Source organism: Marinimicrobium sp. C2-29 (assembly GCF_038419845.1).
Classification (GTDB): Bacteria; Pseudomonadota; Gammaproteobacteria; order Pseudomonadales; family Cellvibrionaceae; genus Marinimicrobium.
Window position 1 is genome coordinate 288,358 of record NZ_JBCAQT010000002.1, and the last position, 56,880, is coordinate 345,237.

Annotated in this window: 54 protein-coding genes and 1 tRNA gene (2 of these 55 cut by a window edge); 35 read left to right on the forward strand and 20 right to left on the reverse strand. The window is 60.1% G+C overall.

The annotated features are described in order from the left end of the window. Together yidC and mnmE are read left to right on the forward strand one after the other, a co-directional pair. Positions 1-1,037: the 3' portion of a membrane protein insertase YidC gene (gene yidC, locus AAE484_RS03170; RefSeq protein ID WP_341936882.1), read on the forward strand. 679 nt of this gene lie to the left of the window's left edge; 1,037 of the gene's 1,716 nt are visible here — the last part of the coding sequence; the start codon falls outside the window, past its left edge; its stop codon occupies positions 1,035-1,037. A 3-nt stretch (positions 1,038-1,040) separates the two neighbouring features. Beyond that, the gene (gene mnmE / locus AAE484_RS03175) at positions 1,041-2,405 is read left to right on the forward strand and encodes a tRNA uridine-5-carboxymethylaminomethyl(34) synthesis GTPase MnmE (RefSeq protein ID WP_445928820.1); all 1,365 of its coding nucleotides are present in this window, start codon (positions 1,041-1,043) and stop codon (positions 2,403-2,405) included. A gap of 9 nt (positions 2,406-2,414) precedes the next feature. Here mnmE and AAE484_RS03180 read toward each other — a convergent pair whose 3' ends face one another. Further along, complete coding sequence (locus tag AAE484_RS03180) at positions 2,415-2,951, reverse strand: DUF924 family protein (protein WP_341936883.1); 537 nt, start codon at positions 2,949-2,951, stop codon at positions 2,415-2,417. Positions 2,952-2,988: 37 nt separating this feature from the next. Beyond that, positions 2,989-3,064, reverse strand: a tRNA-Thr gene (locus AAE484_RS03185). A gap of 594 nt (positions 3,065-3,658) precedes the next feature. Here AAE484_RS03185 and mnmG point away from each other — a divergent pair. From mnmG to glmU, 14 genes are all read left to right on the forward strand, one after another. Then, complete coding sequence (gene mnmG / locus AAE484_RS03190; RefSeq protein ID WP_341936884.1) at positions 3,659-5,554, forward strand: tRNA uridine-5-carboxymethylaminomethyl(34) synthesis enzyme MnmG; 1,896 nt, start codon at positions 3,659-3,661, stop codon at positions 5,552-5,554. Continuing rightward, a complete protein-coding gene (gene rsmG / locus AAE484_RS03195) occupies positions 5,551-6,225 on the forward strand; it encodes a 16S rRNA (guanine(527)-N(7))-methyltransferase RsmG (RefSeq protein ID WP_341936885.1) in 675 nt (224 codons plus the stop codon). The genes mnmG and rsmG overlap by 4 nt, the downstream gene beginning before the upstream one ends. 90 nt (positions 6,226-6,315) lie before the next feature. Further along, on the forward strand, positions 6,316-7,116 hold the full coding sequence (locus AAE484_RS03200; protein ID WP_341936886.1) for a ParA family protein: 801 nt from the start codon (positions 6,316-6,318) through the stop codon (positions 7,114-7,116). Positions 7,117-7,158: 42 nt separating this feature from the next. Continuing rightward, complete coding sequence (locus AAE484_RS03205; RefSeq protein WP_341936887.1) at positions 7,159-8,064, forward strand: ParB/RepB/Spo0J family partition protein; 906 nt, start codon at positions 7,159-7,161, stop codon at positions 8,062-8,064. Between the two features lie 184 nt (positions 8,065-8,248). Next, entirely contained in the window at positions 8,249-8,662 is a 414-nt protein-coding gene (locus tag AAE484_RS03210) for a hypothetical protein (RefSeq protein WP_341936888.1), read from the forward strand. 27 nt (positions 8,663-8,689) lie between these two features. Next, on the forward strand, positions 8,690-9,568 hold the full coding sequence (atpB, locus tag AAE484_RS03215) for a F0F1 ATP synthase subunit A (RefSeq protein ID WP_341936889.1): 879 nt from the start codon (positions 8,690-8,692) through the stop codon (positions 9,566-9,568). Between the two features lie 79 nt (positions 9,569-9,647). Further along, positions 9,648-9,866: a F0F1 ATP synthase subunit C gene (atpE, locus tag AAE484_RS03220; RefSeq protein ID WP_341936890.1), complete on the forward strand. Its 219-nt coding sequence runs from the start codon at positions 9,648-9,650 to the stop codon at positions 9,864-9,866. Between the two features lie 61 nt (positions 9,867-9,927). Further along, positions 9,928-10,398 carry a F0F1 ATP synthase subunit B gene (locus tag AAE484_RS03225; protein ID WP_341936891.1) on the forward strand — a complete coding sequence of 157 codons (471 nt, stop codon included), beginning with the start codon at positions 9,928-9,930 and terminating at the stop codon, positions 10,396-10,398. Between the two features lie 12 nt (positions 10,399-10,410). After that, a complete protein-coding gene (locus tag AAE484_RS03230) occupies positions 10,411-10,947 on the forward strand; it encodes a F0F1 ATP synthase subunit delta (protein ID WP_341936892.1) in 537 nt (178 codons plus the stop codon). Between the two features lie 16 nt (positions 10,948-10,963). Continuing rightward, positions 10,964-12,508, forward strand: coding sequence for a F0F1 ATP synthase subunit alpha (gene atpA, locus AAE484_RS03235; protein ID WP_341936893.1), 1,545 nt, complete (start codon positions 10,964-10,966; stop codon positions 12,506-12,508). A gap of 52 nt (positions 12,509-12,560) precedes the next feature. Then, positions 12,561-13,427 (forward strand): F0F1 ATP synthase subunit gamma, encoded by an 867-nt coding sequence (gene atpG / locus AAE484_RS03240; protein ID WP_341936894.1) that lies wholly within the window; start codon positions 12,561-12,563, stop codon positions 13,425-13,427. Positions 13,428-13,501: 74 nt separating this feature from the next. Further along, positions 13,502-14,893 carry a F0F1 ATP synthase subunit beta gene (gene atpD / locus AAE484_RS03245; RefSeq protein WP_341936895.1) on the forward strand — a complete coding sequence of 464 codons (1,392 nt, stop codon included), beginning with the start codon at positions 13,502-13,504 and terminating at the stop codon, positions 14,891-14,893. A 59-nt stretch (positions 14,894-14,952) separates the two neighbouring features. After that, the gene (locus tag AAE484_RS03250) at positions 14,953-15,384 is read left to right on the forward strand and encodes a F0F1 ATP synthase subunit epsilon (RefSeq protein ID WP_341936896.1); all 432 of its coding nucleotides are present in this window, start codon (positions 14,953-14,955) and stop codon (positions 15,382-15,384) included. 109 nt (positions 15,385-15,493) lie between these two features. Beyond that, a complete protein-coding gene (glmU, locus tag AAE484_RS03255) occupies positions 15,494-16,864 on the forward strand; it encodes a bifunctional UDP-N-acetylglucosamine diphosphorylase/glucosamine-1-phosphate N-acetyltransferase GlmU (RefSeq protein ID WP_341936897.1) in 1,371 nt (456 codons plus the stop codon). 50 nt (positions 16,865-16,914) lie between these two features. Here glmU and AAE484_RS03260 read toward each other — a convergent pair whose 3' ends face one another. Further along, complete coding sequence (locus AAE484_RS03260; protein WP_341936898.1) at positions 16,915-18,876, reverse strand: winged helix-turn-helix domain-containing protein; 1,962 nt, start codon at positions 18,874-18,876, stop codon at positions 16,915-16,917. A gap of 167 nt (positions 18,877-19,043) precedes the next feature. Here AAE484_RS03260 and AAE484_RS03265 point away from each other — a divergent pair, with 167 nt between their 5' ends. From AAE484_RS03265 to AAE484_RS03280, 4 genes are all read left to right on the forward strand, one after another. Next, entirely contained in the window at positions 19,044-19,652 is a 609-nt protein-coding gene (locus tag AAE484_RS03265; RefSeq protein WP_341936899.1) for a DUF1326 domain-containing protein, read from the forward strand. A gap of 15 nt (positions 19,653-19,667) precedes the next feature. Continuing rightward, positions 19,668-20,561, forward strand: coding sequence for a DUF2182 domain-containing protein (locus AAE484_RS03270; RefSeq protein WP_341936900.1), 894 nt, complete (start codon positions 19,668-19,670; stop codon positions 20,559-20,561). A 45-nt stretch (positions 20,562-20,606) separates the two neighbouring features. Continuing rightward, positions 20,607-22,064 (forward strand): phospholipase D-like domain-containing protein, encoded by a 1,458-nt coding sequence (locus AAE484_RS03275; protein WP_341936901.1) that lies wholly within the window; start codon positions 20,607-20,609, stop codon positions 22,062-22,064. A gap of 123 nt (positions 22,065-22,187) precedes the next feature. Next, positions 22,188-22,331 (forward strand): DUF3096 domain-containing protein, encoded by a 144-nt coding sequence (locus tag AAE484_RS03280; RefSeq protein WP_341936902.1) that lies wholly within the window; start codon positions 22,188-22,190, stop codon positions 22,329-22,331. Between the two features lie 4 nt (positions 22,332-22,335). Here the strand turns inward: AAE484_RS03280 and AAE484_RS03285 are convergent, their stop codons facing one another. Then, complete coding sequence (locus AAE484_RS03285) at positions 22,336-22,800, reverse strand: hypothetical protein (protein WP_341936903.1); 465 nt, start codon at positions 22,798-22,800, stop codon at positions 22,336-22,338. A gap of 290 nt (positions 22,801-23,090) precedes the next feature. Between AAE484_RS03285 and AAE484_RS03290 the strand changes: the two genes are divergently transcribed. The 3 genes from AAE484_RS03290 (at position 23,091) to AAE484_RS03300 (ending at position 27,137) form a co-directional block, all read left to right on the forward strand. Beyond that, the gene (locus tag AAE484_RS03290) at positions 23,091-23,855 is read left to right on the forward strand and encodes a DeoR/GlpR family DNA-binding transcription regulator (RefSeq protein ID WP_341936904.1); all 765 of its coding nucleotides are present in this window, start codon (positions 23,091-23,093) and stop codon (positions 23,853-23,855) included. A gap of 417 nt (positions 23,856-24,272) precedes the next feature. Further along, positions 24,273-26,102: a glutamine--fructose-6-phosphate transaminase (isomerizing) gene (gene glmS, locus AAE484_RS03295; RefSeq protein WP_341936905.1), complete on the forward strand. Its 1,830-nt coding sequence runs from the start codon at positions 24,273-24,275 to the stop codon at positions 26,100-26,102. A 33-nt stretch (positions 26,103-26,135) separates the two neighbouring features. Beyond that, positions 26,136-27,137, forward strand: a complete 1,002-nt coding sequence (locus AAE484_RS03300; protein WP_341936906.1) for a hypothetical protein — start codon at positions 26,136-26,138, stop codon at positions 27,135-27,137. An 83-nt stretch (positions 27,138-27,220) separates the two neighbouring features. Here the strand turns inward: AAE484_RS03300 and AAE484_RS03305 are convergent, their stop codons facing one another. From AAE484_RS03305 to AAE484_RS03315, 3 genes are all read right to left on the reverse strand, one after another. Beyond that, positions 27,221-28,120 carry a LamG domain-containing protein gene (locus AAE484_RS03305; protein ID WP_341936907.1) on the reverse strand — a complete coding sequence of 300 codons (900 nt, stop codon included), beginning with the start codon at positions 28,118-28,120 and terminating at the stop codon, positions 27,221-27,223. 263 nt (positions 28,121-28,383) lie between these two features. After that, entirely contained in the window at positions 28,384-29,475 is a 1,092-nt protein-coding gene (locus AAE484_RS03310) for a transporter substrate-binding domain-containing protein (protein WP_341936908.1), read from the reverse strand. A gap of 15 nt (positions 29,476-29,490) precedes the next feature. Further along, positions 29,491-30,246: a glucosaminidase domain-containing protein gene (locus AAE484_RS03315; RefSeq protein ID WP_341936909.1), complete on the reverse strand. Its 756-nt coding sequence runs from the start codon at positions 30,244-30,246 to the stop codon at positions 29,491-29,493. Positions 30,247-30,541: 295 nt separating this feature from the next. On the opposite strand from AAE484_RS03315, the gene AAE484_RS03320 reads away from it, so the two are divergent. Continuing rightward, complete coding sequence (locus tag AAE484_RS03320; protein ID WP_341936910.1) at positions 30,542-31,564, forward strand: metal-dependent hydrolase; 1,023 nt, start codon at positions 30,542-30,544, stop codon at positions 31,562-31,564. A 5-nt stretch (positions 31,565-31,569) separates the two neighbouring features. Continuing rightward, positions 31,570-32,331: a TlyA family RNA methyltransferase gene (locus AAE484_RS03325; RefSeq protein WP_341936911.1), complete on the forward strand. Its 762-nt coding sequence runs from the start codon at positions 31,570-31,572 to the stop codon at positions 32,329-32,331. On the opposite strand, the gene AAE484_RS03330 is transcribed toward AAE484_RS03325, so the two are convergent. From AAE484_RS03330 to AAE484_RS03345, 4 genes are read right to left on the reverse strand one after another with little or no spacing between them, the layout of a single operon-like run. Continuing rightward, positions 32,324-34,342, reverse strand: a complete 2,019-nt coding sequence (locus tag AAE484_RS03330) for a hypothetical protein (protein ID WP_341936912.1) — start codon at positions 34,340-34,342, stop codon at positions 32,324-32,326. The two genes, AAE484_RS03325 and AAE484_RS03330, sit on opposite strands and share 8 nt — an antisense overlap. 28 nt (positions 34,343-34,370) lie before the next feature. After that, the gene (locus tag AAE484_RS03335) at positions 34,371-35,612 is read right to left on the reverse strand and encodes an ATP-grasp domain-containing protein (protein ID WP_341936913.1); all 1,242 of its coding nucleotides are present in this window, start codon (positions 35,610-35,612) and stop codon (positions 34,371-34,373) included. 37 nt (positions 35,613-35,649) lie between these two features. Then, positions 35,650-36,492, reverse strand: a complete 843-nt coding sequence (locus tag AAE484_RS03340; protein ID WP_341936914.1) for a mechanosensitive ion channel family protein — start codon at positions 36,490-36,492, stop codon at positions 35,650-35,652. Between the two features lie 22 nt (positions 36,493-36,514). Beyond that, positions 36,515-37,330: a DUF432 domain-containing protein gene (locus AAE484_RS03345; RefSeq protein ID WP_341936915.1), complete on the reverse strand. Its 816-nt coding sequence runs from the start codon at positions 37,328-37,330 to the stop codon at positions 36,515-36,517. Positions 37,331-37,545: 215 nt separating this feature from the next. On the opposite strand from AAE484_RS03345, the gene AAE484_RS03350 reads away from it, so the two are divergent. From AAE484_RS03350 to AAE484_RS03370, 5 genes are all read left to right on the forward strand, one after another. Continuing rightward, the gene (locus tag AAE484_RS03350) at positions 37,546-38,559 is read left to right on the forward strand and encodes a response regulator (RefSeq protein WP_341936916.1); all 1,014 of its coding nucleotides are present in this window, start codon (positions 37,546-37,548) and stop codon (positions 38,557-38,559) included. Then, positions 38,556-39,512, forward strand: coding sequence for a GGDEF domain-containing protein (locus tag AAE484_RS03355; RefSeq protein ID WP_341936917.1), 957 nt, complete (start codon positions 38,556-38,558; stop codon positions 39,510-39,512). The genes AAE484_RS03350 and AAE484_RS03355 overlap by 4 nt, the downstream gene beginning before the upstream one ends. A gap of 81 nt (positions 39,513-39,593) precedes the next feature. After that, the gene (locus AAE484_RS03360) at positions 39,594-40,898 is read left to right on the forward strand and encodes a DASH family cryptochrome (protein WP_341936918.1); all 1,305 of its coding nucleotides are present in this window, start codon (positions 39,594-39,596) and stop codon (positions 40,896-40,898) included. Between the two features lie 169 nt (positions 40,899-41,067). Beyond that, positions 41,068-43,266: a DNA helicase II gene (gene uvrD, locus AAE484_RS03365; protein ID WP_341936919.1), complete on the forward strand. Its 2,199-nt coding sequence runs from the start codon at positions 41,068-41,070 to the stop codon at positions 43,264-43,266. A 215-nt stretch (positions 43,267-43,481) separates the two neighbouring features. Continuing rightward, on the forward strand, positions 43,482-44,645 hold the full coding sequence (locus tag AAE484_RS03370; protein WP_341936920.1) for a TRAP transporter substrate-binding protein: 1,164 nt from the start codon (positions 43,482-43,484) through the stop codon (positions 44,643-44,645). 123 nt (positions 44,646-44,768) lie between these two features. Here AAE484_RS03370 and AAE484_RS03375 read toward each other — a convergent pair whose 3' ends face one another. The 6 genes from AAE484_RS03375 to AAE484_RS03400 form a co-directional block, all read right to left on the reverse strand. Further along, the gene (locus AAE484_RS03375; protein ID WP_341936921.1) at positions 44,769-45,350 is read right to left on the reverse strand and encodes a YceI family protein; all 582 of its coding nucleotides are present in this window, start codon (positions 45,348-45,350) and stop codon (positions 44,769-44,771) included. Between the two features lie 89 nt (positions 45,351-45,439). Then, positions 45,440-46,003 (reverse strand): cytochrome b, encoded by a 564-nt coding sequence (locus AAE484_RS03380; RefSeq protein ID WP_341936923.1) that lies wholly within the window; start codon positions 46,001-46,003, stop codon positions 45,440-45,442. A gap of 210 nt (positions 46,004-46,213) precedes the next feature. Further along, positions 46,214-46,606 (reverse strand): acyl-CoA thioesterase, encoded by a 393-nt coding sequence (locus tag AAE484_RS03385; RefSeq protein WP_341936955.1) that lies wholly within the window; start codon positions 46,604-46,606, stop codon positions 46,214-46,216. A gap of 29 nt (positions 46,607-46,635) precedes the next feature. After that, positions 46,636-48,003: a TRAP transporter large permease gene (locus AAE484_RS03390; protein WP_341936924.1), complete on the reverse strand. Its 1,368-nt coding sequence runs from the start codon at positions 48,001-48,003 to the stop codon at positions 46,636-46,638. Then, positions 48,003-48,581 (reverse strand): TRAP transporter small permease subunit, encoded by a 579-nt coding sequence (locus tag AAE484_RS03395; protein ID WP_341936925.1) that lies wholly within the window; start codon positions 48,579-48,581, stop codon positions 48,003-48,005. Before AAE484_RS03395 ends, AAE484_RS03390 begins: the two co-directional genes overlap by 1 nt. 134 nt (positions 48,582-48,715) lie before the next feature. Then, positions 48,716-49,993, reverse strand: a complete 1,278-nt coding sequence (locus AAE484_RS03400; RefSeq protein WP_341936926.1) for a M48 family metalloprotease — start codon at positions 49,991-49,993, stop codon at positions 48,716-48,718. A 66-nt stretch (positions 49,994-50,059) separates the two neighbouring features. Between AAE484_RS03400 and AAE484_RS03405 the strand changes: the two genes are divergently transcribed. The 5 genes from AAE484_RS03405 (at position 50,060) to AAE484_RS03425 (ending at position 54,692) form a co-directional block, all read left to right on the forward strand. Beyond that, positions 50,060-50,545, forward strand: a complete 486-nt coding sequence (locus AAE484_RS03405) for a DUF4265 domain-containing protein (protein WP_341936927.1) — start codon at positions 50,060-50,062, stop codon at positions 50,543-50,545. A gap of 39 nt (positions 50,546-50,584) precedes the next feature. Continuing rightward, positions 50,585-51,358 carry a peroxide stress protein YaaA gene (gene yaaA / locus AAE484_RS03410; RefSeq protein ID WP_341936928.1) on the forward strand — a complete coding sequence of 258 codons (774 nt, stop codon included), beginning with the start codon at positions 50,585-50,587 and terminating at the stop codon, positions 51,356-51,358. Positions 51,359-51,499: 141 nt separating this feature from the next. Beyond that, complete coding sequence (locus AAE484_RS03415; RefSeq protein WP_341936929.1) at positions 51,500-51,883, forward strand: TfoX/Sxy family protein; 384 nt, start codon at positions 51,500-51,502, stop codon at positions 51,881-51,883. 99 nt (positions 51,884-51,982) lie between these two features. Continuing rightward, positions 51,983-52,798: a response regulator gene (locus AAE484_RS03420; RefSeq protein WP_341936931.1), complete on the forward strand. Its 816-nt coding sequence runs from the start codon at positions 51,983-51,985 to the stop codon at positions 52,796-52,798. Between the two features lie 40 nt (positions 52,799-52,838). Next, on the forward strand, positions 52,839-54,692 hold the full coding sequence (locus tag AAE484_RS03425; protein WP_341936932.1) for a putative bifunctional diguanylate cyclase/phosphodiesterase: 1,854 nt from the start codon (positions 52,839-52,841) through the stop codon (positions 54,690-54,692). Between the two features lie 10 nt (positions 54,693-54,702). On the opposite strand, the gene AAE484_RS03430 is transcribed toward AAE484_RS03425, so the two are convergent. From AAE484_RS03430 to AAE484_RS03440, 3 genes are all read right to left on the reverse strand, one after another. Continuing rightward, entirely contained in the window at positions 54,703-55,542 is an 840-nt protein-coding gene (locus tag AAE484_RS03430; RefSeq protein WP_341936933.1) for a CPBP family intramembrane glutamic endopeptidase, read from the reverse strand. Positions 55,543-55,605: 63 nt separating this feature from the next. Next, a complete protein-coding gene (locus AAE484_RS03435; RefSeq protein WP_341936934.1) occupies positions 55,606-56,739 on the reverse strand; it encodes a GNAT family N-acetyltransferase in 1,134 nt (377 codons plus the stop codon). A gap of 8 nt (positions 56,740-56,747) precedes the next feature. Further along, positions 56,748-56,880: the end of a serine hydrolase domain-containing protein gene (locus AAE484_RS03440; protein ID WP_341936935.1), read on the reverse strand. It continues 1,088 nt past the right edge of the window; the window shows 133 of its 1,221 coding nt (coding positions 1,089-1,221); its start codon lies off the right edge, out of view; it ends in the stop codon at positions 56,748-56,750.

Genomic DNA, 56,880 nt, shown 5'->3' on the forward strand with positions numbered 1-56,880 from the left:
AGATCAAGCGCGACAGTTCCGAGGCCGGGGAAGGACCCGGCGGGGCCTTTGCGTTGAACCCCTATCTCGGTGCCGCCATCACCACCGACGAGGAAAAATACAAGAAGCTGGACTTTGACGACCTGCGCGAGGAATCCTTCAAAACCACCAAAGAGGGTGGCTGGGTCGCCATGGTCCAACACTACTTCACCAGCGCCTGGGTCCCCGATCAGGAGCTCACTCACAACTTCCACCTGCGCCAACTCGGCAGCCGGGATATGTTCCTCTTGGGCTTCACCAGTCCGAGCACCCGAGTGGAGCCAGGAAGCCAGGGTCAAATCAGCGCCCGCTTCTACACCGGTCCCAAAGATACGGACAAACTGGAAGAGATCTCACCCTACCTGGACCTGACGGTGGACTACGGTTGGCTCTGGTGGTTGGCCAAACCACTGTTCTCGGTCCTGGACTGGCTACACGGATATCTGAACAACTGGGGTCTTGCAATTATTGCATTGACAATAATTATTAAAGCAGCTTTCTTCAAGCTAAGCGCCACCAGCTATAGGTCCATGGCCAAGATGCGCAAGCTCAGCCCTAAAATGGCCGAGATGAAGGAGCGCTTTGGCGACGATCGCCAGAAGATGTCCCAGGAGATGATGAAGCTCTATAAAAAGGAGAAGGTGAACCCGCTCGGTGGCTGTCTGCCCATTCTGGTACAGATGCCCGTGTTCCTCGCCCTCTACTGGACGCTGATGGAAAGTGTCGAGCTGCGCCACGCGCCCTTTTTCCTCTGGATTCAGGATCTGTCGGTCAAAGATCCCTTCTATGTGCTGCCCCTGATGATGGGTCTGACCATGTTCATCCAGTTCAAGCTCAACCCGACGCCGGCCGATCCGACCCAGGCGAAGATCATGCAGTTGATGCCGATTGTGTTCACCTTCCTGTTCCTGTTCTTCCCGGCCGGGCTGGTCCTCTACTGGGTGACCAACAACACCCTCTCGATCGCCCAGCAGTACTACATTACCCGGCAGATCGAACGGGAAGGCACCAAGACCTGAATCGTGGAACTGACGCCCTCCGACACCATTGTCGCCATCGCCACCGCGACCGGTCGGGGTGGCGTCGGCATTGTGCGGGTCTCGGGGCCCAAGGCGGGCCCCATCGCCGAGCAGGTCACTCGCCGGCGTTTGACCCCCCGCCACGCACACTACCTCCCCTTTCACCAGGCGGACGGCGAGGTCCTGGATGAGGGCATCGCCCTCTTCTTTCCCGGCCCCCATTCCTACACCGGCGAAGATGTGCTGGAGCTGCAGGGTCACGGCGGTCCCATCATTCTCGATCTGCTGCTGCGGGAAATCAGTCAGGCCGGGGCACGACTCGCCCGCCCGGGGGAATTTTCCGAGCGCGCCTTTCTCAACGACAAACTCGATCTGGCCCAGGCCGAGGCCATTGCCGATCTCATTGACGCCTCCAGCGAGCAGGCGGCACGCAGCGCCCTGCATACCCTCAAAGGCGCCTTCTCCGAAAAAATTGAAGCCCTGGTGGAAGCACTGATCGCACTGCGTATCTATGTGGAAGCCTCCATCGATTTTCCCGAGGAGGAAATCGACTTTCTCAGCGACGGCAAAGTGGCTCAGGATTTACAGGGAATCATTAAACGATTGGATGCGGTCTTCGCCGAAGCCAGGCAGGGAGCCCTGCTGCGCGACGGCATGCAGGTGGTCATTGCCGGTCGCCCCAATGCCGGCAAATCCAGCCTGCTGAACGCCCTGTCCGGACGGGACAGTGCCATTGTCACCCATATTGAAGGCACCACCCGGGATGTATTGCGCGAGCATATCCACATCGATGGGATGCCGCTGCACATCATCGACACGGCGGGACTCCGGGAAACCCCGGACGAGGTGGAAAAAATCGGGGTGGAACGGGCCTGGCAGGAAATTCACAAAGCCGACCAGATTCTGCTGCTGGTGGACAGTCGCACTACCGAAGCGACCGACGCCTCAGAGCTCTGGCCGGAGTTCGTTCAGCAGCTTCCCGACGCGGGCAAGCTGACCCTGATCCGCAATAAAATCGACCTGACCGGCGAGACAGCCGGTCAGCGCCAGAGGGACCCCCTGTGCCTGGCCATCAGCGCCACCACCGGCGAGGGCATGCAGGAACTGAAAAACCATCTCAAACAGGTGATGGGCTACACCGATACCGGCGAGAGCCAGTTTACCGCCCGGCGCCGTCATCTCGATGCGCTGGAGCGGGCCCGTCACGCACTCTCAGGGGGCTGGGAGCAGCTCCATCAGCACGCCGCCGGCGAGCTGCTGGCCGAGGACCTGCGCGAGGCGCAGAACTGTCTGGGCGAGATTACCGGACAATTCACTCCCGACGACCTGCTGGGCCGTATCTTCTCTTCTTTCTGTATCGGCAAATAAACAGCCGCTCTAAAACCCGGAACCCGGCTGCTTCAAAAACTCGAGCTCCTCAGGCGTGGAAGGTCGCCCCAGAACGGCATTGCGGTGCGGGTAGCGACCAAAGCGCTGGATGATCTCCCGGTGCCGGAGTTCAAACTTCAGGTTGTGTTCCAACCCCGGCTGATCAAACAGCCGCACCGCCTCCTCGTGAATGACCTCCGACTCACTGTGCATGTAAGGCATATAGAGAAAGGCACGGCGCTCTGGTGGCAGGTGCGCATCTACCCCCCGGGCCACCGCTTCCTGGGCCAGGACCAACGCCATGGCGTCCTGTGCGAAGGCTTCGGGCTTATCCCGGTGAATATTGCGAGAGAACTGATCGAGCAGCAACACTTCAGCCAGCCTACCTTCAATGTGCTCGCGCCAAGTATAGAGCTCACCCGCCGCGGCTTTGCGATGCCAATGGCCAAAGCGCTCGGTCAGCTCCCGATCGAGCGCAGGGTTCTTCTCAAACCACTGCCTGGGCTTGAGCTGTTCAAACCAGAAATCCAGTATTTCAGTGATCATAAAACCCATTGTCCAGCTTTTATCGGTAATGAAAGCCTGGTGCCGCAAAGAGGAATTGAACCTCCGACCGACTGATTACGAATCAGTTGCTCTACCGGCTGAGCTATTGCGGCCTGAATTGTCATTACATACCGAAAATTCTGGCGATTCAATTGCGCCGCAAAAAAATAGTTACTCACAGCAGTGGATAAACGTTATCCACAGACTGACGCCACTTTTCATCGTGCACTTAGAGAACATATCCACATTAATTCACAGGTTTCGCGCATAACTTACTGTTTCACCGTGGATTTCTCTGATTACTGGGGATAACCCTGTGCACCGCTGGGGGTAAAAGCTGAAGACCAAATTGGGGATAACTCGAGTTTTCAGAAATCGGTGTATAACCGGCCATTCAGTCACCAGCTTACCGTCAGCTTGTCAGCGGTTTAAACGCGCTTTGTCCCAACGGTTGTGCTAACGCTAAGTCTTTGTATTATTTGAATTTTCTTGGCTTACTCACACTAAATGGCGTTGTGATCAGTAGTAACAGCATTAATCTTCTTATCTATATACCTTATATATATTTAACTTTTTACTTGTATTGGATAACTCGTAAAAAATCGCTAAAAATTCAATGCGCAAAAACTGAACAACTTTTGTACAAACGCTTCGAAGGCCCTATAATGCCCGCCCGATTCACCACCAGGCCGACAGAGGCAGACCCTATGAACTACCCCGAGCGCTTTGACGTGATCGTCATTGGCGGCGGCCACGCCGGCACCGAAGCCTGCCTGGCGGCGGCGCGTATGGGTTGTCGTACCCTGCTGTTGACGCACAACATCGATACTCTGGGACAGATGTCGTGCAACCCGGCCATTGGCGGCATTGGCAAAAGCCACCTGGTGAAAGAAATCGATGCCCTGGGCGGCGCCATGGCAATGGCCACGGACCGGGCCGGCATCCAGTTTCGGGTACTCAATTCGCGCAAAGGCCCCGCCGTTCGGGCCACTCGCGCCCAGGCTGACCGGGCTCTGTACAAAAGCGCGATCCGCGAACTGCTGGAGAATCAGCCCAACCTGAGCATTTTCCAGCAGGGCGCCGATGATCTGATTGTCAACGGCGACCGGATCGAAGGGGTGGTCACCCAGATGGGGCTGAAATTCTTCGCGCCCACGGTGGTTCTCACCACCGGTACCTTCTTGGGCGGCAAAATCCACATCGGGATGCAGAATCACGCCGGTGGTCGTGCCGGTGATCCGCCGGCCCAGGCTCTGGCGCAACGTCTGCGGGAATTGCCGCTGCGCGTGGACCGGTTGAAAACCGGCACTCCGCCGCGAATCGACGCCAATAGCGTCAACTTTGACGAACTTCAGGAGCAATGGGGCGATGAGCCGCGTCCGGTCATGTCCGCCCGGGGCAGCCGCGACTGGCATCCGGAGCAGATGTGCTGCTGGATTACCCACACCAACGAGCGCACCCACGAGATCATCAGCGGCGGTCTGGACCGCTCGCCCATGTATTCCGGGGTGATTGAGGGCATTGGTCCGCGCTACTGCCCTTCGATCGAAGACAAGATCCATCGCTTCGCGGACAAGGCCTCGCATCAGATTTTTATCGAACCCGAGGGCCTGGGCACCCGGGAGCTCTATCCCAATGGCATTTCCACCAGCCTGCCGTTCGATGTGCAGATCGACATGGTGCGCTCGATCAAGGGCTTTGAAAATGCCCATATCACCCGTCCGGGCTACGCGATCGAATACGATTATTTCAATCCCCAGGACCTGAACTACAGCCTGGAGACCAAGACCATCAGCGGCCTCTACTTTGCCGGGCAGATCAACGGCACCACCGGCTACGAAGAGGCCGGTGCCCAGGGCCTGCTCGCCGGCATCAACGCCGCCCGTCGGGTGCAGGAGCAAGATGCCTGGTGCCCGCGCCGGGACGAGGCCTACATCGGCGTTCTGGTGGACGACCTGATCACCATGGGCACCCAGGAGCCCTACCGGATGTTCACCAGCCGCGCGGAATACCGCCTGCTGCTGCGCGAGGACAATGCCGATCTGCGCCTGACCGAACAGGGCCGGTCCATGGGACTGATCGATGACGACCAATGGCGGCTGTTCAGTGAGCAGCGCGAAGGCATTGCCCGGGAGCGGGAGCGGCTCAAAGCCACCTGGGTGCAGGCCGGCTCGCCCGAAGCGGCGCGGGTAGAAGCGAAAATCGAAACCAAACTGAATCGGGAGTACAGCCTGTTTGAGTTGCTCAAGCGCCCGCAGCTGAATTACGCCGATGTGGCCGATCTCAAGGGTGAGCCGGTGAGCGATGAACGCGTGGCCCAGCAGATCGAGATCGATGCCAAGTACTCCGGGTATATCGGTCGTCAGCAGGATGAAATCGACCGTTTGCGCGCCCACGAACAGACCCTGATCCCAGAGGATTTCGATTTTGATCGGGTCGAGGGGCTGTCGAACGAAGTAAAACAGAAACTGGGCACGGCCCGGCCCCAGACCCTCGCTCGCGCGTCGAGAGTACCGGGGGTGACGCCGGCGGCGGTCTCCCTGCTGCTGATTTATCTGAAGAAGCGCGGCCTGCTGCAGCGGGCGACCGATCGCGCCTCATGAGTGACAGCACTGCGGCCCTGCTACCGGTTCTGAAAGCCGGTTTGCGCGACATGGGACTTGATCTGGAAGCCGATACAAGTAAGCGAATGCTTACTTACCTTTCGGAGTTTCACAAATGGAACAAGGCCTACAACCTCTCGGCGGTGCGCGATCTGGATGCCATGGTGCACCGGCACCTGCTGGACAGCCTGAGCGTGCTGCCCCGGGTGAGCGCCCGGTCCCCGGGCCGTCTGATTGATGTCGGGACCGGCGGTGGTCTGCCCGGAATTCCACTGGCGATCGCCCTGCCCGACTGCCAGGTAACGCTATTGGACAGCAACGGTAAAAAAACCCGGTTTCTGTTTCACATCAAAACCCTCCTGGGGCTCGACAATGTCCAGGTTGAAAACCGGCGGGTCGAGGCGTTTGCGCCAGAGGTGCCCTACGATCTGGTGATCAGTCGGGCGTTTGCCAGTCTGGCCGATATGGTGGACGGCTGCGCCCATCTGGTCGCACCCGAGGGAATTTTCATGGCGATGAAGGGCCTCTACCCCGAGCACGAGCTTGCCGCCGTGGCGGATCGGGTCGCGCTGCTGGCCAGTCATCCGCTGCGGGTTCCGGGTACCGAGGGTGAGCGCCACCTGCTCGAGTTGGCGCTAAAGCAGGGGGAAGCGATCGTCCCGGGGCGATAAAAACGCGGTCTGGACTTGTCCCGACTCGCCGCTTGCCACACAATACTCCGCTTCCAACCAGTTTTCCGGAAAGCCAAAAAGGATAACGAATTGACCCGAATCTACGCGGTAGCCAACCAGAAAGGCGGTGTGGGCAAGACCACCACCTGCGTCAACCTGGCGGCCTCTCTGGTGGCCACAAAAAAGCGCGTGCTCCTGGTGGACCTGGACCCTCAGGGCAACGCCACCATGGGCAGCGGCGTTGACAAGAGCGAGCTGGAGCTGACCGTCTACGACGTTCTGACCCGCCGTGCCAGTGCGCGCGAGTGCCTGCAGCGCTCGGAGTCGGGGCAATACCAACTGCTGCCGGCCAATGGCGATCTGACCGCCGCTGAGGTGGAGATGCTCTCTCTCGAGGGTAAGGAGCGGTTGTTGTGGGACGGGATCCAGACGCTGAAAGACGATTACGACTACATCATCATCGACTGCCCGCCCTCGCTCAATATGCTCACGGTCAATGCCCTCACCGCCTGTGATGGCGTTATTATCCCCATGCAGTGCGAGTATTACGCGCTGGAAGGTCTTTCGGCTCTGATGAACACCATTGGCCGGATCCAGGAACTGATCAATCCCAAGCTCAAGATTGAAGGGCTTTTGCGCACCATGTACGACCCGCGCAACAGCCTGACCAACGAGGTCTCGGCCCAGCTGTCGCAGCATTTTGCCGATCGACTCTATCGCACCTGCATTCCGCGCAATGTGCGCCTGGCCGAAGCGCCCAGTTACGGCCAGCCAGTAATCACCTACGATCGGCAATCCAAAGGGGCAATTGCCTATCTGGCACTGGCGGGCGAAATCATCCGTCGCAATGAAAACGACGCAAAAGCGGCGGCGCCGACGGCCGCTCAGTAAACCCAAACCACGTACGACCGATTCAGCTCACAGGGCAACACAATGGCGGGAAAACGCAAAGGCTTAGGCAAAGGCTTGGATGCCCTATTGGGGGCGGGTGTCACCACCCAACCCGGGGAAGCTCCCACTCCGGATAACCCCGAAGCGGTGGAACAGGCGCTCGCCGATGGCCGGCTGGCGCATATTCCGGTGGAAATGATCCAGCGCGGGCGCTACCAGCCCCGGCGCGACATGCATCAGGAGGCGCTCGAGGAGCTGGCCGATTCCATCCGGGCCCAGGGTGTGATGCAACCGATTGTCCTGCGCATGATCGGCCCCGAAAAATACGAGATTATCGCCGGTGAGCGCCGCTGGCGCGCAACCCAGCTGGCCGGGCTGGAAAAAATACCCGCGGTGATCCGGGATGTGCCCGACGAAGCCGCGATCGCCATGGCGCTGATCGAAAACATTCAGCGCGAAGATCTCAACCCGATCGAAGAAGCCATGGCGCTCAAGCGCCTGCAGGATGAATTCGAGCTCACCCAGAGCGAAGTGGCCCAGGCGGTGGGCAAGTCCCGCACTACCGTGACCAATCTGCTGCGCCTGATGGCGCTGACCGATGAGGTCAAAACCCTGCTCGAGCACGGCGATCTGGAGATGGGCCATGCCCGCGCCCTGCTCACGCTGGGCCCGGACGACCAGAAAACCGCCGCCCGTCAGGTGGTGGGCAAAGGCCTCTCGGTGCGTCAGACCGAAATGCTGGTACGCAACCTGCAGGAAAAGAAACACCAGAAGTCGGTGGAAACACCGGCCGCCCCTTCGGCGGACATTCGCCGCCTGGAAGAAGAACTTTCCGATACCCTGGGAGCCGGTGTCAACATTCAACATACCGCCAAAGGCAAGGGGCGCCTGGTGATCAACTACAACAACCTGGATGAACTGGATGGTATTTTGGCCCATATCAAGTAAGTTGGGACTGGAACTCGCCCAATTTCAGGGCATTTTCAATCCGGTTGTGGTTGAAGCGGGACGCCATTATCCCTATAATGCCTCGGCCTTTACTAGGGGCTCTGGCCCGCTCCCAATATGGCGCCAAAGGCGACACTCAAATTGGCAAAGAACCGGGAATGCGTGAGCAGAAGTGCCGGGGAATGTGGACAACCTGATGCGCGTATTCAAATCTTACCAAATCGGGTCCATTCCACGACCTCCGCTCTGGCGTCTGTGCCTGATTCAGTGTCTGGTCTGGGTGCTCACCGTGATGGTATGCGGTGTGTTCCGGCCTGAATTGGTGCCCGGTATTTTCTGGGCGGGGCTGGTAACAATCCTGGCGCAAGGTTACTGGGTCTGGCGCAGCCTCGGTCCCTTTGGCGATTCACACAGTGAGCGTTATGTGTCGGGGACGACGGCCGGACTCCTTGGCAAATGGGTCATTATTTCTGTCGGGCTGGTGTTGCTGTGGCGCACCCAGCCCGAGCTTTCTGTGGCAGCCACTGTCACGACCGTTTTCGGGTTGAATACCCTGGCCGCGCTGGCGGCACCGATTTTAATTTCACACCCACGCTGAAGCGTGGCACAAGGGCACATTGAAATCATGGCAGCAGGTGAGTACGACAACGCGGGCGAGTATATTTCCCACCACTTGGTAAACCTGACTTACGGGCGCCTGCCCGCCGGCGCTGAAACCTGCTCGGGCAGCATCGCCGAAACCACACAGTGGGGCTTTGCTGGGTGTGCCGCCGAGGCATCGAGCATGGGGTTCATGGCGTTCCATGTGGACAGTCTGATGTGGTCCTTCGGTATGGGCATCATCGCTATGCTGATTTTCTTCGTCGCTGCGCGCAAAGCCTCATCCGATACCCCCGGACGTTTTCAGGGCGCCATTGAAATGGTAGTCGAATTTGTCGGCAACACCACCAAGGATGTTTTCCACGGTCGAACCGGCGCCATCGCGCCGATTGCCCTGACGGTCTTTGTCTGGGTGTTCATGATGAACCTGATGAAGCTGGTGCCGGTCGACCTGATTCCCTTTCCGCTTGAGTTGGCGGGCGTCAAGTTCCAGAAAGTGACCGCGACGGCGGACCCGAACATTACCTTGGGCATGGCCACCTTTGTATTCATCTTGATGATCGGTTTTTCCATCAAGAACAAGGGCTGGGGCTTTCTCAAAGAGCTTTCTTTCACGCCGTTCAACACTTGGGTGATGGTGCCCGTGAACCTGGTTCTGGAAATTGTCGGTCTTCTGGCCAAGCCGGTCAGTCTCGGCTTGCGTCTGTTCGGTAACATGTTTGCCGGTGAGGTGATCTTCCTTTTGATTGCCACCCTGTTCGGCGCCGGGCTTTTGTACCTGCCGGTGGCCGCGGGCCTCCAGGTCGCCTGGGCGATATTCCATATCCTGGTGATTGTATTGCAGGCGTTCATCTTTATGGTACTGACCATTGTGTACCTGGCCATGGCGCACGATGAACACTGATTGTTAACAATTTTGCATTTGCTTTAACCACTGAAACTTTAACTTTAACTTGAACTGACGTAAGTCTAGGAGAAAACGTATGATCTACATCGCCGTTGGTATAATTTTGGCTGGCGCCGCGCTTGGTGCTGCTCTGGGTATTTCCAACCTCGGCAGCAAGCTGCTTGAAACTTCGGCGCGTCAGCCCGAGTTGGCTCCCTCTCTGCAAACCAAGTTCTTCATTATTGCCGGTCTGGTAGAAGCAATTCCGATTATCGGTGTTGGTATTTCACTGGTACTTGTCTTCACTGTTGCTTAAAAACGCTTGGGCCTATTGAGGCACACCATTCGCGTAACTCAACAATAGACGAGGTAAAGTCGTGAATTTCAATTTAACCTTTGTCGGCCAGATCATTGCCTTCGCCATTTTCGTCTGGTTTTGCGCCAAGTTCGTTTGGCCGCCGCTGTTGGGCGCCATTGAAGAACGCCAGAAGAAAATCGCCGATGGTCTGATGTCGGCTGACCGGGCGGAGCGGGATCTGGAGCTGGCGCAAGAGCGCGCCACCAAGATCATGAGCGAGGCCAAGAAGGAAGCGGCTGGCCTGGTGAGCTCTGCCAACAAGCGGGCGACTCAGATTATCGAAGAAGCCAAGGGCAAGGCTCAGGAAGAAGCCGAGCGCGTCAAGCACTCCGCTCAGGCCGAAATCGAACAGGAAGTGGCCCGTGCGCGCGAAAGCTTGCGTCTGCAGGTGGCCCACTTGTCTGTGGTTGGTGCCAGCAAAGTGCTGGAAACCTCGATCGATGAGTCGACTCACAAGGCCATGCTCGATAAATTGGCTGCCAATCTTTAAACGAGGTGATCCGTGGCTGAACTGAGTACACTCGCCCGACCCTATGCCAGAGCCGCGTTCAAGTTCGCTATGGACGCCGACAACCTGGCAGGATGGGAGCGGATGTTGGCGACCCTGGCCGGGGTCGGTCAGCACCAGAAGATTCGTGATGCGATCGACGCTCCCGGTTTATCCGCCCAGAAACAAGCCGGGATCATTATCGAGGTTTGCGCGGATGATCTGGATCAGCCAGTGCAGAATTTCGTCGAAGTACTGGCCGACAACAAACGGTTACCACTGTTGCCCGAACTCTATCAGATGTTTCGAGCACTGAAGACCCAACAAGAGCAGGAGGTCGACGTGGAGTTGACCACCGCATTTGCTCTGGATGATAGCGCTGAGGAGCAGATCTCCCAGGCGTTGACGAAGAAACTGTCACGCAAGATCAATATCCACTCCAGTGTGGATCAAAGCTTGTTGGCAGGCGCGATCATCAAAGCGGGTGACCTGGTCATCGACGGCTCGGTGCGCGGTCGTTTAGAGAAGCTATCCAGAGCAATCAATTCGTAGGATTGAGGAAAAAAGCATGCAGCAGCTGAATCCATCCGAGATTAGCGACATTATCAAGCAGCGCATCGAGCAACTCGATGTGACCTCAGAAGCCGCGCAAGAAGGCACCGTGGTTTCTGTTTCTGACGGTATTGTCCGTATCCATGGCCTGTCCGATGTGATGTACGGCGAAATGATCGAGTTTGAAGGCGGTGTCTTTGGCATGGCGTTGAACCTCGAGCGAGATTCCGTCGGCTCCGTCGTCCTGGGCGATTACAAAGGCATTGCCGAAGGCCAGAAATGCAAATGCACCGGCCGCATTCTGGAAGTGCCGGTCGGTCCCGAGCTGGAAGGCCGCGTGGTCGACGCTCTGGGTAACCCGATTGACGGCAAGGGCGCGATCAACGCCAAGCAGACCGACGCGATCGAGAAAGTGGCGCCGGGCGTTATTGCCCGTGAGCCCGTTGATCAGCCGGTTCAGATTGGTCTGAAAGCGGTCGACTCCATGGTGCCGATCGGTCGCGGTCAGCGCGAACTGATCATTGGTGACCGCCAGATCGGTAAATCGGCCATTGCGGTTGATGCCATCATCAACCAGAAAGATTCCGGCATTAAGTGTATTTACGTCGCGATTGGCCAGAAGGCCTCTTCCGTTGCCGCCGTGGTGCGCAAGCTCGAAGAGCACGGTGCCATGGAGCACACGGTCGTGGTTGCGGCCACCGCCTCCGATCCCGCTTCCATGCAGTATCTGGCGGCGTTCGCCGGCTGCACTATCGGTGAGTACTATCGTGATCGCGGTGAAGATGCACTGATCATCTACGATGATCTGACCAAGCAGGCCTGGGCCTACCGTCAGATTTCACTGCTGCTGCGTCGTCCCCCGGGCCGTGAAGCCTACCCCGGTGACGTCTTCTACCTGCACTCTCGCCTGCTCGAACGCGCGGCGCGGGTGAATGCGGACTACATCGAGAAGATCACCAACGGCGAAGTGAAAGGCAAAACCGGTTCATTGACCGCGCTGCCGATCATTGAGACCCAGGCCGGCGACGTATCCGCGTTCGTACCGACCAACGTGATCTCCATTACGGACGGTCAGATCTTCCTGGAAGCCGACATGTTCAACTCCGGCATTCGCCCGGCGATGAACGCGGGTATCTCGGTGTCCCGTGTCGGTGGTTCGGCCCAGACCAAAATCATCAAGAAGCTCTCCGGCGGTGTTCGTACCGCGCTGGCTCAGTACCGCGAACTGGCGGCTTTCTCCCAGTTTGCGTCCGATCTGGACGAGGCGACCAAAGCCCAGCTCGATCACGGTCAGCGTGTGACCGAGTTGATGAAGCAGGGTCAGTACTCCCCCATGAGTGTGGCTGAAATGGCGCTGATGTTGTTCTGCGCCAACGAAGGTTACCTGGAGGACATCGAGGTCAACAAGATTCTGGACTTCGAATCCGCCCTGCTCGCTTACGCCAAAAGCGAAGAAGCCGAGTTGCTCAAGAGCATCAACGAGAGCGGTGACTGGAACGACGAAATCAGCGGCAAGTTCAAAGCGCTGGTGGACAAGTTCAAAGACAGTCAGACCTGGTAAGTCAGGCGGCGCAAAGCGTGCGCCGCACCAATTCGCTTGAGGGCCTTTGAGTATGGCAGGCGCAAAAGAAATTCGAACGCAGATTTCGAGTATCAAGAGCACGCAGAAAATTACCGGTGCCATGGAAATGGTGGCAGCGAGTAAAATGCGCCGTGCTCAAGAGCGTATGCAAGTGGGGAAACCCTACGCCCAGCGTATGCGTCAGGTGGTTGGCCACATCGCCAACGCCAACCCGGAATACAAGCACCAGTATCTTGAGCAGCGGGATGTGAAGCGCGTGGGCTACATCCTGGTGTCGACCGACCGCGGTCTCTGTGGTGGTTTGAACGTTAACCTGTTCAAAGCCGCTCTCCGCTCCATGAAAGAGTGGGCCGATGAAGACGTGTCGGTGGATCTCTGCCTGATCGGTGCCAAAGCCGAAGCCTTTTTCAAAAGTCACGGCGGCAATGTCGTGGCCACCGTTCGGGATCTGGGTGAATCTCCCTCCGTGGAGAACTTGATCGGCAGCGTCAAAGTGATGCTGGACGCCTATTCAGACGGCGACATCGACAAGTTATATCTGGTAAGCAACGAGTTCATCAACACCATGACCCAGACGCCCAAAGTGCAACAGCTGTTGCCTCTGGAACCGGCGGATGACAAAGAGCTGAAGCAGCATTGGGATTATATCTACGAGCCCGGTCCCGCCGAGCTGCTGGACGGACTTCTGATTCGCTATGTGGAATCACAGGTGTACCAATCGGTTGTCGAGAATGCGGCCTGTGAACAGGCGGCGCGTATGATCGCGATGAAAAGTGCCAGCGATAACGCCGGCTCGATCATCGACGACCTGCAGCTGGTGTACAACAAAGCGCGTCAGACCGCCATCACTCAGGAATTGTCGGAGATCGTCGGCGGTGCCGCCGCTGTCTCTTCCTGATAACGGGCTGATTACGAATTTGAGTTTAAATCTTCAGGACACAGTAAGCGCCTGAAACCCAAGAGGAACCGGAAATGAGTAGCGGACGTATCGTACAAATTATCGGCGCCGTGATCGATGTGGAATTTCCACGCGATTCCGTGCCGAAAGTCTATGATGCACTAATAGTCACCGAAAAAGACCTGACTCTGGAAGTGCAACAGCAACTGGGCGACGGCGTGGTGCGCACCATTGCCCTCGGCTCCTCTGAAGGTCTGAGTCGCGGTCTTGATGTGAACAACACCTCCGAGCCGATCAAGGTTCCCGTGGGTACCAAGACCCTCGGTCGGATTATGAACGTGCTGGGTGACCCCATCGACGAAGCCGGCCCCATCGGCGAAGAAGAGCGCATGCAGATCCACCGCGATGCGCCCGACTACGACGAATTGGCCGCTTCTGATGACCTGCTCGAAACCGGCATCAAGGTGATCGACCTGGTCTGCCCCTTCGCCAAAGGCGGTAAAGTCGGCCTGTTCGGCGGTGCCGGTGTGGGCAAGACCGTGAACATGATGGAGTTGATCAACAACATCGCCAAAGAGCACTCCGGTCTGTCGGTTTTTGCCGGTGTGGGTGAGCGGACTCGTGAAGGTAACGACTTCTATCACGAAATGACCGAGTCCAAGGTGATCGACAAGGTGGCGATGGTTTACGGCCAGATGAACGAGCCACCCGGTAACCGCCTGCGCGTTGCCCTGACCGGCCTGACCATGGCGGAGAAATTCCGCGATGAAGGCAAAGACGTACTGCTCTTTATCGATAACATCTATCGCTACACCCTGGCGGGCACCGAAGTATCGGCGCTGCTGGGTCGTATGCCCTCAGCCGTGGGTTATCAGCCCACCCTGGCCGAAGAGATGGGTGTGCTGCAGGAGCGTATTACCTCCACCAAGACCGGCTCCATCACCTCGGTGCAGGCCGTTTACGTTCCCGCGGATGACCTGACGGATCCGTCACCGGCGACCACCTTCGCCCACCTGGACTCCACCGTGGTACTGAGCCGTGACATCGCCGCCAAGGGTATCTACCCGGCGATTGATCCTCTGGACTCCACCTCTCGCCAGCTCGATCCGCTGGTGATCGGCCAGGACCACTACGATGTGGCCCGTGGGGTACAGACGGTATTGCAGCGCTACAAAGAGCTGAAAGACATTATTGCCATTCTGGGTATGGACGAGCTGTCGGAAGAAGACAAGCAGACCGTGGCCCGTGCCCGTAAGATTGAGCGTTTCCTGTCCCAGCCGTTCCACGTAGCCGAAGTCTTTACCGGTTCGCCCGGTATCTACGTGTCTCAGGAAGAGACCATTCGTGGCTTCAAAGGCATTCTGGCGGGTGATTACGATCACCTACCCGAGCAGGCTTTCTACATGGTAGGCACCATCGACGAGGCTGTGGAAAAAGCCGAGAAGATGAAGAGCAAGAACAAGTAACGCAATCCGTCAACGGCCGGGCTCGCCCGGCCACTCCCGATGAATGAAAGGGTGAGGTTATGGCAATGACGATTCACTGCGATATCGTCAGCGCCGAGCAGGAGATCTTCTCCGGCTTGGTCGAGATGGTAGTCGCTCCGGGTACCGAAGGCCCGCTGGGTATTGTGTATGGTCACGCCCCGCTGCTCACCGGTATCGAACCGGGGCCGATTCGGGTGGTCAAACAGGGCGGACAGGAAGAAATCCTCTACGTGTCTGGTGGTTATCTGGAAGTTCAGCCCTACCATGTAACGGTACTGGCCGACACGGCCCTGCGGGCCGACGATATGGACGAAGCGGCCGCGCTCGAGGCTCAGGAAAAAGCCAAGAAAGCCCTGGCCAATCAGTCCGGGGAAATTGATTATTCCCGGGCGGCTCTGCAGCTGGCCGAGGCGACCGCGCAACTGCGCACTCTGCAGTCGATCCGCAAAAAGCTCGGTCGCAACAAGTAGCGTTGAGTAACCCAGTTGTGTTTAGCAACAAGGTCCGAAAAAAAGGGTAGCATAAGCTACCCTTTTTACTATCTGTCCCACTTCACTGTTGAAGGAGCCAACCGACATCATGACCGCGTCTGATCTCGATATTGTTATTCTCGCGGCGGGTAAAGGCACTCGCATGCGCTCCAACCTGCCCAAGGTGCTGCACCCCGTCGGGGGACGGCCGCTCCTGCAACATGTGGTGGACAGCGCCCGGGCGCTGGGCAGTGACCGGATCCTGGTGATTGTCGGTCACGGCGCCGAGCAGGTCGAAAAGCGCCTGGCGGCGGATGATATCCAGTTTGTCGCCCAGACCGAGCAACTCGGCACCGGGCATGCGGTGCAACAGGCCCTGCCCCACTTCCGGGACGATGCCACGGTGCTGATTCTGTACGGGGATGTGCCCCTGACCCGAGCCGAAACCCTACGCGATCTGGCCGACACCGTGACCGACAAGACCATCGGCCTGTTGACCGTCAATCTCCCCGACCCCGGCGCCTATGGCCGGATTCTGCGCAATGGGCAGGGGCAGGTGGAAGCGATTGTCGAGTACAAGGACGCCACCGACGAGCAACGCAAAATCAACGAGATCAACACCGGCATCATGGCCGCCAAGGCCAGTCACCTGCGCGAGTGGTTGCCCCAACTGAGCAACGACAACGCCCAGGGCGAATATTACCTCACCGATATTATCGCCATGGCGTGCCAGAGCGGCATGGGTATTCACGTGGCCCAGCCGGCGGAAGCCGAGGAAGTGGAAGGCATCAACAACCGCCAGCAGCAGGCCGCCCTGGAGCGCTATTATCAGCGCCGCCAGGCCGATGAACTGATGGTTCAGGGCGTGACGCTTCTGGATCCGGCCCGCTTCGACTGCCGGGGCCGCCTCTCCGTCGGGCGCGATGTGGTGATTGATGTGAATGGTGTGTTTGAAGGCGACGTGGTGCTGGAAGACGGCGTGCACCTGGAACCCAACTGCTACCTGAAAGACTGCGTGATCGGCGCCGGCACCCAGATCAAGGCCAACTCCGTCATTGAGGGTGCCCAGGTCGCGGCGAACTGCGCTATTGGTCCTTTCGCCCGCCTGCGCCCCGGGACCCAGCTTGCCGAGGGCGCCAAAATAGGCAACTTTGTGGAAACCAAAAAGGCGAGCATCGGAGCGGGCAGCAAGGTCAACCACCTCAGCTATATCGGCGACACCACCATGGGGGCCGGTGTGAATATCGGCGCCGGTACCATTACCTGCAATTATGATGGCGTGAACAAGTTCCGGACCGATATCGGCGACGGGGTGTTTGTCGGCTCCAACACCGCACTGGTCGCACCGGTCAAGCTGGGCAAAGAGGCGACCGTGGGGGCCGGGTCAGTGATCACCCGGGATATTCCCGATGCAGAGCTGGCGGTCGCCCGGGGCAAGCAGCGCAACATTCAGGGCTGGCAGCGGCCCACCAAAAAGTAGGGGCCTGTGTAGAACACTGAACCCGGCGATGATCATAACGCCGGTCGACGTCAAATCCGGGCCCGGGAGCGCCAACGATATCCCACGCCCGTAACGGTTTCCAGCTGTTTGGCGTGGGGGCCGAGCTTGCGGCGCAGGCTGCGCACGACGGTGTCCACCACATTGCTGCCGCCGAAGTAGCGCGTGTCCCAGACATGGCGCAGCAGATCGGTGCGTGATACGGCCCGCCCCTCCCGCTCACTCAGGTATTTGATGACGCCGAATTCCAGGGGAGTCAGTGCGGCCCGGCCGCCGTCCACCACCAGCTCCCGTGCTTCCGGGTCCAGAAACGAGCGGTGCACTATGCCCAGCTCCGAAGCGGCCAGCGTCGCCAACCAACCGTCCACCGATCTCGGACCGAAATCCAGTACGGCACTGTGGTAGGTTACCCCGTCCAGCGTCACGGCCTTATCGTCCAACACCTCAAAACCCAGGCGGCTGGCCACCGGGGCATAAGTGGGCAGATCCACAACGGTAAGGTACACGCGCCGCAGTCCCGGGCGCAGCTCCATGTAGGCGCGTTTCAGATCGAGCCAGATGGCGGCCTGGACCTCCGAGGGTCCTTCGCCCGCGTCCCGGCTCAACCAACGACGGCAGAACAGGGCCTGTTGGCCTTCCGGTAACGGACTGCTTCTCAGATGCTCGCGCCACCGGGCGGTGATCGGATCCTCTTCAAGCCAGCCCGGTTCCATCTGACTGCTGATAAACTTGCAGCACAGGCCCAGCACCTGCTCGTCCCGCCCTCTGGCCACTGAAAAGGCATCCGGTCTTCGGCGCCACCAGTGCAACAGCGGGGCGGCGGCCTCCTCCCCTTCCCAGGTCTGAATAATGTCGCGAATGATGTCAGTGTCTGTGCCCCGGGCCGGTTCGACGGCAAGACTGTGGGTACCGCTGGGGAAAAAAGCCTCCCGCACCACCGGGTTTTCAATCAGATAGAGCATGTCAGCGGTGTAGCGCCACAGCTCGCCCCGCCCTACTTCTCCTGTCTCCTCGAGCAGTCGTTGCCAGGCGGCTTTCTGGTATCCCAGAAAGCCGCAGGGGTCGCTGGCCCGCAGGGATTGGGCGATGGCCTCGCGCACGGCGTCGTGAATCAGAAGCCCGTCGTCGGCGACATCCACAAACGGCAGGGCCCGCAGGCGATCGTAGGCATCCCGGGGCGCCAGGTCCGGGAGCAGGGCGCGCAACAGAGACACGGTCACCCGTCGCACCGCCGTGCAGGCTTCCAGGGCGCGGCGGGTCATGGGGTCTTTCACGTCGGCCAGGAACATCTGGGTGAGTTCTTCCAGCGCCTGCTGCAGGCTGAGTTCTTCAAAGGCGAGATCGGGTCTCTCAACATAGGCGGAGGCGGCCAGATGCAGAGCCAGGGGGTGGCCGTGGACGGCGTGGGCAATACGGGTCGCGGCCTTTTCGGGCACGCTGAAGTGCCTGAGCAGGTCGATGGCTTCGATCTCATTCAAGGGACCGAGGGCCATGGCGCGAAAACGCCCCTGGGAACCGCCAGCGGTGCGCCAGGCGGCCAGGGGTCGCTCGCGGCCCAGACAAAATAAACGCACCGATTCGGGGAGTGCGGGCACCAGCGTCTGCCGCAGCCAGGTATCCATCAGGCGGTAAACCTCGTAGGTGTCGAGCACCAGTATGACTTCTGGACCCAGGTTACCGAGGCGCCGAGTGGCCTCTTGAAGATCGTCGGCCGGTGAGCCGATGGCGGCAACGAGCTCCCGGAAAAAACCGGCTGGCGTGGGTTCCATCGTCCGGCAGTCGAGTTTCAAAAGTGTGGCACCGGCGGCGCGCGCTTGCGTGGCGAACACGTCCAGGAGATGGCTTTTGCCGATTCCGGCGATCCCATAGAGGTGCATGACCCGGGGGCCATCGGGCTCAAGCAGGGTCTTCAGAGCCGCCAGTTCCTCCCGTCGGCCGGCAAATCCCCGGATCGCCGTGGGCGCCGACGACTTTTCAGTTGGGTGCGATTGCATAACCAGTCCCTCCGTTATCCTGATGATACTCCTGCGGCCGCTTCAGTACAGGGCTATTCCCATCCGCAGGGGCGCAATCCTCACACCATTCTCATCTTCTCGTCATTCCCGTCCGGTGCTCCGCGCTTATAGTGAATACTGCCGTTCAAAACAGAGGAGGACTCACCATGACAAGCGCAAACTGGACACTCGACGGTCACTATCTGGAAAGCTGTACCTGCCGGGAGGTCTGCCCCTGCCTGCATCTGGGCCACCCCACCGAGGGTACCTGCACCGGACTGGTGGCCTGGCATATCGACAAGGGGGCTTACGGCGACACACCTCTGGACGGGCTGAATGTCGTTGTCGCCCTGCACACCCCGGGTGCCATGGCCGATGGCAACTGGAAGGTGGTGCTCTATCTGGACGAATCGGGCAGCGAATCACAACGCCAGGCGCTGGGGACCATATTCGGCGGCGAGGCCGGGGGCCATCCCGCCGTGCTGGCGTCGTTCATCGCGGAAGTTCTGGGTGTGGAGTACGTTCCCATCCACTATCAGAGCGATGAACGGGGCGTGCGTCTGAACGTCGGTGAGACCGCCGGCGCTGTCGTCCACGCCAATGAGGGGCCGGATAGCGAGCCGGTCACGCTGCACAACCATCCGTTCCCGGTGGCGCCCGGTAAACCTCTCGTGCTGGCAACCTCCGAGTCTCTCCGCCACCGGGCCTATGGCCTGGAGCTGGATACCGCCCGGCGTACCGCCGCCTATTCGGCCTTCAGCTACAGCGGACCTTGAGAGGAGGCTCGCACGATGATTCAGACTAGCGCTCAGGCCTACCGGCGCGATCGGTGGCTGGTGCTGCTGGGCATGGCGGTGCTCATTCTGTTGAGCTGGGCCTATCTGGCCAACGCCGCCAGGCCCGTGGATCAAATGATGGCGATGCCTGTCTCGCCGCCCTGGGACGCCGGTCTGCTGGTGCTCAGCCTGGTAATGTGGAGCATCATGATGATCGCAATGATGCTGCCCACCGCCACGCCCATGGTTCTGGGTTTCACCCGGGTGCAGCATAGCCGCGAACCTTCGGGCCGGGCGGTGGGGCTGACCTGGCTGTTTGTCGCCGGCTATCTGCTGGCCTGGATCGGGTTCGCTCTTGTGGCTGCCATGGCACAATGGGCGTTTTACAGTCTGGGCGTCATGAGTTCATCCATGGGGAGCGCTACCCCCGTTCTGGGTGGTGTTCTGTTGATGGGCGCGGGCCTGTTTCAGTGGAGCGGGCTCAAGGATGCCTGCCTGACCCAGTGCCAGTCGCCCCTGAATTTTCTGCTCAATCAATGGCGCCCCGGAGGCCGGGGCGCGCTGATCATGGGTCTGCGACACGGGCTGTTCTGTATCGGCTGCTGCTGGTTGCTGATGCTGCTGATGTTTGTGGGCGGCGTCATGAACCTGATCTGGATGGTGGCCATTACGGTGTATGTTCTGGCCGAAAAACTCTTGCCGTGGATGCGTCGGTATGGACGCGTGGTGGGTCTCTTGCTGGTGGCTTCGGGCATTCTGTTGCTTTACGGCGGGCCCGCGTCAGATAATTTATCCTTGGGAGCGGAGCCAGCCCCCTTGTCCGTTCGGTTATCGATGGACTACTGTGAACCTGATTACGGTTCCGCGGGAGCCTCGGGCGCTCTCTGCGTTGACCTTTTGCTCCATTAATTGGGGCCAACAGAAAACAATAACCTTAATTAAAGGGACCTCATTATGACTGGATTTTTCAGTCGTCCATGGAAAAGCCTGGGCCGATTGTTGCTACTGCTGCTCGCGGTTCTGGTTGTGGTAAGCGTTTATCACATCTACAAACCTCTTCCACCAGGGCTCGATTTTCAGGGTCCGGCCCGTCCCGTCAGGGATGTGCGTTTTCTGGCCGATATTACCTATACCGATGCGGCCGGCGAGCGTCGGACCGAACAACACGTATTCGATGAAGTCTTCGACATGATCGATCGCGCCGAGCGATTCATTCTGGTGGACATGTTTCTGTTCAATGACTTTCAGGGCGAAGTGCCGGAAACCCACCGGCGATTGTCCACTGAGCTGACCGATCGGCTGATTCGACAAAAACGCGAGCATCCGGGGATGGAAGTCCGGGTCATCACCGATCCCATCAATACAGTGTATGGCGGCCGACCGGCGGAGCACCTGGAGCGCCTTGAGGCGGCCGGGATCAGCGTCACGCTGACCGACCTGACCCGCTTGCGCGACAGTAACCCTCTGTATTCCGGTTTCTGGCGTTTATTGGTGCAGCCTTGGGGCAACAGCCGCGAGGGCTGGCTGCCCAACCCTTTTGGTGAGGGTGAGGTGTCGCTGCGCAGTTATCTCGCCCTGCTGAACTTCAAGGCCAATCACCGCAAACTGATCATCGCTGATCAGGGCAAAGACTATGTCGCTCTGGTGACCTCCGCCAATCCTCACGACGGCAGTAGTGCCCACGGCAACGTCGCCCTGCGCTTCGACGGTCCGGCTGTGGCCGATCTGTTGCAGAGCGAACAGGCGGTACTGAAATTCTCCGGCGGACCCGGAGTACAGGAAGCCCTGCCCCCGCCCGGGAAAATCAACCAGGCTTCGACCGACTCTCTGTCGTTGCTGGTTCTGACCGAACGGGCCGTGGAGCGAGTTCTGCTTGATATGATAGAGCGAGTGGAAGCGGGCGACCGGCTGGATCTGGCGGTGTTCTATCTGTCTGACCGGGACATCGTTCAGGCGCTGTTGCGTGCGCGGGAGCGCGGGGCCCAACTGCGCGTGCTGCTCGACCCCAACAAGGACGCCTTCGGGCGCATCAAGGACGGTGTTCCCAACCGGCCGGTGGCCCACGAATTGGCGCAGGGCGGTATCGATATCCGCTGGTGCGCCACCACCGGCGAGCAGTGTCATGCCAAGTGGCTGCAGGCCCGCTACGCCGACGGCCGCGCGGCCATGATCCTGGGCTCGAGCAACTTCACCCGCCGGAACCTGCACAATCTGAATCTGGAAACCGGTGTGCGGCTGGCGGGGCCGGCCGATGCCGAGTCCATGCTGGCCGCCACCGACTGGTTTGAGCGGCGCTGGCACAACCGTGAAAACCGACAGTTCAGTGTCGATTATCCGGTCTATGCCGATTCAAGCCTGTGGCTGCGTCTGAAATATCGGGTGATGGAGGCCACGGGTCTGAGTACGTTCTAACCATTCCGGCACTCCCCACTGATCACCCGGGCGGCTTGCTGAATAGCGCGGGTTGTCTGATTGCTATTTGGGCGGCGCGGTTGCACACTGGAGAGCGCACACCCAACAAAAAAGGATTCGACCATGACTCTCCATCTCTCGCTGATTCCCGTGCTGTCGATTATTGCCGGCATTCTGATTCTGGTGCAGCCCAAGTTGTTGAACTACGTGGTCGCCATCTACCTGATCGTCATCGGCGTCATCCAGATCTTCGGGCTGCAGATTTAGTTCATCAGAACTCCTGAGACCGGCCGGATTCAAAGCTGAGTAACTTCGCCTTGGTGGTCTCCAGTTCGAGCAACTGCGCGAGCACCTCTTTTGCGGTCTCGTTTTCCGCGCGCTCGTGCAGGTGGGTGTACAGATCGATCAACTGGTCGTGGAACTGACCCATCTCCTGCTCAATTTCCGAAGTGTCCATGTTCGCAAAGGGGGTCTCGGCCGGGTCCAGGTGAATCACCCGATGACGATCGGTGTATTCGTAAAACCAGGTGTCCAGTGAGCCCAGGTCGGATTTTTTCTGGAAGGTCTCAAGAGTCCGGGCGAGCCTCTCTTCATGTTCGGCCAGGTAATTCAGTAGCATCTGACTTCGTTCCGACGCGTTGTCGTCGGCGCTCTGACTGAGGTGTTGGCCCAGCTCCCGATGCAACTGTCGGGTAACGTCCAGAATATCGTGCATGGTTTCGGGAATCATGGCCATGAAAAACAGCTCCTGACTGGGTTGATCCGGGTTCGGTCATCAGGGCCCAACAAGGGCCCCGATGCCACTCAAAAAGTGCTTATCTGCTATCTATTGTGATTCAGTATAGAAGTTTCAACCGCTCAAGGCACCCTACCGGCCTCCGAATCACCTTTCTGGGTGGTGTAAGGCCCTGATTTTCAATGACTTTCCCTGATCGCACTGAACGGAACCCCAAGAGAAGCATTTCATTGTAAGTTTCGATTCGGTACAATAAGTTTCGTTTCAAAATTACGCCTTGGACTCTCGGGATGAACAAGCGCAACACCCAACAGCGCCGGCGCGCCATCATCGATATGCTCACCCAGGCCGGGGAGGTCAGTGTCGAGCACCTGGCCCAGCATTTTGGCACCTCGGAGGTGACGGTACGCAAGGACCTGGCGGCGCTGGAGAACAACGGTCTGTTGCTGCGCCGCTACGGCGGTGCCGTCCCCCTGCCCCAGGAAATGCTGGTGGATCCGGGCACGGAAAAGGTTTCGGAACGAAAGCAAGCCATGGCCCGGGCGGCAGCGGAGCTGATTCTGGACCATAATCGGGTGATCATCGACAGCGGCAGTACCACCGCCGCCCTGCTGCCCGAGCTGTCCCGCAAGCAGGGCCTGGTGGTGATGACCAATTCCCTGAATATTGCCAATGCGCTGCGCGAGCTGGAAAACGAGCCCACGTTGTTGATGACTGGCGGTACCTGGGATCCGCAGTCGGAGGGTTTTCAGGGTCAGCTGGCCGAGCAGGTGCTGCGCTCCTACAATTTTGATCAGTTGTTTATCGGGGCGGATGGTCTGGATCTGGAGCGCGGGACGACGACGTTCAATGAGTTGTATAGTCTGAGCCAGGTGATGGCGGAGGTGGCGCGCGAGGTGGTGGTGATGGCGGAGTCGGATAAGCTCGGCCGGAAGATCCACAATCTGGAATTACCCTGGGAGCGGATTGCCTATCTGGTAACTGACTCCGGGTTTCCCGATGAGGCCAAACAGAATTTGGAATCGTTGGGTGTTGAGGTAATTCGAGCTTCGTAGCTTTGTAGACCGCTCTGGGGTGGGGATCGGGCATAGCAATCCAAGACACGCCGTAAACCCATCCCTGGGGGCTCGATCGCCGGAGGTCCCCTTCGCGCTCCCGGCGCTTCGGGACACTTCCCACATCCATGTGGGGCGTCCATGCCGTCGACGGTCTTGGATTGCTATGCCCGATCCCCGTCACGTTTTGTAGCTAAAGAATTACCGTCTCTAAATGTTTTGATCGAAGTTTCACCTTAAGGTTACAAGAAAACCAGAACTTTACAGGAGTTGGGTAAAGCCTCCACGGACCGTCGACGGCGGGATTCCGGCGATCGAGCCTACAGGGACGTATTTACGGCGTGTCCGTGGAGGCTTTACCCAACTCCTACCCCATAAGCAATTTAAGAACCTACAGAATCAGAAAGGAGCAAAAACATGTGTGGCATTGTCGGCGCGGTTGCGCAGCGGGATGTGGTGGATATATTGGTTGAAGGCCTGCGGCGGCTGGAATATCGGGGTTACGACTCCGCCGGGGTGGCCGTGGTGAATAACGGAGAGCTTAAACGCCTGCGACGGCTGGGCAAAGTCAAAGAGCTGTCCGACGCCGTTGAAGGCAGCCCCACGCCCGGCGGTACCGGCATCGCCCATACGCGTTGGGCCACCCACGGCGAGCCGAGTGAGCGTAATGCCCACCCGCACGTCTCCAGCGACCAACTGGCCGTGGTGCACAACGGCATCATCGAAAACCACACCGCCCTGCGGCGCGAGCTGGAGGCGGCCGGCTACCGGTTCGACTCCCAGACCGACACCGAAGTCATCGCCCACCTGGTGCACAAAACGCGAGAGGAAACCGGCGACCTGTTGAGCGCCGTGCAGAAAGCGGTGAAGCAACTTGATGGCGCCTACGGTACCGTGCTGATGGATGCCAAGGACAGCGATCGACTGGTGGTGGCGCGTTCCGGCAGCCCATTGGTGATTGGTCTGGGCATTGGCGAGAACTTTATCGCCTCGGATCAGCTCGCCCTGCTGCCCGTGACCCGCCGCTTCATTTTCCTCGAAGAGGGCGATGTGGCGGAAATCACCCGCACCAGCGTCCGGATCTTTGATAAAGACGGTCAGCCCGTGGAGCGCGAGGAACACGAATCCACCGTCAGCTATGACGCGGGCGACAAGGGCCAGTATCGGCACTTCATGCTCAAGGAGATTCACGAGCAGCCCCAGGCGGTGATCAACACGTTGGAGGGGCGACTGGGCAAAGACACCGTTCTGGATGAGACTTTTGGCAACGGCGCGGCCGAGCTGCTGAAAAAGGTCAAACACGTCCAGATTGTCGCCTGCGGCACCAGCTATCACTCCGCCATGGTCGCCCGCTACTGGCTGGAGTCCCTGGCCAATGTCTCCTGCAACGTGGAAATCGCCAGCGAATTCCGTTACCGGAAATCCGTGGTGCAGCCCGACAGTCTGGTGGTGACCATCAGCCAGTCGGGCGAGACCGCCGACACTCTGGCGGCCCTGCGGCTGGCGAAGGATCTGGGCTATCTGGGCAGCCTGACCATCTGCAATGTGGCCGGCTCCTCACTGGTGCGCGAATCCGATCTGGCATTCATGACCCGCGCCGGGGCGGAGATCGGCGTGGCCTCCACCAAGGCCTTCACCACCCAGTTGGTGGGGCTGGCCATGCTGGTGCTGGCGCTGGGCAAATACAACGGCCTGAGCGCCGAGCAGCAGAGCGACATGGTCCAGGCGCTGAAAAGCCTGCCGGCCAAGCTGGAAGAATCTCTGGCGCTGGCCGAGCATATCGAGGATCTGGCCGAAGAGTTTGCCGACAAGCACCATGCCCTCTTCCTGGGGCGCGGGGATCAGTATCCCATCGCCATGGAAGGGGCGCTCAAGCTCAAGGAAATTTCCTACATTCACGCCGAGGCCTACGCGGCGGGCGAGCTCAAGCACGGGCCCCTGGCCCTGATCGACGCCCAGATGCCCATCATCGTGGTGGCGCCCAACAACGAGCTGCTGGAAAAACTCAAATCCAATGTGGAAGAGGTGCGCGCTCGTGGGGGTATTCTCTACGTTTTCGCCGACGTTGAGGCCAATTTTGAATCCGATGACTCCATGCGGGTGATTGACGTGCCCCATACCCACTCCTGGCTGGCGCCCATCGTCTACACCCTGCCCCTGCAGCTGCTGAGCTATTATGTCGCCATCATCAAGGGCACCGACGTGGATCAACCGCGCAACCTGGCCAAGAGTGTCACGGTGGAATAAGCCCGGTCGATGCCCGGATACCCGAGAGGTGTTTTGAAAACATTACTGATCAGTCTGATGTTGATGGCCGCCCTGGTGCTGGGTGGCCGTTGGTTCTACGAGTACCAGCTGGAACAGCGCCTCGATGGGCAGGCTCAAGCATTGCGGCGAATGGGGGGCGAGCTTACCTACGAGACGGTGACGCTTGCCCCAAATGGTGACATCCGCGTTGAGGACCTGCAGCTGCGCCTCCCGGAGTATGCGGAGTTCCTGAGCATCGACCGGGTGCGGGTGCACACAGGCAGTCTCATCGGCTTTCACCGGGTGGCGTTCGAGCTTTACAACAAGCGTTTGCCTGAGGCTATGGGGCTTTCCATTGACGGTCTGCGAGTGTCGCCCGGAAGTGCCTACTATCCGTCATTGATCGCACCGGTGACCGGCACCCAGAGCCGGTTCACCACAGCCGGCTGCGGTGCCCGTTCGGGATTCAGTGCGCGCGACCTGGAGCCGATGGGCTACACCGAGCTGGTGTTGGACAGCGACTGGCACTACCAGCGAACCGAGGGGGGAATGGACCTGCGGGCCGAGGTGAATACTCGCCAGATGCACAGCCTCTCGACCCACTTATCCCTTGCCCTGCAGATGCCCGACCGCAACCTGACCCGCGCGGGCGTGGCGCTTCTGGGGTCCCGTCTGCGGAGTCTTCACTTGACGTACCACGACCAGGGTTTGGCTCCACGGGTCATGAACTTCTGTCAGGCTGAGACCGGTTTAGACGCTTCCGGGTTTCTGGCCCGACATCTCCAGGCCTGGCAGGAGGCCTGGAACCATCAGGGCCTGGTGGCCGGGGAGGATATGGTTGACGCCTACCGGCAATTCTTACAGCAACCCGATCGCTGGCGTGTCGATATCGACCCGGCCAGCCCACTGCCTCTGGGCCTGTTGCTGGGGGCGGCTCCTGAGCGGTGGTTGCGCCAGCTGGAGCTGTCAGTGTCGGTCAACGAGGCGCCGAAGGTACCGGTGGAGTTGAGGGCCATCGCGGGTGACGCCGAGTAACTCGGAGATCACCGCGGGCACACACAAAAAAACGCCCGCCCATGTTGATGGGCGGGCGTTTTTAATGGTTGAGGTGGTTCTGCTTACTGTCCGTTCAGAGTCGCCACCTGCTCAGCTGTGAGCACGGTATTGTAGATACGCAGTTCATCGATGAGGCCGGTATAGGGCGCATCCGGGAACGGATTGATGGCCAGATGGAAGCTGGCGTTTTCAACAGAGAATACGTTGGGGAACCCTTCATGAGCCACGGCCAGTTGACCGTTGAGGTAGGTGTTCAGTTCACCCGCTTCGCTGTAAGTCATAACCAGATGGCTCCAGGCGCCTGTGGGGATCTGCTCGCCGAAGGTGCCATCAAACCAGCCAGTACCCTGGTCATCACCCGCCCAGAGCATGGTATGCTGGGCATCGCCGGGACCCGCGGGCACCAGGCTGACCCAACTGTTGGCAGTAGCAGCGCCATAGAATGCTGTCGTAAATTGGCTGATAGCGTCCGGGTGCAACCAGATGGAGATTGAGTAGGCGCCCGGTCCGATCAAGCCCTGCGCCAGCTCGACGCCAGAAGTGCCATCAAACGCCACGGCGGTGGAGCCTTCTGCGGCACCCGCGGCATAAGTGACTGAACCGCCCTCGGTACCGGGATTCTCGCCAGTGACCTGGCCTTCCGCAAACGTTCCGGTTTCGTCCATCAGGTTGTCTTCAAAGGCATAGTGAGCCACAAGGCCGGGAATGTCGGCAATCGGATCCTGCTCTTCGGCCGTGGTATCTTCTTCAGTAGTAGTGTCTTCTTCGGTAGTCGTATCTTCCTCAGTAGTGGTGTCTTCTTCGGCCGTGGTATCTTCCTCAGTAGTGGTGTCCTCTTCGGTAGTCGTATCCTCCTCAGTATTGGTGTCTTCTTGAGGGGTGGAACTACCGGATGAGCCGCCGCAGGCGGTGAGGAATGCTGAGAGAAACAACGCGAACAGGAAATACTTGGGTGTGTTCATAATGTGTCTGCCTTATTTGAATCTTAGGGTTATTGTCGAGAGAGACAGCAGAAGCCATATCTATAGATGACCTTCAATATAATACTATAATAGTAAAATGAAATGAGTCCAGCGTTTTAGCAACAAATTGTGGGGAAATGTGCCACAGCCCGGGTTTCTGGGCGCTCAGGAGGGATGAAAACACCGGAGCCGAGGAAAACCTCCGCTCCGGAGGGGCATAATTGTATTATAAATAGGACTATCCCGCGAGACTCGAACGTCGATCAGCCTTCTTCCCGGCCCAGATAGCGCTGCAACAGCGCCTGCCACTCATCGCTGGCGATGACTTCCAACAGCTTCTGGTTCACCGGCCCGCGCAAGTCGCTGCCCTCGGGGAAGGCGATGCCATAGTCCTGGCGCTCAAAGCTGTTGGGCAGCACCTGTATCTGGCGGGCGTCTGACTGATTGGACAGGTACTGAAGAATCGGTTTGTCGTAGACCAGCGCGTCGTAGCGCCCGGCGGCCAACTCATCCAGGGCGAGCGGCAGGTCCTCACGAGGAGTGAAGCCGATACCGCGCTGGCGCAGGTAGTCGGCACTGGCGGAGTGCGCGACGGTGGCCACGCTCACCTGTGGTAAATCGTCCGGCCCCTGCACCCGGCTCTCCAACCGGCTGACCGTCAGACTGGTGGTAATGGCGGCGGTGAAGCTGGAAATCAGGATGATGGCAGCGAACATCCACACCAGCGCCACCACCCGTCCGGCGAAGGTGATCGGCGCCTTGTCGCCGTAACCTACCGTGGTCATGGTGACCGCCGCCCACCAGAAGCTGGCGCCGATGCCTTCGGCCGGGGTGCCGCCGAACATCTCCGCATTCCGGTGCCGTTCGGTCAGCCAGAACACAAAGCCGACGAGCAGCAGTAGGCCGCCCAGAGCCAGAAGGGCGAGCAAAAACTCCCAGGAGAAGAGCCGTTTGATGGTGGTCCAGACCGCACTGCCCTCCCGGGGCGTGGCGATCGCCAGACCCGTTGTGTGGAAGGGGTGAGTGAAGTCGATGACCTCCTCGCGCGCGGCGGTCACGGTGAGCGCCGCGACTGAGGCGTCCAGAGTGCCATTCTGCAGACCGGTGAGCAGCTCCTGCAGCTCCAGCTCGCGCAGCTCGTAGTCCAGATCCAGTTCATCAGCAATCTGTCGCCACAGCTCGATGCTGATGCCGGACAGGCGGCCATCGGCCTCCCGGGTCACAAAAGGCGGTGCGACCTTGGTGCCGACTACCAGGGGCTCAGAGTCGGCACCTTCCGGCTGGGCCTGGACGACTCCCGACACGGCCAGTGTGGATAGCAACAAGACAAACAAAAGCAGCGCGCGCGAATGCATCGGCGTCCCTCCCGGTTATTGGTCGTGCTGGTCGAGTTCATTGTAGCGGATCATCGAGCGCAGCTCTTTGATGTACTCTTCCCCGCGCTCGGAGTACTGCTCCAGGCCGGCGGCGAGTGCCACGCCGGTAATGGGCTCACCCTGATCGCGCAGGCGTTCGCGAATCAGGCGCAGATCTTTATAGGCATTGTGCCGGTTAAGATTCTGCATATAGGATTCAACCGACTGTTTGGGCGTGCCAAAGCTGGCCACTTCGTGGGTTTTACCGGCATCCCGGCTGCTGGGCACAATGCCGCAGCCCTTGGTAAAACACCACTGGCCGAAGTAGTTGTAGCCCTCGAGCGAAAAGCGTGATGTCCCCCAGGCGCTCTCGTTGGCCGCCTGCGCCAGCGCCAGTGACGGCGGCACCTTGTCCAAGCGGCGCAGCAGCAGGTTCCAGTGAGTCTCGTTTTGCGGGTCAAATTCTGAAATATTGAGGCGGCTACCCAGCTCTTGCAGGTCGCGCTTCTCGCCGCTGCTGAGTGAGTCGGCGCGTTCACTCCACTCTTTGACGCGCTCGCGGGTTTGCAGAATCTCCTGATTGCGCTGTTCTACCAAGGGCAGAAAATAACCGAAAAAAGCCTCTTTGCGCTCATTGCCCGCCGGGTATTGGGAGAAGTCGGGGACGTCCACTTTGGGCTGGCTGGCCCAATATCCCACCACGATCACAACAACAAGGGCAACGACCGCGATGGCGACGCTGAGCCTGATTTTCTGCACTGAAGTCAGCATAAAATATCCTCCGATGAATCGGGGGCTGCGTATTTTTTCACTTCTCAGCCCCGCTTTTTGCAATGAAATTTTAGCAAGGACAGGGATACGTGATAAAAGCCTCCCCGGATGACTCTTTTGCGACATTCGGTGCGTAACATCCACCTCGGGTTTGCACTGGTTGACGCTTTTGAGCGCCTGCTTATTAAAGTTTAGTACACCTGCAGGTAGAGCCAATCGGTCATTTCAGCGCCGCTCAATTCACAATCATCACGGGAGTGTTATATTGACGCGCTCTCGAGCTACAGGATTGTCTATGGATTCGCTCACACAAATGGCCCTGGGCTCTGCCGTGGGCGTCGCGGTCATGGGCCGGCGGGTATCGCCCTGGCGAGCGGCTCTGGTGGGCGCCCTTTACGGCACCCTGCCCGACCTGGATTCGTTGATCGATTACGGCGATCCCATCCGCAACATGACGTTTCATCGCGGCTTCAGTCATTCACTGCTTTATCTCACGCTGCTCTCGCCGCTGCTGGCCTGGATCAGCGCCCGCTGTTCAGTTCGTCGGGGGCTGTTTCGGCACTGGTGGTGGGCCATCTGGCTGATACTGATGACCCACGTCTTACTCGATACCCTCACGGTGTACGGAACCCAGTTCGCCCAGCCCTTTACCGACCATCCGTTTGGCCTGGCCAGTCTGTTTATCATTGATCCCTTTTACACGCTGCCGCTATTGCTCGGGTTGGGATTCGGTCTGGCCCGCCATCGGCGCTGGAACAGACTCGGGTTGGCCGTCAGTAGCCTGTACATTGTCTGGAGTCTGGGCGCTCAACAGTATGTAGAATATCGGGTGGACCGCCAGCTGGCGGCCAGTGACTGGCCGGTCGAGCGGCGACTGGTGACGCCCACGCCCTTCAACACCCTGCTCTGGCGCGTGCTGGTGATGACGCCGGAGGGCTATCGGGAAGGCTTCTATTCGCTGGTGGATGGCGAGCGGGCGATCGATTTCGACCGCTTTGAGCGCAACACGGATCTCTACCGAGAGCTGCGCGACCTCTGGGGTGTGCGGCGCATGGCCTGGTTCAGTCACGGCTTTTTCAGAATGCAGGAGCGGGACGGCCAGGTCCGGATTACCGACCTGCGCATGGGCCAGGAGCCTTACTACAGTTTCAACTTTGTGGTGGCCGAGCGCACGCCGACTGGCCTGGAGCCAGTGCCCTACGAGCTTGAGACGGAGCGCCCGGATATCGGTGCCAGTCTGCGCTGGCTGGGCCGGCGGGCAATGGGAAGCCCCCTGCCGCCGCCGCGCGAGCGGGCGACCACCAACCCTTTGGAGTAATAGTATTGGAGCGACTCGACAAGCAATTGGTTGAACAGGGACTGGCGAGCTCCCGGACCCAGGCTCAGCGCCTGATCGAGACCGGCCGGGTCGAGATCAACCGGGCCGGCCGCTGGCAGCTGGAGAAAAAAGCCAGTATCAAGCTGTCACCCGAGGTGGAGCTGCGCGTGTTGCCCGGGTCCGAGGATCGCTATGTCTCCCGGGGCGGGCTGAAACTGCAGGGCGCCCTGGAGCAGGCCGGGCTCAACCCGGACCGGATGACCGTACTGGATGTGGGTCAGTCCACGGGTGGCTTTACCGACTGCCTGCTGCAGTCTGGCGCGCGCAAGGTGGTGGGTGTGGACGTCGGCCGTGAGCAGCTGGTACCGGCGTTGCGGGAGGATCCACGGGTGGCGTTCTACGAGGGCATTAATGCCCGGCAGCTGCCGTTAGAGGAGTTACTCTGGCAGTCGCCGGGGGGCTTTGATCTGGTAGTGATGGACGTGTCGTTTATTTCCCAGACGCTGATCCTGCCCGGTCTACCGGCGCTGCTCAGGCCCGGCGGCCGTCTGCTCAGCCTGGTGAAACCCCAGTTTGAGGTGGGTCGAGACGGGATCGGCAAGGGCGGCATTGTACGCGATGCCGGCCTTTACCGGGACGTGGAGGCCAAGATCCGGTCGGCATGCGAGTCACTGGGACTGATCGTCGAGGACTATTTTGCCAGCCCGATTACCGGCGGGGACGGTAATCGGGAGTTCTTTGTCGCGGCACAAAAACCGGTCAACTGACACTCGCCTGCAGCTCTTCGGGGGGCACGCGGGTCGCCCCCCAGCTGCGGTAGATGTAGCCTTTGACCTGCTGCAGCTCGTCCTCGCTGACGTTGGCCAGTTCGCCGCGCTCCAGCGGATCGTAGTGGAAAATATACAGCCGCGAGGCGAACTGCTCGAACGGCAGTGAGGACTCGCCGAATCGCTCGCCGTTGCCCGCCGTGCTCACCTCAACGCTGTCGCCCCAGTTCTGGCCACTGTCATTGTTGGGGTTATAGAAATACACCCGCATGACATCCTTGGGGTCCAGCACCACACGCAGGACCGTGATCGCATGCCAGCCGACAAAACGGGCGGCGCTGTCGGTGACGGCGATGCCCGCCGGTTGCGGATGAATCAGCGGCTGATTGCCGTTGTAGTAGGGGTGATAACTGGCATAGAAATGCCGCAGAAAGTCATCCAGCTGATCCAGTTGACCGGTTTCCACATCCACATTGATGCGAAAGCCCCGGCCCGACCACCAGCCGTGAAACTCCGGGTTCACCCAGCGGTGGGGGTCGCCCTCGCGTCCCAGGCACCGCCGGCCCATCTCGGCGTAAATCCGGTCCAGATGCGGGACCACCAGCAGCGAGACCGGGTCCAGATCCATGGGGATTTCGGTGGCGACACCGGAGAGGCTTTCCCGTGAGGAAATCGGCTGGCCTTCAAAGTGAATGATGATCTCGTCATCGCGGGCGGCCCAGACCACCATCTGCAGCAGATAGTCCGGGTCGTTGTAGGCCCACATGGACAGCGCCCGGGCCGACTGACAGGTGGGGTTGTTGCCCTGCCCGACGCCCAGCGGTTGCCCCAGCATGCACAGCACGCCCTGCATCAGCCAGGCGCGCGGTGAAGGTTGCGGGCCAAAGGCGAGCGTCAGGCGCTCCTCGGAATAGGGCGAGAGCGGCAGCGCCAACTGTCGCCAGAGGGCGGGCGCGGCCGGGGGCTGGTACAGGGTGCCCCGCTCCAGCAGCAGTGCCAGGCCATAAATACTCTGGGCCGTCTGCGGGTGCACCGCCTCATTGATCATGGCGCGCACCAGCTCGCCGTAGCACAGCAGGCAGTCGCGCCCGGTGCTGGACAGCCCCATGGCTTCGGACACCAGGTGATCGCCGTGCTCGAGCAGGTAGCGCAGCAACACCGCGTGATAGGGCGAGACCAGGCCGGTATCGTGCATGGCCCGGGCAAAGCCGGTGGCCTCGTACTGCAGCGCCCCGGAATCCATGCTCTCCAGCCGTTCCAGGTAGACGTTCACGCCGGGGTCTTCCCGACAGGCCTGGGTGGTGCCGTAGAGGCTGCTGATCAGCCGGTCCGCGCCCTGGCCGCTGACCCCCAGGTCGATCTCGGGGTTGGCCTGACAGACGGCAATCTGGGTGATCATCTGCTTGACGCTGTCCACCTGGATGGGACGCTGCTGCAGGATGCGCCAGATCTCCTCGATCAGCTTGTCGATCACGTGCTCGTAGCCAATGCGATCGGCCAGGTGGCGGAACAGGAACCGGCTGACCTGGGCCAGTTTGCCCTGTTGTTCGCGCTCGGCTTCGCTGATGGAGCCGAACAGCAGCTCCAGGTTGATGGCCAGTACCTGCGTCAGGTAGTGGTGGGCCTGCTCGGCCGACATGCTCGGGTGCACGTAATCGCCCAAGGCAATCGCTAGCAGACGCAGTTCGCTCAGCGCCTCGATCACCACCGTGTCGGCATCCGGGCTTTTGAGCGAATAGGTGGTGAGGGAGGGAATCAGGATCTGGGGCTGGGCCCAGTCCGAGCCCATGAACACCCCGGCCTCTTCGAGCTGCTGGGCCCGGGCTTCCACCCGGGCGCAGCCTCCCTCCACCTGCAGCAGACGGCGCGCGCTGTCAAACACCCGCCGAATCTTGGTGTGCTTGGCAAAGTCGCGCGCGTCCGCCAACGTCTGAACGGCGTTGTCCAGCTTTTCGGTCAGGCTATCCAGTTTGGCGGTGTCACCCGTCTGGTTTACCTCGGGATCACTCAAGTGGCCTCCTGTCTACAATTAAGCCACATTATACATAGAAATCGAGTTCTTCCTGCTGTTTCAACAAGTCCCGCATGGTGTGGGGATCCTTGCCGAAGAAGTACACCAAGCCCCAATGGGTGCCAAAGGCGGTGCGCTTGGTCACGGTTTCCTCGAGCGGTGCGTTCAGCTCGTGCGACTCGAAGTAATCGTGATCCTCGGTTTCCTCGGGGATCTGCAGTTTGCTTACCACCCGGCGGCGCGGGTAAACCCCGAAACAGCCGGCCACCCCTTTGGCGTCCACCACCTCTTTGGGGAAGAAGCTGGTAATTTCCTCCTCGGTGGTTTTGGGGTCAAAGGCCATGATCATGCCCTGATAGGCATTGAAGCCGTAGGCGCGCTCGAGCAGCTCAAATACTTTGAAGCCCGGCGGACGATAGGCCACCTCGCCAAAGTACATTTCGCCGTCATTGGTCACAAAGTACTCGGGGTGGACAAAGCCGAATTCGATATCAAAGGTTTTGATCAGTTTCTCGATCTGCTCCACGATCTGCGGGCGATACTTTTCCAGCTCCGGTGTGGCCGGGACAAACACTGAATAACCCAGTGTGACGTATTCGGAGATGTTGAGAAACCGGATTTTGCCATTGTGAACCCAGGCCTCGACGGCAAACTCCCAGCCGTCGAGGTGTGACTCCATCAGCACCGGAAACTCTTCGTCGGGAATGGTATCGACTTCATCGGGGGTGCGAATCACCCGGTGGCCCAGACAGCCGGCTTTGTCAAACGCCTTGAGGTGAATCGGGTCGTTGGGGTCGCCATCGAGCTTGAGCAGGGTCTGGTTGACCCGCTTGAGAAAGCGCACCACATCGTCTTTGTCGTGAGCTTCTTCAAAAATGCCCACGCGAATGCCGCCCAGCTGTGCGCGGCGCTTCATCAAGGCTTTATCGCGCAACAACATGGATTGTCCGAACAGGCGGGGGTTGTCCATCAGTACCGAGTTGATCGCACCGGCCCACTCCACGGTCTCTTCAAACAGTGGAATGGACACGTCGACGCCCATGTCTTTGAGGGTCTGGGCGATCTCCATTGAACGATCATTGAGCCGCTCAAAATTCCAGGGAACGTAGGGAATGTCGTGTTTTTCGCAATACTCTTCGGCCCAGTCGGGAGCGACGACCACATAGCGCCGATCAAACTTGTCGGCGGCTTCGACCGCATTCAAGCTCCAGCCCAACAGGGCGATGTAGCCCTTCTCAGGGTTAAAATTGTCGGCTTCGCGCTTGCTCATCTAGCTTCCTCCTGGTTCAACGGGTTAACCCGCTACGCTACTCTTTTTCGGGCTCGGAAACCACCCGGACCGGGAAAGGTTCGGTTTGGCTGCCGGCGTACAATGTGCGATGCGGGAAGGGGATTTCAATGCCGGCTTCGTCAAAAGCGACCTTTATTTCTTCCTGGATGGTGTTGCGCAAATCGCGGAAATTCTCCCGCGTTGCCCAGACCGAAAACTGCAGGGTCAGGGCCGAATCCCCAAAGCCGGTAAACAGAAACAGGGGCTCGGGTTCGTCCAGACATAACGGGTTTTTATCCGCCACTGCCTTCAGCGTGTCACGCACTTTTGCAATATTTTCCTTATAAGCCACGCCGAGCAGTAAATCAAAACGACGGATCGGAAAACGGGTCAGGTTGGTCATTTCGGTTTTGATCAGACTCTCGTTGGGAATGCGCACAAACAGGTTGTCGAAGGTGCGTAACTTGACCGAGAGCAGATCGATCGACAGGACTTCGCCCACGGTGGGACCCACCTGGATGAGATCCCCCAGCTGAAACGGTTTTTCGGCCACCAGAAACAGGCCGCTGATCAGGTTGGAGGCGGAGGTCTGTGATGCGAAACCGATGGCCACGGTCAGAATCCCTGCCGCACCGAGCAGCACACTCAGACTGAAGCCCAGATGCCGCATCGCGGAGGCCAGAAACAGGCCGAGCAGAATCCAGTAGATGAGCCGCTTCAACAGCGTACTGTGGTGCGGACTCATGTGCCGGATCATGATTTTATAGGCACTGCGGGCCACCAGTCCGGCCACGAAAAAACCGATAACAATCAGAATGGCCGCGCGAATCACGGGAATGAACGGCCGATAGGTTTCCAGAGTGAGTAAGGTGTCCAACATGGTTTGATCTCTTGGGGTGATCCTAGTCGCTGAATATGCGGGTGAAGGCACGCACAAGACCCTGGGTCTGTGCCATCTCCTGCGCCGGAGACAACCGCTCCAGTCCCTCAGGCGCCGGCCCGACGACCAGGTTCGCCAGCGGGTTGTCATCGGTATGCTGGAGGCTGATGGGGTCGGTCCACAGAGCGCCCCGGTCACTGCCGTAAACGGCGAGACAGGGCAGAGGGATACTCAGCCGGTCGATGGTCAACCATTGATTGGAGCGATTCTCGATGGTGACCGGCGTCACCGCCCGATGGGGCCGCAGGGGCAGCTCATCGCGGCTGTGGCGCGCTTCGGTTCGGGCGGCGTAACACAGCTCTCCGTTGCGCGTATCGGGGCCGAACCAGGTGTCGGACAGGCGCAGGCTGGGCAGGGCTTCCAGAAGCAACTCGGGCTCCCGCGGTGACTCGGGTGTCAGCAACAGCACCGCGACACTCACCGGCGAGCTGATAAAGAACGTCGTTTTCTGCTTTGCGGGAATTTGCACCGGTTGCCGGGTTTTGACCACCAGCGGCCGGTCCAGCAGCCGGGGTTTGAGGCGGAACGCCTCGGGGCTTCGGTCAAAGACATAGCGGCTGGGCACCAGGTGCTCGGGGGGCTCCCCGGCCGGCTCGCTGGTACAGAGGGTGCTCTCGGTCAGGTCGTCGGCCTGCTCCCAGGCCAGGGACCATTCGCTTTCCCGGCGCCGCAGAAAAACCGACAGGGGGCCAATGGTGCAGCGCCAGAGGCGGTCGGTTGCCAGTGTCTGTGGGTGCCACCAGGCGCTGAATTCACGTTCGGGTGTTGCGGTGTTCATCGCTGAAAATCTCTGGGGTATCAATACGCTGTCACTTTACACTAATTTCCGCTCATTTCCGGTCCCGGGGAGTCGGTTGCGCGCTGTCGCCACTCTGCACCCCGAATTTGATCGTGTCGGGCATTGGTCGTGCACCAAGCTGTTACACTTGATGTTACAGAAAGACGCTCGATCGGAGCGATTCGTGCACAATGACACTGGCGAAACACCGGCCTATGACCACTCCCCTGCTGATCTGTGATGATTCACTGGTTGCGCGCAAACAGATGCGTCGAGCACTCCCCGCTGACTGGGACGTGACCGTCACTTATGCTCAAGACGGAAGGCAGTGCCTGGAGCAGTTGCGGTCCGGCGCCGGGGACATCCTCTTCCTGGATCTGAACATGCCCGTGATGGATGGCTATGAAGTGCTGCAGGCCATTCGTGAAGAGGACCTGTCGACTCTGGTGGTGGTGGTCTCGGGCGATATCCAGCCCGAGGCGCAAAAGCGGGTGCGTCGGTTGGGGGCGATTGCCCTGATGCGCAAGCCGGTGGCGGCAGAGGATCTGCAGACCCTGCTGGCCGATTTCGGGCTCTATTCTCCCACTTCAGGCGGCGCTTGCGAGCTGGACCCCGCGCCCGAGTCTGAACCCGAAGCTGGCTGGATCGATATCCTGCAGGAACAAGCCAATATCGCCATGGGCCAGGCCGGCGATCGGCTGGCCCGCCTTTTGGGGGTGTTTGTCGAGCTGGCGGTGCCGCGGGTCAACACGCTCGCGGCCAGCGAGCTGCACATGGCGCTCTCGGTGGGCAGCACCCACACAAAGTGGTCCGGTGTGTGTCAGGGGTTTGTCGGCGGAGGCCTGGCGGGAGAGGCGCTGTTGCTGTTCAGTGACAGCAGTATTGAAGACATGAGCACCCTGCTCGGTTACACCCTTAATGAAACCGAGCACCGGGATATCGAAGTTCTGATGGACCTCTCCGGCATTCTCGCCGGGGCATTTCTCGGGGGGCTGGGGCAACAGCTGGACCTGTCTCCACGCCTGAGCCACCCGGTGGTGCTGGGCACTCATGTGCATATGGATGACCTCCTGCAGGCCAACAAAAGCCGGTGGGAACAACTGCTGACCATTGAGCTGTCATTCGCGGTGGAGGGCCACGATATCGTGGGCAATCTGTTACTGCTGTTGACCGAGGACTCCATTCCCCGCCTGCGGCAGACCCTGGACTATCTACAGGAGGCTTCATGACCCAGCCGGAATTTGCCCTACAGGACATTCACTGGCTGATGGATCTGTTGCAGACCGTGGAGGTGGGCATCGTGGTCCTGGACCAGCATTACAAGGTTCGCGCCTGGAATGGCTTCATGGAAAATCACAGCGGCCTGTCGGCCGGGGAGACGCAGGGCCACAACCTGTTCACCCTCTTTCCCGACCTGCCGGTGCACTGGCTCGAGCGGAAAATTTCGACCGTCCGCCTGCTCAACACCCGAACCTTCAGCAGTTGGGAGCAGCGCCCCTACCTGTTCCGTTTTCGCAATCGCCGGCCGATCACCGGGATTGAACCCTTCATGTACCAGAACATCACTTTCTTTCCTCTGACCGACCTCAACGGCGAGGTGGACTCGGTGTGCCTGCTGATTTACGACGTCACCGACATGGCCAGCAACCGCCGACAACTGGAGCGCAGCAACGCCCAGCTGACCCGTCTGAGTCAGATCGATGGCCTCACCGGGTTGTTCAACCGCTCCACCTGGGAGGCGTTTCTGGACACCGAGTTTCAGCGTAATCACCGCTACGGCTCCGAGGCGGCGCTGGTGATGCTGGATATCGACCACTTCAAGCCCATCAACGATACCTACGGTCACCCGGCGGGGGACGAAGTCATCCGCACCATCAGCCGCCTGATCCGGCACAATCTGCGCCAGCCCGACATCGCCGGGCGCTATGGGGGAGAGGAGTTTGCGGTGATTCTGCCCGAGACCGACCGGGAGGGAGCGCATTGCTTTGCCGAGCGTATCCGCGAGGTGGTGGAGCAACAGGTGATCCCCTGCGATTCGGCCGACCTGCAGGTGACCCTGAGCCTGGGAGTGGCGACAGCCTCACCCGATTTTGCCTCGGCCGACGACTGGCTGAAGACTGCCGATAAGGCACTCTATATCTCCAAAGAGTCCGGTCGCAACCGGGTGTCGGTGCTGGACTGAACCGGCCCCTTGATCCGGCGCCGGGCGGCCAGCGTAAAGCCTGTGGCAACACACTGTTGCGACCGCGAGGGGAGAAAGTGAATGCGACGGGTGGGGCTCTACTGGTTTGGCAACGATCTTAGGCTGACAGACCAGCCCGGCCTGGTGCGCGCGGCGCGCGAAGTGGATGAACTCATCTGCGTCTACCTGGTGAATCCCGACTGGTTCAGACCCTCCCGCTACAGCTCGACCCGGCCTCTGGGTCGGCGGCGCGAACAGTTTCTGCTCGAATCGCTGCGGGCGCTGGATGAACGTCTGCGCCCGCTCGGGCAGCGGCTGAACGTGGCCTGGGCCCGGCCGCTGGATGTCATTCCCACCCTGATCGCCCGCTACCACCTGACCCATATTTATCGCAGCCGTCACCCCGGCTTTGATGAGGCGCGCGAATGGCGCTGGCTCTGGGACCACTACCCGCAACTGGAGTTTGTCGAAGTGGAAAACCAGACGCTGTTTGAGTCCCATCAGCTGGGCGACGGGGCGCTGCCCGCCACCTTCTCCGCCTTTCGTCGACAGATGCAAAATACCGCCGCGGCCGAGCCGGTGGCGGAACTCGAGCAATTGCCCGCCGGGCCGGAATTTTCCGGCGCCCGCCCGCCGCAACCCAAAGCCCATGACGGGGCGTTTATCGGTGGAGAGACTCCGGCGCGGCGACACCTGAACCGCTACTTCAACAGTGATCTTCCCCGTCGCTATAAACTCGATCGAAATGAGCTCGATGGTTGGGACCACTCCACCAAGTTCTCTCCCTGGCTGGCGATGGGGTGCCTGTCTCCGCGCCAGCTACTCTCGCAGCTGCGCGCCTACGAGTCCCGCAAGGGGGCCAATGAGTCCACTGAATGGATCCACTTCGAGTTGCTCTGGCGGGAGTACTTCCACTGGTCGGCGCGCGAGCTGGGCTCCGATCTCTTCCGTTTTGGCGGTCGCGCGCGCCGCCGCCCGAATACCAGCTTCTACCCCGAACGCTTCCGCAAATGGTGCGACGGCAACACGCCCTACCCGTTAGTTAACGCCTGCATGCGCCAACTCAATCACACCGGCTATATGTCCAACCGCGGGCGGCAACTGGTGGCCAGCTGTCTGGTGAACGAACTGTCGCTGGACTGGCGCTACGGGGCCGCCTATTTCCAGGAGCAGCTGCTGGACTACGATGTGGGCTCCAACTGGGGCAACTGGCAGTACATCGCGGGGGTGGGGGCCGATCCGCGCGGTGGCCGGCATTTCAACCTGGCCAAGCAGGCCGCCCAGTACGATCCGGACGGGGCGTTTGTCGCCAGGTGGGGCGGCGCCGGCGGCGATGCCCAGCTCGACTCGGTGGATGCCGCCGACTGGCCCATCACCCGGGATTAACCCCGGGCTTGACAGTCCTGTTGCGGAATCTGTACGTTTAACCAGTTTTTCAGAGCCGATGCCCTGAAATTCCGGTCCAAACGGAGTAAACTACGGCGCTTCGGTTCCGCCCGGCTCGTCGGCCCGGACGCCGTTTTCAGTCAATCACCGCAACCCTTTTCGGATCCCCATGGACGTTTCAGCCCTGCTCAATGATTTGAACGATGCCCAACGCGAGGCCGTCTCCGCGCCCCCGGTCAACCAGCTGATTCTGGCTGGCGCCGGCAGCGGCAAGACGCGCGTGCTGGTGCATCGCATTGCCTGGCTCATCCAGGTTGAGCAGGTCTCGCCCTACTCCATCCTGGCGGTGACCTTTACCAACAAGGCCGCCCGGGAAATGCGGGCCCGGCTGGAAGCGCTGCTTTCGGCCACCGGCCAGCCGGTCAACACCCGCAGCATGTGGGTGGGCACCTTCCACGGGCTGGCGCACCGGCTGCTCAAGGCGCACTGGAAAGACGCCGGCCTGCCGCAGAATTTTCAGATTCTCGACAGTGACGATCAGCTGCGCCTGATCAAGCGGGTCTACCAGCGTCTGGAGCTGGATGAGAGCAAGTGGCCCTATCGCCAGGCTCAGTGGTTCATCAACGGACAGAAAGATGAGGGGCTGCGGCCGCAGCATATTGTCGACAATGGCGACCCCTTTGTGCGGGTCATGCTGTCCATTTACCGGGCCTACGAAGAGGACTGTCAGCGCGGCGGCCTGGTGGATTTCGCCGAGCTGCTGCTGCGCGCGCACGAGCTCTGGCTGCACAAGCCGCACCTGCTCGAGCACTACCAGCGCCGCTTTCCCTACATGCTCGTGGACGAATTCCAGGACACTAACAGCATCCAGTACGCCTGGCTTCGGGTCCTGGCCGGCAACAGCGCCCGGGTCACCGCCGTGGGCGACGACGACCAGTCCATCTACGGCTGGCGCGGCGCGCGGATTGAAAACATCCAGCGCTTTACCGACGACTTTCCCGGCAGCCGCACCATCCGCCTCGAGCAGAATTACCGCTCCACCGGCACCATTCTCAAGGCCGCCAACGCCGTGATCGCCAACAACTTTGGGCGGCTGGGCAAACAACTCTGGACCGACGGCGAAGAGGGCGAACCCATCTCCCTGTATGCCGCCTTCAACGAGCAGGACGAGGCGCGCTTTATCGTCGAGCGCATCCAGGACTGGGTCAAAGAGGGCAACAGCTACTCCAGCTGCGCGATCCTCTACCGCTCCAACGCCCAGTCCCGGGTGCTGGAAGAAGCGCTGCTGCGCGACGGCATGGCCTATCGCATCTACGGCGGTCAGCGCTTCTACGAGCGGCTGGAAATCAAAAACGCCCTGGCCTACATGCGCCTGATCGCCAACCCGAACGACGACGCCGGTTTCGAGCGGGTGATCAATACCCCGACGCGCGGCATCGGCGGCAAAACCCTGGATGCCATCCGCGAGTGCGCGCGCGAGCAGAACCTCTCGCTCTGGCAGGCCTCGGAGCAGATTCTGACCAACCGCGCCTTGCCCCCTCGTGCCAGCAATGCCCTGCAGAGCTTTGTCGATCTGGTCCGCTCCCTGAGCGACAAAACCACCGAACAGACCCTGGGCGACGTGGCCCAGGCCGTCCTGGATGACACCGGCCTGTTCGACTTTCACGGCAAGGAAAAAGGCGAAAAAGGTCAGGCCCGGGAAGAAAACCTGCAGGAACTGGTCAACGCCTGCCGCGGGTTTGATCCGGATGAAGAGGAAGAGCTCTCCATCCTGCAACAGTTTCTGGACACCGCCGCGCTGGACGCCGGCGAAACCCAGGCGGACGAATTTGAAGACGCCGTCCAGCTGATGACGCTGCACTCGGCCAAGGGCCTGGAATTTCCGCTGGTGTTTCTGGCCGGGGTGGAAGAAAATCTGTTCCCGCACAAAATGTCCATGGAAGACCCGGACCGGCTGGAAGAAGAGCGGCGCCTCTGCTACGTCGGCCTGACCCGGGCCATGGAGCGACTGTACATCAGCTACGCCGAAACCCGGCGCCTGTACGGCAGCGAAACCTTCAACGCCCTGTCGCGCTTTGTGCGGGAAATCCCGAGCGAACTGATCCAGGAAGTGCGCCTGAAAACCTCGGTCACCCGCCCGGTGGGTTACGGTCAGAACCACTACGGCCAACCCCAGGGCACCCGCCTGACCGACACGGGCGAGGAGACCGGCTTCCACCTGGGCCAGCGGGTGATGCACGCCATCTTTGGCGAGGGGGTGATCCTGCACTTCGAAGGCCAGGGTGCCCACGCACGGGTCCAGGTCAATTTCGACAACGAAGGCAGCAAATGGCTGGTCATGCAATACGCCAAACTGGAAGCTTTGTAGAACACAATCAATTGAAGGGTACGAAGTAGAAGGGGCACGCGTTGGGGTAAGGCGTTTCAAGACACGTGGCAAGTACATCCCTGTAACTCGTCAACACTAGTCCCGCGGTTGACGGTCTTGAAACGCCTTACCCCAACCCGAGCCGTACGTTGAATTCACCTGATTGCGACGAATAAAAATTTCGATCAACCAACAATAACCAGACGAACACCGTTATGACCCAGACCAAATCCTCCCTCAACTGGTATCCGCTGATCATACTGTCATTGGTCGCCGTACTGATATTGACCTTCACCCTCCTCGTCCAGCAAAAAGCCACCGACAAAGTCGGCGTCATGGTCGACGGCGAAGTCCAGCAGCAGCGCGTCTACCGCTGGCGCATGGTCACCACCTGGCCCAAAGACTTTCCCGGCCTGGGCACCACCGCCCAGAACTTTGCCGACATGGTCGAAGCCATGAGCGCCGGTCGCCTACAGATCCGCGTCTACGGCGCCAACGAAATCGTCCCCGCCATGGGCGTGTTCGACGCCGTCTCCGATGGTAGCGCCGAAATGGGGCACGGGGGCAGCTATTACTGGCGCGGCAAAGTGCCGGCGGCGCAATTCTTTACCACCATCCCCTTCGGCATGAACGCTCAGGAAATGAACGCCTGGTTGCATAGGGGCGAGGGCCTGGAGCTGTGGCGCGAAGTCTACGAGCCCTTCAACATCATTCCCTTCCCCGGCGGCAACACCGGTATCCAGATGGCCGGCTGGTTCAACAAAGAGATCGAGAGCATTGAAGATCTGAGCGGATTGAAAATGCGCATCCCCGGGCTCGCCGGCGATGTCTTCAATCGCGCCGGCGGCAGCTCGGTGAATATCCCCGGTGGTGAGCTCTACACCTCGCTGCAGACCGGCGTGATCGATGCCGCCGAGTGGGTCGGTCCGTCCAACGACCAGGCGTTCGGCTTTCATCAGATTGCGCGCTACTATTATTACCCCGGCTGGCAGGAACCCGGCTCCACGCTGGAGCTGCTGGTCAATCGGCCGGCCTTCAACTCACTGCCGGACGACCTGCAGGCGATCGTGACCCACGCGGCGCGGGCGGCCAACCAGGATATGCTGGATCAGTACACCGCGCGCAACAACCGGGCGTTGAAGGAAATGACCGCGCGCGACGATGTGGAGCTGCGCCGCCTGCCGGATGATGTACTGCAACGGTTGTACGATATTTCTCAGGATATCTACCGGGAGCAGGCACAGGACGATGAAATGTTCAGAAAAGTCCATGACTCCTACATGAGCTTTCTGAACGACGTGCGTGAGTATCACAAAATCTCGGAACATACCTATTACGACATTCGCGAGCAGGTCCGCGAAAACGCCGCTGACGAATAAAATTCTGATTGAAAAGGGATTGGTGGAGAAGGGTGTTTTGAGCTGGAAATCGGGAAGGACTGATGAACAGGCATCACCCACCCCACTATCGTAGGGTGGGCTCCGCCCACCGGGTATACCGTCTTACTGCTTCACACCCTCAACGTGCAGATCAAGATACACGACCTTTGAATCCGGACCCAGATCGTAATCGATACCGAAGTCTTCCCGTGTCAGCTCGACTTCGCCTTTGAAGCCCACGCGATAGCCGCCCCAGGGATCTTCACCTTCGCCAACTTTTTCCACTTCGATGGTGATTTCCTTGGTAACGCCGTGCAGGGTCAGGTCACCGACAACATCAAATGATTCACCGCCGTCTTCGACGTTTTCGATGCTGGTGCTGACGAACTTGGCTTCGCCGAATTTTTCAGTATTCAGGAAGTCGTCACTGCGCAGGTGCTTGTCGCGCTCGGCGTGGTTGCTGTCGATGCTGCTGGTGTCGATCGTGACTTCGATCTTGCTGGCTTCGACGTCTTCGGGATCGTAGCTGAAGTTGCCTTCAAAGTCGTTGAACCGGCCGGTCAACCAGCTGTAGCCCAGGTGTTGAATCTTGAAATTGATGGCTGCGTGCGCGCCTTCGGTGTCGATCACATAATCGGCGGAGAGTGCGGGTACGCTGGCCAGGCCCAGTGAGCTGAGTGTCAGTGCGGCGAGTGTCTTTTTCATGAGCGTTCTCCTAACAAAGTTGGTTCAGTGAGTGAGTCTTTTAAAGTCGATCGTTCTCAGCCATAAAACAGCAGGCCACAATACGGGTGCTACGGCTGTTCGGATGCTTGGGGCTTCAACATACGCTTCAGCGTGATATCGCGGATCACAAAGTGATGCCAGATCGCTGCGCCGGCATGAGCCGCCGCGAGCACCATGATCAGCCAGCCGACGATCCTGTGCACTTCGCCCAACAAATCGACTCCATCGGAGCCCAACTGCAGGGTGGCCGGAATCGCGATCAGATCGAATATTTCTGCCGGATCACCCTTGGCGGTGGTGATCAGGTAGCCGGTGGCGATCATGGTAAAAATCAGCAGATACAGCGCGTATTTCATGCTCCCGGCCAGCAGGCGAATCAGCCGGGTGTGACTCTCGAGCGGTTTGGGTTTGCCCCGATTGAGGGTTCGCCACAACACGCGCAACACCATCAAAAAGCCCAGCAACAACCCCAGGCTGACATGCAGTTTCGGCAGCTCATGGTAGCCATCGTCATAGTAGCTCAGGTCCACCATGTAAAAACCGATGCCAAAAATACCGATCACCAGTGCGGTGGAAATCCAGTGCACCAGGATTGTGATCCAGCCATAGCTTTTGGGAGTGTCGGCCAACATGCCAAGAATCCTGTCGTTCTGTCTTTTATCGCAAGCGTGAAATCCGTCAGCAAAAATCCTGACTGACGTAAGCGTTAAGCCTATTGAGAAGCTAACAGATAACTGTTAAGGAGGACGTTAAGATTTGTTAGTGGTGGCCCGGGAGTCTGATCACAGCGGCCCCCGGCGGCGACCGCGTGTAAAGTGCCGGGCCTCGAGCTGCCTCTGTGTTTATTTGGGTACGGGGCGGGTCCGGCCATTGTCGTCAATCGCCACATAGACATACTCGCCTTCGGTGACCTTGGTAGTCTCGTTATTGCGACAGTCTTTGATCCAGACTTCAATCATGATGCGGATGGAGGTGCGGCCCACATCGATGGGATGGGCGTACACGCTCACCGTGGCGCCGACCGGCACCGGGCGCAGGAATACCATGCTGCCCACCGCGACGGTGGTGACCCGGCCTTTGGCTATTTCCTGCGCCATGATCGCGCCACCCAGATCCATCTGGCTCATCAACCAGCCGCCAAAGATATCGCCGTAGGGGTTGGTGTCGGCGGGCATGGACAGGGTCTGTAGCGTCAGAGTGCCATTGGGAGTGGGATCTTCGTCGAGTCCTTGCATGGCCATAGGGGGTGTTACCTCTCAATCATTTACAACTGTTGGGGGAGCCAGGTCGCAAGTTCCGGCCAGAGCGCCAGGCTACAGAGTACCAGCAATTGGAGCACAATAAACGGAACCACGCCACGGTAAATCGCACCGGTGGGAACGCTCCGGGGCGCCACGCCGCGCAGGTAAAAGAGCGCGAACCCGAAGGGTGGCGTCAGAAATGACGTCTGCAGGTTGAGGGCGATCATGATGCCCAACCACACCGGGTCCACGCCCATGGCGAGCAACACGGGTCCCACAATAGGGACCACCACAAAGGTGATCTCGATAAAATCGAGAATGAAGCCCAGCAGAAAAATCACCAGCATGACGATCAGCATGGCGGTAAAGACGCCGCCGGGCAGTTGGCTGAAAAAGCCGGCCACCAACTCCTCGCCGCCAAAGCCCCGGAAGACCAGTGAAAACAGCGACGCCCCGATCAGGATGGTGAAAATCATGGCGCTGATCAGAGTGGTGCTGCGGGCCACATCCTTGAGCCGCTGGACGCTCAACTGACCCTTGGCCAGCGCCAACAGACTCGCCCCCAGCGCGCCCACCCCGGCCGCTTCGGTGGGCGTGGCCACGCCCGCGAGAATGGAGCCCAGCACCAGGATGATCAGCAGCAGCACCGGGATCAGACTCAACCAGAGGCGCAGCGGCGAGCGCGGCTCATCCTCCGCCGGGGTGGCGGGCGCCAGGGCCGGCCGCCAGAAGGCCAGCAGTGCGATGTACCCCAGATACAGACCCACCAACAGCACGCCGGGCACCAGTGCGCCGACAAACAGGTCCCCGACCGAGACCGTTTCCGGGCTGTAAACACCCTGGCTGAGTTGGGCACGCTGATAGGCGCTGGAGAGCACATCGCCCAGTAGCACCAGGGCGATGGAGGGGGGAACAATCTGCCCGAGTGTACCGGTGGCGCAGATGGTGCCGGTGGCGAGTGAGGGGCTGTAGCCGTGGCGCAGCATGGTGGGCAGCGAGATCAGGCCCATGGTTACCACGGTGGCGCCGACAATGCCGGTGCTCGCGGCCAGCAGCGCGCCCACCACCACCACCGACAGTCCGAGCCCGCCGGGCAGACCCCGGCAGGCCTGACTCATGTTCTCCAGCAACTCCTCGGCCAGGCGGGACTTTTCCAGCATGGTGCCCATGAACACAAACAGGGGCACGGCCACCAGGGTGTAGTTGGCCATGATGCCGTAGATCCGGCTGGGGAAGGTGCGCAACAGATTGGGCTCGAAGTGGCCCGTGACAATCCCCAGCGCCGCGAACAGCAGCGCCACGCCGGCGAGCGTGAACGCCACCGGGTAGCCCAGCATCAACACCCCGCACACCAGGGCAAACATCAACAGCGGAATCAGTTCGGCGAGCATCAGAGGGGGTCCTCATCGGAGTCGGAGGACACGCTATCGGGCGAGTAGCCCATCAGGATCAGAAGCTGACGCAGCACCTCAGCCAGCGCCTGGATTAGGAGCGTCAACGCCAGCAGCGGGATCAGCGTCTTGAGCCAGTAGACGATGCGCAGGCCTCCGGAGTCAGCTGAGGTCTCCCGGATCTGCCAGGCGCTTAGGACAAAATCCCGGCTGATCCAGCCAATGAATACCGCCAGGGGCAGCAGAAAGACCAGCGCGCCCAGGGCATCGACCCAGGCGCGAGACTGGGGGCGGAAGCGGCGGTAGAAAATATCCACCCGGACCTGGTTGTGATGTTTCAGCGCGTAGGCCGCCCCCAGCATGAACACGGCCGCGTGCATATAGGTGACCGACTCCTGCAGCGCAATGGAGCTGATTCCCAGAAAGTAGCGCAGGATCACCACCGCGCAGGTGGTCAGCACCATGACCGGTGTCAGCCAGGAGACCGCACGCCCGGTCCATTCGGTCACGCCGTCCAGGGCCGAGATCAGCCCTCGCAGCCATCGGGGCGCCGGTTTGTCGTGAGTGAGGTCGGTCATGGTCGCGTCGAGGTTATTGCTGTTATGGAATGCGGCGGATTATACCGAACGGAAGCCTGTTGTGCCGAACGAGTGCCGAACACGAAATTGTAAGGGAGCCCCCGAGAGGGCTCCCGACTGGCGAGGCCGAGACCTCAGGCGCCCAGCTTGTTCAGCTGGCTCTGCGCGGCCTCGCCCAACTTCCCGCCGCCCTGGGCGGCTTGCTGGAAGTAACCGATGGCCTGGTCGCGATCGCCCCGCTGCAGCGCCAGCTCACCCAGGTGGTAGCTGGCCAATTGCGTGGGCAGCAGTTTCTGGCTGGACTCCAGGTCGCGCCGGGCCTGGTCGGCGTTGCCCTCTTCTTTATGCAACAGGCCCCGATAGACCAGTGGCCGGAAAAACTCCGGGTTGGCGGCGACCGAGCGATCAAAGGCGTCGATGGCTGCCTGCTTCTGCTCTTTCTGCATGAGCAGCTGGCCTTTGAGTTCCCAGAACAGATTCTCCCTGGGTTGATGGTCAATGGCCTGCTCCACCAGCCCGAGGGCGCGATCGTACTGTTTCTCGGAGGCGGCCTTCTGGGCCTCCTGGTACTGATCGTAGGCGGGCTGATCTTCGCGTAACTGCGCGGTGGCCCGCTCAAAGGCGGTCTCGTTGCGGGCGCCACCGCCGTACTCTTCGGCAAGCTTCTTGTTGGCCTCGACGCGCTCCTGTGAGGGCGGGTGGCTGGCAAACAGGCCCTCCAGCCAGCCGCTCTGGCGGCCTTCCGAGAGCCGGACGAAGGTCTGTTGCAGCTCCACGGCGGCTTCCGGGTCGTAGCCGGCGCGCGCCATGTACTCAATGCCGTAGCGATCGGCCTCCAGCTCGTGCCCGCGACTGTACTTGGCCTGCCAGGCGCCGGCGCCGGCGGCCACGGCCCCCAGCGCCAGACCGCTGTACTCGGAGTCGGACTGGGAGGCGGCCACCCCGGCCACCATCATGCCGGTCTGCAACAGAATATTGCGCGTGGCCTGGGAGGCGCCGTGGCGGGCGGCGGCGTGCACAATCTCGTGTCCGATCACCGAAGCCATCTGGGCCTCGTCTTCGAGCTCCACCAGCAGGCCGCGGTTGATCGCCATCTTGCCACCGGGCAGCGCCCAGGCGTTGGGCGTGCCATTGTTCAGCACCACGATCTCATAGGGAAGACCGGGGCGGTCACTTTCGGCGGCCAGTTTCTCCATGACGTTGTTGACGTACAGGTTCAGGTCCGGATCCACCACGTAGCGCCCCCCCTGAGATTGCTTGCTGGGCATGTAATTTTCGGCGCCGATCGATACCTCCTGCTGCGCTGACATCAGGGACAGCTCGTTTTCACCGGTAACCGGGTTGACCGAACAGCCGCCCAGGCCCAATGCGAGCGTGGCAACACCAAATACGAGAGACAGAGTACGATTCACGAGGGGTCCTCCAGTGACAGCTGACAGATATGTATAATGTTCCCCCTTTATAGCAGGGGAGTTCGAATGAAGAAAGCGTTACGTACCATTGAGTTGTTTGCCGGTACGCGCCCGGACGGCCAGCCCATTGTCGAGCAGCTGCCGGCGATCGAGCTCGATGCCGGGCAGTTACAGCTGGTGCGCTCGCCCGCGTTTGCCCAGGGGATTGCCGGTGGCGATGTGGTCAAGCTCCTGCCGGCCACCCAGGAGCTCGAACTGGTCAAGCGCAGCGGCAATGTGAGTCTGCGCGTGTTCACCAAAGGCGATATGGCCTCTCTGGCCGACAAGCTGGTTCCGCCGCTGGAAAAACTCGGGGGTGAGCTGGATCTGAACAACGACCGTATGTTGGTTTTCACGATTCACGTGAGCTGTGGCTTTGAGGCGATTGAGAAAATTCTGGAAGACGCGATTGGCAAGGATGAACTCAGCGCCTGGCGCTACGGCAACGTCTACGACCCGGCCGATGGCACCACGCCCCTGAACTGGTGGCAGCCCATATTACAGCCGGAATAACGGCGCACTGATACCCTTATTGCCAGAGAACCCGTTGTTATGTTGGTACTGATTTCCCCGGCGAAAACCCTCGACTTTGAGACCGAGCCCGCCAGCGATCTGGCCACCCAGCCGGATTTTCTCGACGACTCGCAGCAGCTGATTGACGTGCTCAGAAAGCTGGCCCCGCAGGATATCTCCAGCCTGATGGGCATCAGCGACAAGCTCGGGCAGCTGAACTACGATCGCTTTGCCCAGTGGCAGCCGCCTTTCACGCCGGATAACGCCAAGCAGGCCGTGCTGGCTTTCAAGGGCGATGTGTACACGGGGCTGGAAGCCGAGCGGTTCAGCCGCAAAGACTTTGAGTTTGCCCAGGAACACCTGCGCATTCTCTCTGGACTTTACGGTCTGCTTCGACCACTCGATCTGATCCAGCCCTATCGGCTGGAAATGGGCACCAGGCTTGCCAACCCGGGCGGCAACAATCTGTACCAGTTCTGGGGAGATCACCTGACCCGGGCAATCAACGATCAGCTCGAGCGGGTACCGGGTTCGGTGGTGGTGAACCTTGCCTCCAACGAGTACTTCAAAGCGGTGCAGCCGAAACAGCTGGAGGCGCGGCTGGTGACTCCGGTATTCAAGGACTGGAAGAACGGTCAGTACAAGATCATCAGTTTTTACGCCAAAAAGGCGCGCGGCATGATGGCCTCCTACATCATCCGCAACCGGATCAAAAAAGCCGAGGGGCTCAAGGGCTTTACCGGCGGCGGCTATGCCTACAATGACACCCTGTCGAAGGGTGATCAGTGGGTTTTCACCCGGGATAGTGAATAAGCGGCGATTTTTAAACTCCGAAACGTTCTTAGTTTGGTGCCGGCTGTTTGTGACTTTACGCGCCGTGCATGGTTAAAATGAGAAGTCGGTCACAGTAAATTCTCTGGAACCGCCAGTTCAACAAGGATATGACTTTTGGCAGTGAGTAATCGCACTCTCAATCAATTCCTGCACCACCTGTCACAGGTGGCCCCGGTCAATTACAGACGGATTTTCACCGGAGTGGGGGTTTACCATCAGGGGCATCTGTTCGCACTTGTGGCGGACAACCGGCTCTATTTTCGGGTGGATGAGAGTTCCGTCGCCGCCTACCAGGAGCGCGCCATGCCCGCTCTCAAGCCTCAGACCGCCCTCTTTCCGGGCAGTCACTTCTATCAGTTGCCGGATGAGGTGCTACACAACCCGGCCGAGCTGTTGTTCTGGATGCGGGCGGCCGTCGAGGCCAGTCAGCCCCACTCGGTTGATTCCGGTGCCCTGTCTTCTTCCCCCCAGTCATCTGGCTCCCGCCACTCGCTCGCCGGCTAGCAATTCAGGCAGACTCCTGCATTATGTAATACAATTCTGATTGGCTTACCCGGGGTAACCTGTGTTTGACTCCATTTTTGATTATTGTGAGCATACTTGATGGCACTTCGCATCCTCGTCGTAGACGACGCCAGTTTCATCCGGGATATGGTAAAAAAACACCTGCGCGAGGGGATCGCCGGGGTTGAAGTGGTGGAGGCGATTGATGGCCACCGCGCCCTGGCGGCGCTGAAAAACCAGACCGTCGATCTGATTCTCTCGGACTGGGAAATGCCGAACATGGGGGGAGATGAGCTGCTGGACGTGTTGCGAAAGCAGCCAGAGGGCGCGAACATTCCCTTTGTGATGGTTACCAGCCGGGGGGATCGGGGGCACGTGGTCAAGGCCGTGGAAGCCGGCGCCAACGATTATCTGGTCAAGCCCTTCACACCCGAAGAGCTGCTGCGCAAGGTCAACAAGCAGTTGGCTCGGGTGGGCAAAGTGCCGGAGGCCGGAGCCCATGCCGCCGCCCGGGGAGTGGCGGAGCATTCAGTGAACGTGCTGACCGGGGGGCGATCGGCCGGCAAGCCGGCGAGTGCCGGTACCGGGGCCCAAGCCAAAAAAGTGAAAGCACGGGCGCAATTACGTTTCGCCAACCGGGGTGAGCCGACGCACTGCGTGGTCAGAGAGCTGTCACTGCAGGCGCTGACCGGGTTGATCTCCCGGGCGGAGACGCTGCCCGCGCTGTTTGATCCGGTGGTGGTGGATATCGAGCCGGACACCGATGACGGTCCCGCGCGCTTGAACGGCTATGTGCACAGTGTGCAGGCCGCTGAAAATGACCCCCAGACACAGATTGTCAGATTGATCATCCGCTTTGTCGACCAGGACGCGAACAAATACGAAGCGCTGTCACGCTACATAGCGAGAATCTAGGTATCGAGTAGACTCGCCGATAATAATGATGAGTGGATCCATGTCCTGGCCCATAGAGTTTGTGACTCAACACTACGTGATACTGGCGTACAGCCTGGTGGGCCTGTTGCTCGCCATGGGCATTGGCGTGTGTCTCTGGTGGCGTTTCAGGGCGATCGCGGCGCATCTGCGCCGGAGTGAGCGTCGCTTTGACCTGCTGGCGGAGGCGAGCGAAATCGGGATTTTTACCTGTGACGATGCCTTTGATTACGTCAATCCCGCCATGAGCACCATTACCGGCTACAGCGAGGGGGACCTGTACCAGATGCCGGTCGCGGACCTGTTTGGTTTTGATCCCGGTCGGGAACTGGGCGGACAACGCGTCGGCGCGTCCTCCCAGGGCGAAACCGTTCCCCGTAAAACCCTGTATCGGGAAACCTTTGTGACCGGCCGTGATGGCAGGCAGCACTGGTTGCATGTCTCTCTGGTGGTGATGGATGCCCGTCCGGCCCCCCTGTATATGGGCACGGTCTTCGATATTACCGAGCGCAAGCAGATGGAAGAAGAACTGCGCTATCTGGCGTTCAACGACCCGCTGACCGATCTGCCCAACCGGAAGTTTCTGATGAACCGGCTCGAGGCGCTCTTCCGGGACGCGCGGCCACTGGTGGGCAAGCCCGGTCGCACCGCGCCGACGTCGTTCGCCCTGATGTTTGTCGATGTCAATCGCTTCAAGAGCATTAACGACAACTTTGGTTTGAGCCGGGGCGATCAATTGCTGAAGGTGATTGCCCGCCGTATCAAGGCCGCTGTGCCCCGGGCGGTGCTGGTCGCCCGCGTGGGTGGCGATGAGTTTGCCCTCCTGTTCGAGGACAACGTGGATGCAGCCCTGTTGGAGGATGAGGCGCAGCGGCTGCAGCAGGCGTTTGCCCAGGTCTTCCACCTGGGCGAGCAGGAGTTTTTTCTCTCGCTCAGTATCGGGGTGGCGCTCTATGATCCTCGCTATCGCGACGGCGAACAGATCTATCGCGATGCCACCATTGCCAAGGATCTGGCCAAGCGCGCGGGGCCGGGGCGTAGCTGTGTGTTTGACGAGCAGATGCACGCGGCCGAACAGAAGCGCCTGCAGCTCGAGCAGGATCTGCGTCACGCCCTTCGGTGCGAGCACTTCGAGCTCTTTTATCAGCCCATTGTCACTCTGCCGGACGGGGAGTTCCGGGGCTTTGAGGCGTTGATTCGCTGGCGGCGCGAGGACGGAACCCTGGTGTCACCGGGTGAATTCATTCCGCTGGCGGAGGAGACCGGGCTGATCAATCCGCTCGGTGACTGGGTGTTGCAGCAGGCCTGTCGCCAGATCGGGCGCTGGAACCGCGAGCTACTCGGGCCCCGGGCTTTCTATGTGAGCGTGAATCTCTCCAGTGTCCAGTTTTTCCAGTCGGGCCTGATCGAAACCGTGCGTCAGGCGCTGGCGCTGCACGGCGTGCGCCCGGGACAGCTGAAGCTCGAGCTCACCGAGAGCATTCTGGCCGACGACAACCCGCAGGTGATCGATCGCATGCAACACCTGATGGAGATGGGATGCACCATCATGGTGGACGACTTTGGTACGGGCTACTCCTCCCTGAGCTACCTGCAGCGCTTTCCACTGGATGTGCTGAAAATTGACCAGAGCTTTGTCGCCCGAATCGGGCAGGATACCGGCCTGCACCTGGTGCGGGCGATCATCTCCATGGCCCATGCGCTGGAGCTGGGGGTCATTGCCGAGGGCATCGAGAGCCCGGAGGTGGCGCAGCAGCTGTCAGAGCTGGGCTGTGAGCTGGGTCAGGGCTACCATTTTTCCCGGCCGGTGCCAGTGCAGGCGGCGACGGACTATGTCAGCCGCCGTACCGTCCAATCCCAGTCCAGCCTGTTCTGACGGTAGTCGCTCAAAAGGGCCACCACTGGGTCGGGATCTGACCTTTCTGGATCAGCGCCGCCAGATCCATACTCAACGCCACCCCGGCGTGCACCAGAACCCCGCCCCAGATCGAGCGCGAGCGCAGTGCCAGAATCCCCAGAAAGAGCCCGAACAGGATGGCCCCGGTGGCCTCCAGCCACAGCTTGGGAAAGTGGATCATCAGGTAGGGCACGCACATGATCCAGATGGCGTTGGCCCCCAGGGCCGGGCGCAGGGCCCGGAGCATGAAACCGCGAAAGAAAAACTCCAGCACCACAAACTGGCTCAGATACAGCAGCTCCCAGGCGATCAGATCGAACCAGCTGCGCCCGGCGTCGCGGTAAAACGGGTAGTGATTGACGAAATCCTCGCCCTGACTGACCAGCACCACGAACACCAGAATGGGGCTGAGCAGCAACAGGTAGCCCGGCCAGTGGCGGTGGGTTTCGCCCCAACGCCAGCCAAAGTCGCCCAGCGGTTCGCGCCAGAACAGGCGGATCACCAGCCAGGGCAGCAGCAGAAAACACAGCCAGTGCCAGCTGGTCCACCAGACGTACGACCAGAGCTGAGACCAGCCGGAGTCGAACCAGAGCCGGGTATAGGCGGAGGCCTCCAGTCCGTTCCGCTGCGCCAGCGCGACCAACAGGGCCTGCAGATTGTAGGAGTGTTTGGCGTAGTGCAGGATCAGCAGACTGACCGAGACGCAGGCCAGGGTGACAAACACCCGGCGCAGCGCGTCCGGGCGCGAGAGTGAGTAGGACGGCGGATCCCGATCAATCTGATCCATGACCGTGAGTATCTGTCGGGGGTCGAGCAGTTTGGGCAGCATGAGTGGGAGTGCGGGCCTGTGATTATTCAACGTGGGATTCGGATGGGGGATTAAACCTGAATTCTAGCCGACTTTGTAGGGGAGATGCGCCCGCGCCGCCTCGATGTAGGCCAGCACCTCCTGACCCTCGCGTTCGACAAAGTCCTCCACCGCCGCCTGAAAGGCCGGCTCCGCGAGCCAGTGGTTGGAGACGGTGGCGGTGGGTTCGAACCCGCGCGCCACCTTGTGCTCGCCCTGGGCGCCGCCATCAAAGCGTTGCAGGCCGAGATCCATCGCGTAATCCAGCCCCTGGTAATAGCAGGTTTCAAAGTGCAGGAATTCGTACTCCTCCCGGCAGCCCCAGTAGCGCCCGTACAGGGTGGTAGCGTCTCTGAAAAAGAGCGCGGCGGCGATGGTCTCGCCCGCCCGTTTGGCCAGAATCATGGTGACGTGATCGGACAGCCGCTCGCCCAGTAGCGGAAAAAAGGCCCGGGTAAGATAGCCGCCCTGCCCGCTGCGCTTGAGGTAGGTCAGCTGGTACAGCAGATAAAAATTGTCCCAGTCCCCGGCGCTGATGGCCGCGCCCTCGCGCCGCTCGAACACGATGCCCTGCTCCGCCACCTGACGGCGCTCCTTGCGGATGTTTTTGCGCTTGCGCGAGTTCATCACCGCCAGAAAGTCATCAAAATCGCGATAGCCCCGGTTGTGCCAGTGAAACTGACAGCCGGTGCGCACCGCGCTGCCGGCTCCGGCCAGCGCTTCGCTCAGGGCCGCCTCGGGAAACAGGCAGTGCCAGCCGGAGGCGCCCAGTGCCAACGCCCGCTGGCGCAGCGCTTCGGCCGCCACCGGAGCCCAGGCACTTTCATCGCCGCCCGCCAGTAACCGGGGCCCCTGACAGGGCGTGAAAGGAATGGCGCTGACCAGTTTGGGGTAGTAATCCAGCCCGTGCTCGGCGTAGGCATTGGCCCAGGCCCAGTCAAACACGTACTCGCCGTAAGAGTGGGTTTTGAGGTAGGTGGGCATGACCGCGGCCAGCTGGCCCCGGTCATCGAGCAGGGTCAGGTGTTGGGGTTGCCAGCCGCGCCCGGCGCCCAGGCTGCCACTGTCTTCCAGTGCGGCGAGAAAGGCGTGGCGGGTAAAGGGGTAATCCCGGGGGCTCAGCCGGTCCCACTGCTCGGCGGTGACCGAGTGGATGCTGTCGATAAACTCAACGTTCATGGCGGTGGCTATCCGTTGGTCGGTGACGGGCCCTGGCGATCAGTTTTGCGCAACAGCGCGGGCGCTTCAATCTGGCGGTAGTAGTCGGCGTACAATTCCAGGAAGCGGTATACGACCTCGCGCGCGTAGCGGTTCTCCGAG

Excerpts from the sequence above, each read along its gene's own strand:
- AAE484_RS03180 (WP_341936883.1), bottom strand. The coding sequence starts at position 2,951 with ATGATCACTGAAATACTGGATTTCTGGTTTGAACAGCTCAAGCCCAGG.
- mnmG (WP_341936884.1), top strand. The coding sequence starts at position 3,659 with ATGAACTACCCCGAGCGCTTTGACGTGATCGTCATTGGCGGCGGCCAC.
- rsmG (WP_341936885.1), top strand. The coding sequence starts at position 5,551 with ATGAGTGACAGCACTGCGGCCCTGCTACCGGTTCTGAAAGCCGGTTTG.
- AAE484_RS03205 (WP_341936887.1), top strand. The coding sequence starts at position 7,159 with ATGGCGGGAAAACGCAAAGGCTTAGGCAAAGGCTTGGATGCCCTATTG.
- atpB (WP_341936889.1), top strand. The coding sequence starts at position 8,690 with ATGGCAGCAGGTGAGTACGACAACGCGGGCGAGTATATTTCCCACCAC.
- atpE (WP_341936890.1), top strand. The coding sequence starts at position 9,648 with ATGATCTACATCGCCGTTGGTATAATTTTGGCTGGCGCCGCGCTTGGT.
- atpA (WP_341936893.1), top strand. The coding sequence starts at position 10,964 with ATGCAGCAGCTGAATCCATCCGAGATTAGCGACATTATCAAGCAGCGC.
- atpG (WP_341936894.1), top strand. The coding sequence starts at position 12,561 with ATGGCAGGCGCAAAAGAAATTCGAACGCAGATTTCGAGTATCAAGAGC.
- atpD (WP_341936895.1), top strand. The coding sequence starts at position 13,502 with ATGAGTAGCGGACGTATCGTACAAATTATCGGCGCCGTGATCGATGTG.
- AAE484_RS03250 (WP_341936896.1), top strand. The coding sequence starts at position 14,953 with ATGGCAATGACGATTCACTGCGATATCGTCAGCGCCGAGCAGGAGATC.
- glmU (WP_341936897.1), top strand. The coding sequence starts at position 15,494 with ATGACCGCGTCTGATCTCGATATTGTTATTCTCGCGGCGGGTAAAGGC.
- AAE484_RS03260 (WP_341936898.1), bottom strand. The coding sequence starts at position 18,876 with ATGCAATCGCACCCAACTGAAAAGTCGTCGGCGCCCACGGCGATCCGG.
- AAE484_RS03265 (WP_341936899.1), top strand. The coding sequence starts at position 19,044 with ATGACAAGCGCAAACTGGACACTCGACGGTCACTATCTGGAAAGCTGT.
- AAE484_RS03270 (WP_341936900.1), top strand. The coding sequence starts at position 19,668 with ATGATTCAGACTAGCGCTCAGGCCTACCGGCGCGATCGGTGGCTGGTG.
- AAE484_RS03275 (WP_341936901.1), top strand. The coding sequence starts at position 20,607 with ATGACTGGATTTTTCAGTCGTCCATGGAAAAGCCTGGGCCGATTGTTG.
- AAE484_RS03280 (WP_341936902.1), top strand. The coding sequence starts at position 22,188 with ATGACTCTCCATCTCTCGCTGATTCCCGTGCTGTCGATTATTGCCGGC.
- AAE484_RS03285 (WP_341936903.1), bottom strand. The coding sequence starts at position 22,800 with ATGGCCATGATTCCCGAAACCATGCACGATATTCTGGACGTTACCCGA.
- AAE484_RS03290 (WP_341936904.1), top strand. The coding sequence starts at position 23,091 with ATGAACAAGCGCAACACCCAACAGCGCCGGCGCGCCATCATCGATATG.
- glmS (WP_341936905.1), top strand. The coding sequence starts at position 24,273 with ATGTGTGGCATTGTCGGCGCGGTTGCGCAGCGGGATGTGGTGGATATA.
- AAE484_RS03305 (WP_341936907.1), bottom strand. The coding sequence starts at position 28,120 with ATGAACACACCCAAGTATTTCCTGTTCGCGTTGTTTCTCTCAGCATTC.
- AAE484_RS03310 (WP_341936908.1), bottom strand. The coding sequence starts at position 29,475 with ATGCATTCGCGCGCGCTGCTTTTGTTTGTCTTGTTGCTATCCACACTG.
- AAE484_RS03315 (WP_341936909.1), bottom strand. The coding sequence starts at position 30,246 with ATGCTGACTTCAGTGCAGAAAATCAGGCTCAGCGTCGCCATCGCGGTC.
- AAE484_RS03320 (WP_341936910.1), top strand. The coding sequence starts at position 30,542 with ATGGATTCGCTCACACAAATGGCCCTGGGCTCTGCCGTGGGCGTCGCG.
- AAE484_RS03335 (WP_341936913.1), bottom strand. The coding sequence starts at position 35,612 with ATGAGCAAGCGCGAAGCCGACAATTTTAACCCTGAGAAGGGCTACATC.
- AAE484_RS03340 (WP_341936914.1), bottom strand. The coding sequence starts at position 36,492 with ATGTTGGACACCTTACTCACTCTGGAAACCTATCGGCCGTTCATTCCC.
- AAE484_RS03345 (WP_341936915.1), bottom strand. The coding sequence starts at position 37,330 with ATGAACACCGCAACACCCGAACGTGAATTCAGCGCCTGGTGGCACCCA.
- AAE484_RS03350 (WP_341936916.1), top strand. The coding sequence starts at position 37,546 with ATGACCACTCCCCTGCTGATCTGTGATGATTCACTGGTTGCGCGCAAA.
- AAE484_RS03355 (WP_341936917.1), top strand. The coding sequence starts at position 38,556 with ATGACCCAGCCGGAATTTGCCCTACAGGACATTCACTGGCTGATGGAT.
- AAE484_RS03360 (WP_341936918.1), top strand. The coding sequence starts at position 39,594 with ATGCGACGGGTGGGGCTCTACTGGTTTGGCAACGATCTTAGGCTGACA.
- uvrD (WP_341936919.1), top strand. The coding sequence starts at position 41,068 with ATGGACGTTTCAGCCCTGCTCAATGATTTGAACGATGCCCAACGCGAG.
- AAE484_RS03370 (WP_341936920.1), top strand. The coding sequence starts at position 43,482 with ATGACCCAGACCAAATCCTCCCTCAACTGGTATCCGCTGATCATACTG.
- AAE484_RS03375 (WP_341936921.1), bottom strand. The coding sequence starts at position 45,350 with ATGAAAAAGACACTCGCCGCACTGACACTCAGCTCACTGGGCCTGGCC.
- AAE484_RS03380 (WP_341936923.1), bottom strand. The coding sequence starts at position 46,003 with ATGTTGGCCGACACTCCCAAAAGCTATGGCTGGATCACAATCCTGGTG.
- AAE484_RS03385 (WP_341936955.1), bottom strand. The coding sequence starts at position 46,606 with ATGCAAGGACTCGACGAAGATCCCACTCCCAATGGCACTCTGACGCTA.
- AAE484_RS03390 (WP_341936924.1), bottom strand. The coding sequence starts at position 48,003 with ATGCTCGCCGAACTGATTCCGCTGTTGATGTTTGCCCTGGTGTGCGGG.
- AAE484_RS03395 (WP_341936925.1), bottom strand. The coding sequence starts at position 48,581 with ATGACCGACCTCACTCACGACAAACCGGCGCCCCGATGGCTGCGAGGG.
- AAE484_RS03405 (WP_341936927.1), top strand. The coding sequence starts at position 50,060 with ATGAAGAAAGCGTTACGTACCATTGAGTTGTTTGCCGGTACGCGCCCG.
- yaaA (WP_341936928.1), top strand. The coding sequence starts at position 50,585 with ATGTTGGTACTGATTTCCCCGGCGAAAACCCTCGACTTTGAGACCGAG.
- AAE484_RS03420 (WP_341936931.1), top strand. The coding sequence starts at position 51,983 with ATGGCACTTCGCATCCTCGTCGTAGACGACGCCAGTTTCATCCGGGAT.
- AAE484_RS03425 (WP_341936932.1), top strand. The coding sequence starts at position 52,839 with ATGTCCTGGCCCATAGAGTTTGTGACTCAACACTACGTGATACTGGCG.
- AAE484_RS03430 (WP_341936933.1), bottom strand. The coding sequence starts at position 55,542 with ATGCTGCCCAAACTGCTCGACCCCCGACAGATACTCACGGTCATGGAT.
- AAE484_RS03435 (WP_341936934.1), bottom strand. The coding sequence starts at position 56,739 with ATGAACGTTGAGTTTATCGACAGCATCCACTCGGTCACCGCCGAGCAG.